At 70.7% G+C, this 57,671-nt stretch carries 47 protein-coding genes and 3 pseudogenes (1 of these 50 cut by a window edge); 24 read left to right on the forward strand and 26 right to left on the reverse strand.

All coding sequences use genetic code 11. The features are described 5' to 3' along the window. Window positions 1–144: 144 nt before the first annotated feature. The 3 genes from ACH4S8_RS15380 to ACH4S8_RS15390 form a co-directional block, all read right to left on the reverse strand. A complete protein-coding gene (locus ACH4S8_RS15380; protein WP_398393942.1) occupies window positions 145–936 on the reverse strand; it encodes a S1 family peptidase in 792 nt (263 codons plus the stop codon). A gap of 784 nt (window positions 937–1,720) precedes the next feature. Then, window positions 1,721–4,570: an AAA family ATPase gene (locus ACH4S8_RS15385; protein WP_398393944.1), complete on the reverse strand. Its 2,850-nt coding sequence runs from the start codon at window positions 4,568–4,570 to the stop codon at window positions 1,721–1,723. Between the two features lie 151 nt (window positions 4,571–4,721). Beyond that, a complete protein-coding gene (locus tag ACH4S8_RS15390; RefSeq protein ID WP_398393946.1) occupies window positions 4,722–5,573 on the reverse strand; it encodes a response regulator transcription factor in 852 nt (283 codons plus the stop codon). Between the two features lie 102 nt (window positions 5,574–5,675). On the opposite strand from ACH4S8_RS15390, the gene ACH4S8_RS15395 reads away from it, so the two are divergent. Both ACH4S8_RS15395 and ACH4S8_RS15400 read left to right on the forward strand, forming a co-directional pair. After that, window positions 5,676–7,355, forward strand: a complete 1,680-nt coding sequence (locus tag ACH4S8_RS15395) for an AMP-binding protein (RefSeq protein WP_398393949.1) — start codon at window positions 5,676–5,678, stop codon at window positions 7,353–7,355. Next, window positions 7,352–8,959, forward strand: a complete 1,608-nt coding sequence (locus ACH4S8_RS15400; RefSeq protein WP_398393951.1) for an AMP-binding protein — start codon at window positions 7,352–7,354, stop codon at window positions 8,957–8,959. The genes ACH4S8_RS15395 and ACH4S8_RS15400 overlap by 4 nt, the downstream gene beginning before the upstream one ends. 41 nt (window positions 8,960–9,000) lie before the next feature. Here the strand turns inward: ACH4S8_RS15400 and ACH4S8_RS15405 are convergent. Next, window positions 9,001–9,384, reverse strand: a pseudogene (locus ACH4S8_RS15405) (hypothetical protein); the annotation flags it as partial. Window positions 9,385–10,401: 1,017 nt separating this feature from the next. Here ACH4S8_RS15405 and gcl point away from each other — a divergent pair. Both gcl and ACH4S8_RS15415 read left to right on the forward strand, forming a co-directional pair. Beyond that, entirely contained in the window at window positions 10,402–12,186 is a 1,785-nt protein-coding gene (gcl, locus tag ACH4S8_RS15410; RefSeq protein WP_398393953.1) for a glyoxylate carboligase, read from the forward strand. Window positions 12,187–12,284: 98 nt separating this feature from the next. Continuing rightward, entirely contained in the window at window positions 12,285–13,193 is a 909-nt protein-coding gene (locus tag ACH4S8_RS15415) for an alpha/beta fold hydrolase (protein WP_398393955.1), read from the forward strand. Here the strand turns inward: ACH4S8_RS15415 and ACH4S8_RS15420 are convergent. The 4 genes from ACH4S8_RS15420 to ACH4S8_RS15435 form a co-directional block, all read right to left on the reverse strand. Continuing rightward, a complete protein-coding gene (locus ACH4S8_RS15420; RefSeq protein ID WP_398393957.1) occupies window positions 13,162–13,746 on the reverse strand; it encodes a TIGR04222 domain-containing membrane protein in 585 nt (194 codons plus the stop codon). The genes ACH4S8_RS15415 and ACH4S8_RS15420 overlap by 32 nt on opposite strands. 281 nt (window positions 13,747–14,027) lie before the next feature. Further along, entirely contained in the window at window positions 14,028–14,285 is a 258-nt protein-coding gene (locus tag ACH4S8_RS15425) for a hypothetical protein (protein ID WP_398393959.1), read from the reverse strand. A gap of 528 nt (window positions 14,286–14,813) precedes the next feature. Next, window positions 14,814–15,707, reverse strand: a complete 894-nt coding sequence (locus tag ACH4S8_RS15430; RefSeq protein ID WP_398393961.1) for a 2-hydroxy-3-oxopropionate reductase — start codon at window positions 15,705–15,707, stop codon at window positions 14,814–14,816. Between the two features lie 60 nt (window positions 15,708–15,767). Next, window positions 15,768–16,622 (reverse strand): TIM barrel protein, encoded by an 855-nt coding sequence (locus ACH4S8_RS15435; protein ID WP_398393963.1) that lies wholly within the window; start codon window positions 16,620–16,622, stop codon window positions 15,768–15,770. 168 nt (window positions 16,623–16,790) lie between these two features. Between ACH4S8_RS15435 and ACH4S8_RS15440 the strand changes: the two genes are divergently transcribed. Next, window positions 16,791–17,051: a hypothetical protein gene (locus tag ACH4S8_RS15440; protein ID WP_398393965.1), complete on the forward strand. Its 261-nt coding sequence runs from the start codon at window positions 16,791–16,793 to the stop codon at window positions 17,049–17,051. Beyond that, complete coding sequence (locus ACH4S8_RS15445; RefSeq protein WP_398393967.1) at window positions 17,048–17,461, forward strand: helix-turn-helix domain-containing protein; 414 nt, start codon at window positions 17,048–17,050, stop codon at window positions 17,459–17,461. Before ACH4S8_RS15440 ends, ACH4S8_RS15445 begins: the two co-directional genes overlap by 4 nt. 38 nt (window positions 17,462–17,499) lie before the next feature. Here ACH4S8_RS15445 and ACH4S8_RS15450 read toward each other — a convergent pair whose 3' ends face one another. The 4 genes from ACH4S8_RS15450 to ACH4S8_RS15465 form a co-directional block, all read right to left on the reverse strand. Continuing rightward, a complete protein-coding gene (locus ACH4S8_RS15450; RefSeq protein WP_398393969.1) occupies window positions 17,500–18,171 on the reverse strand; it encodes a hypothetical protein in 672 nt (223 codons plus the stop codon). Between the two features lie 125 nt (window positions 18,172–18,296). Next, entirely contained in the window at window positions 18,297–18,782 is a 486-nt protein-coding gene (locus tag ACH4S8_RS15455) for a hypothetical protein (protein WP_398393971.1), read from the reverse strand. Window positions 18,783–18,880: 98 nt separating this feature from the next. Beyond that, window positions 18,881–19,291: a type II toxin-antitoxin system VapC family toxin gene (locus ACH4S8_RS15460; protein ID WP_398393973.1), complete on the reverse strand. Its 411-nt coding sequence runs from the start codon at window positions 19,289–19,291 to the stop codon at window positions 18,881–18,883. Beyond that, window positions 19,288–19,563, reverse strand: coding sequence for a hypothetical protein (locus tag ACH4S8_RS15465; protein WP_398393975.1), 276 nt, complete (start codon window positions 19,561–19,563; stop codon window positions 19,288–19,290). The genes ACH4S8_RS15460 and ACH4S8_RS15465 overlap by 4 nt, the downstream gene beginning before the upstream one ends. A 998-nt stretch (window positions 19,564–20,561) precedes the next feature. Between ACH4S8_RS15465 and ACH4S8_RS15470 the strand changes: the two are divergent. From ACH4S8_RS15470 to ACH4S8_RS15505, 8 genes and pseudogenes are all read left to right on the forward strand, one after another. After that, window positions 20,562–21,224: pseudogene (locus ACH4S8_RS15470) on the forward strand (tyrosine-type recombinase/integrase). Window positions 21,225–21,334: 110 nt separating this feature from the next. After that, complete coding sequence (locus tag ACH4S8_RS15475) at window positions 21,335–21,637, forward strand: transposase (RefSeq protein WP_398393977.1); 303 nt, start codon at window positions 21,335–21,337, stop codon at window positions 21,635–21,637. Window positions 21,638–21,652: 15 nt separating this feature from the next. After that, window positions 21,653–21,817, forward strand: a complete 165-nt coding sequence (locus tag ACH4S8_RS15480; RefSeq protein WP_398394121.1) for a winged helix-turn-helix domain-containing protein — start codon at window positions 21,653–21,655, stop codon at window positions 21,815–21,817. Then, a complete protein-coding gene (locus ACH4S8_RS15485; RefSeq protein WP_398394123.1) occupies window positions 21,814–22,341 on the forward strand; it encodes a transposase in 528 nt (175 codons plus the stop codon). The genes ACH4S8_RS15480 and ACH4S8_RS15485 overlap by 4 nt, the downstream gene beginning before the upstream one ends. Before the next feature lie 94 nt (window positions 22,342–22,435). Continuing rightward, window positions 22,436–22,876 (forward strand): hypothetical protein, encoded by a 441-nt coding sequence (locus ACH4S8_RS15490; RefSeq protein ID WP_398393979.1) that lies wholly within the window; start codon window positions 22,436–22,438, stop codon window positions 22,874–22,876. A gap of 94 nt (window positions 22,877–22,970) precedes the next feature. Next, a pseudogene (locus ACH4S8_RS15495) lies at window positions 22,971–23,129 on the forward strand (ATP-binding protein); the annotation flags it as partial. 79 nt (window positions 23,130–23,208) lie between these two features. After that, a complete protein-coding gene (locus ACH4S8_RS15500) occupies window positions 23,209–23,790 on the forward strand; it encodes a suppressor of fused domain protein (protein WP_398393981.1) in 582 nt (193 codons plus the stop codon). Between the two features lie 334 nt (window positions 23,791–24,124). Further along, on the forward strand, window positions 24,125–24,751 hold the full coding sequence (locus ACH4S8_RS15505; protein WP_398393983.1) for a hypothetical protein: 627 nt from the start codon (window positions 24,125–24,127) through the stop codon (window positions 24,749–24,751). A gap of 75 nt (window positions 24,752–24,826) precedes the next feature. On the opposite strand, the gene ACH4S8_RS15510 is transcribed toward ACH4S8_RS15505, so the two are convergent. Together ACH4S8_RS15510 and ACH4S8_RS15515 are read right to left on the reverse strand one after the other, a co-directional pair. Further along, the gene (locus ACH4S8_RS15510; protein ID WP_398393985.1) at window positions 24,827–35,482 is read right to left on the reverse strand and encodes a LamG-like jellyroll fold domain-containing protein; all 10,656 of its coding nucleotides are present in this window, start codon (window positions 35,480–35,482) and stop codon (window positions 24,827–24,829) included. Between the two features lie 252 nt (window positions 35,483–35,734). Then, window positions 35,735–36,199: a BMP family ABC transporter substrate-binding protein gene (locus tag ACH4S8_RS15515; RefSeq protein ID WP_398393987.1), complete on the reverse strand. Its 465-nt coding sequence runs from the start codon at window positions 36,197–36,199 to the stop codon at window positions 35,735–35,737. A 438-nt stretch (window positions 36,200–36,637) separates the two neighbouring features. On the opposite strand from ACH4S8_RS15515, the gene uraD reads away from it, so the two are divergent. From uraD to ACH4S8_RS15535, 4 genes are all read left to right on the forward strand, one after another. Next, window positions 36,638–37,168, forward strand: a complete 531-nt coding sequence (gene uraD / locus ACH4S8_RS15520; protein ID WP_398393989.1) for a 2-oxo-4-hydroxy-4-carboxy-5-ureidoimidazoline decarboxylase — start codon at window positions 36,638–36,640, stop codon at window positions 37,166–37,168. 50 nt (window positions 37,169–37,218) lie between these two features. Beyond that, complete coding sequence (gene uraH / locus ACH4S8_RS15525; RefSeq protein ID WP_398393991.1) at window positions 37,219–37,626, forward strand: hydroxyisourate hydrolase; 408 nt, start codon at window positions 37,219–37,221, stop codon at window positions 37,624–37,626. A 5-nt stretch (window positions 37,627–37,631) separates the two neighbouring features. Then, window positions 37,632–38,603: a factor-independent urate hydroxylase gene (gene pucL, locus ACH4S8_RS15530; protein ID WP_398393993.1), complete on the forward strand. Its 972-nt coding sequence runs from the start codon at window positions 37,632–37,634 to the stop codon at window positions 38,601–38,603. Between the two features lie 76 nt (window positions 38,604–38,679). After that, window positions 38,680–40,056, forward strand: a complete 1,377-nt coding sequence (locus ACH4S8_RS15535) for an 8-oxoguanine deaminase (RefSeq protein ID WP_398393995.1) — start codon at window positions 38,680–38,682, stop codon at window positions 40,054–40,056. Between the two features lie 198 nt (window positions 40,057–40,254). Here ACH4S8_RS15535 and ACH4S8_RS15540 read toward each other — a convergent pair whose 3' ends face one another. Both ACH4S8_RS15540 and ACH4S8_RS15545 read right to left on the reverse strand, forming a co-directional pair. Continuing rightward, window positions 40,255–41,076: a chitosanase gene (locus tag ACH4S8_RS15540; RefSeq protein WP_398393997.1), complete on the reverse strand. Its 822-nt coding sequence runs from the start codon at window positions 41,074–41,076 to the stop codon at window positions 40,255–40,257. A gap of 103 nt (window positions 41,077–41,179) precedes the next feature. Further along, entirely contained in the window at window positions 41,180–42,673 is a 1,494-nt protein-coding gene (locus ACH4S8_RS15545) for an MFS transporter (protein WP_398394125.1), read from the reverse strand. 122 nt (window positions 42,674–42,795) lie between these two features. On the opposite strand from ACH4S8_RS15545, the gene ACH4S8_RS15550 reads away from it, so the two are divergent. Continuing rightward, window positions 42,796–43,197 (forward strand): helix-turn-helix domain-containing protein, encoded by a 402-nt coding sequence (locus ACH4S8_RS15550; protein WP_355979029.1) that lies wholly within the window; start codon window positions 42,796–42,798, stop codon window positions 43,195–43,197. A 56-nt stretch (window positions 43,198–43,253) separates the two neighbouring features. Here the strand turns inward: ACH4S8_RS15550 and ACH4S8_RS15555 are convergent, their stop codons facing one another. The 4 genes from ACH4S8_RS15555 to ACH4S8_RS15570 all read right to left on the reverse strand — a co-directional run bounded on the left by ACH4S8_RS15555 (window position 43,254) and on the right by ACH4S8_RS15570 (window position 46,458). Continuing rightward, a complete protein-coding gene (locus ACH4S8_RS15555) occupies window positions 43,254–43,676 on the reverse strand; it encodes an acyl-CoA thioesterase (RefSeq protein ID WP_398394000.1) in 423 nt (140 codons plus the stop codon). Window positions 43,677–43,761: 85 nt separating this feature from the next. Next, a complete protein-coding gene (locus tag ACH4S8_RS15560) occupies window positions 43,762–44,397 on the reverse strand; it encodes a hypothetical protein (protein WP_398394002.1) in 636 nt (211 codons plus the stop codon). A 54-nt stretch (window positions 44,398–44,451) separates the two neighbouring features. Then, window positions 44,452–45,111 (reverse strand): histidine phosphatase family protein, encoded by a 660-nt coding sequence (locus ACH4S8_RS15565; protein WP_398394004.1) that lies wholly within the window; start codon window positions 45,109–45,111, stop codon window positions 44,452–44,454. 129 nt (window positions 45,112–45,240) lie between these two features. Next, the gene (locus ACH4S8_RS15570; RefSeq protein ID WP_398394006.1) at window positions 45,241–46,458 is read right to left on the reverse strand and encodes a pyridoxal phosphate-dependent aminotransferase; all 1,218 of its coding nucleotides are present in this window, start codon (window positions 46,456–46,458) and stop codon (window positions 45,241–45,243) included. 84 nt (window positions 46,459–46,542) lie between these two features. On the opposite strand from ACH4S8_RS15570, the gene ACH4S8_RS15575 reads away from it, so the two are divergent. After that, window positions 46,543–47,181: a winged helix-turn-helix transcriptional regulator gene (locus ACH4S8_RS15575; protein WP_398394008.1), complete on the forward strand. Its 639-nt coding sequence runs from the start codon at window positions 46,543–46,545 to the stop codon at window positions 47,179–47,181. 272 nt (window positions 47,182–47,453) lie between these two features. On the opposite strand, the gene ACH4S8_RS15580 is transcribed toward ACH4S8_RS15575, so the two are convergent. From ACH4S8_RS15580 to ACH4S8_RS15590, 3 genes are read right to left on the reverse strand one after another with little or no spacing between them, the layout of a single operon-like run. Beyond that, a complete protein-coding gene (locus tag ACH4S8_RS15580; RefSeq protein WP_398394010.1) occupies window positions 47,454–48,311 on the reverse strand; it encodes a hypothetical protein in 858 nt (285 codons plus the stop codon). Further along, complete coding sequence (locus ACH4S8_RS15585; RefSeq protein ID WP_398394012.1) at window positions 48,311–49,573, reverse strand: VWA domain-containing protein; 1,263 nt, start codon at window positions 49,571–49,573, stop codon at window positions 48,311–48,313. Before ACH4S8_RS15585 ends, ACH4S8_RS15580 begins: the two co-directional genes overlap by 1 nt. 54 nt (window positions 49,574–49,627) lie before the next feature. Further along, complete coding sequence (locus ACH4S8_RS15590; RefSeq protein ID WP_398394014.1) at window positions 49,628–51,139, reverse strand: IucA/IucC family protein; 1,512 nt, start codon at window positions 51,137–51,139, stop codon at window positions 49,628–49,630. Window positions 51,140–51,223: 84 nt separating this feature from the next. Here ACH4S8_RS15590 and ACH4S8_RS15595 point away from each other — a divergent pair, with 84 nt between their 5' ends. The 3 genes from ACH4S8_RS15595 (at window position 51,224) to ACH4S8_RS15605 (ending at window position 54,116) form a co-directional block, all read left to right on the forward strand. Next, entirely contained in the window at window positions 51,224–52,762 is a 1,539-nt protein-coding gene (locus tag ACH4S8_RS15595; RefSeq protein ID WP_398394016.1) for an IucA/IucC family protein, read from the forward strand. A 158-nt stretch (window positions 52,763–52,920) separates the two neighbouring features. Continuing rightward, window positions 52,921–53,835 (forward strand): HipA family kinase, encoded by a 915-nt coding sequence (locus tag ACH4S8_RS15600; protein WP_398394127.1) that lies wholly within the window; start codon window positions 52,921–52,923, stop codon window positions 53,833–53,835. Then, entirely contained in the window at window positions 53,832–54,116 is a 285-nt protein-coding gene (locus ACH4S8_RS15605) for a SelT/SelW/SelH family protein (protein WP_398394018.1), read from the forward strand. Before ACH4S8_RS15600 ends, ACH4S8_RS15605 begins: the two co-directional genes overlap by 4 nt. Before the next feature lie 6 nt (window positions 54,117–54,122). Here ACH4S8_RS15605 and aceB read toward each other — a convergent pair whose 3' ends face one another. Beyond that, window positions 54,123–55,757 (reverse strand): malate synthase A, encoded by a 1,635-nt coding sequence (aceB, locus tag ACH4S8_RS15610; RefSeq protein WP_398394020.1) that lies wholly within the window; start codon window positions 55,755–55,757, stop codon window positions 54,123–54,125. A gap of 313 nt (window positions 55,758–56,070) precedes the next feature. Further along, entirely contained in the window at window positions 56,071–56,670 is a 600-nt protein-coding gene (locus tag ACH4S8_RS15615) for an NTP transferase domain-containing protein (protein ID WP_398394022.1), read from the reverse strand. A gap of 210 nt (window positions 56,671–56,880) precedes the next feature. Here ACH4S8_RS15615 and ACH4S8_RS15620 point away from each other — a divergent pair, with 210 nt between their 5' ends. Continuing rightward, window positions 56,881–57,204: a DUF5955 family protein gene (locus tag ACH4S8_RS15620; RefSeq protein WP_398394024.1), complete on the forward strand. Its 324-nt coding sequence runs from the start codon at window positions 56,881–56,883 to the stop codon at window positions 57,202–57,204. 39 nt (window positions 57,205–57,243) lie between these two features. Here ACH4S8_RS15620 and ACH4S8_RS15625 read toward each other — a convergent pair whose 3' ends face one another. Next, window positions 57,244–57,671 carry the 3' portion of a response regulator gene (locus ACH4S8_RS15625; protein WP_398394026.1) on the reverse strand. 205 nt of this gene lie beyond the right edge of the window, so only the last 428 of its 633 coding nucleotides appear in the window; its start codon lies beyond the right edge, outside the window; the stop codon is at window positions 57,244–57,246.

A 57,671-nucleotide genomic window follows, 5' to 3' on the forward strand; every position in this document is an offset into this window, starting at 1 on the left:
TGGGGGCCCCCCCCCGGGGGGGCGGGGGGGGGGGGGGGGGGGGGGGGGGGGGGGGTTGTGGGGGGGGGGGGGGGGGGGGGGCGGCCCCCCCCCCCCCCCGCCCCTCGGCTTTTACCTGAGGGGTACTCAGGAGATCATCGTTCCCTACGAGTCGACCTGCTCGGTCACCAGGCTGGAGAACGTCGTCAGGCGGGTGTAGACACCCGGGTAGCCGGCCTCCGCGCAGCCCTCTCCCCAGGAGGTGATGCCGGCCAGCACCCCGCCGATGAGCAGCGGGCCGCCGCTGTCGCCCTGGCAGGTGTCGACGCCGCCGGCGGTGTAACCGGCGCAGACCATGTCGGAGGCCACGTAGTTGGAGCCGTACGAGCTCGCGCAGCTGGCGTCGGACACGATCGGGACGGTCGCGGTGCGCAGCTGGTTGGAGGAGGTGCCGTTCTCCGAGGTGGTGCCCCAGCCGACGATCCGGGCCTCGGTGCCGGCCGCGTACAGGCCGGTGTCCGAGCCGGAGACGTACGGCGCCGGGGTGTACGGCATCGGCGTGGACAGGGTCAGCACGGCCACGTCGTCGCCGTCGAGGGCGTTCGTGTAGTCGGGGTTGATCCAGATCTTGCCGACCTTGCTGACGGTTCCGTCCGTGCCGTTGAGGAAGGTCCTCCCGCCCACCACACGGACGCTGCTGGTGGTCTCGCCCGACATGCAGTGGGCGGCGGTCACGACCTTGTCGGCAGCGACCAGGGTGCCGCCGCAGAACTGGTTCTGCCTGGCGTCGGTGATCTGCATCATGAACGGGTACGCGGTCGTCGTGGTCGTCGTGCCGCCGACGATGGGCTGGGGAACGGCTGCGGCGGACGGGGCGCCGAGCAGCGTGGTCGCGGCTGCCGCGGCGGTCGCCGCACAGAAGGCTGCGCTGTTCTTGAGGCGGATGAGCCCGAACATCGGTCTCCTTGAAAGTTGCCGGTGGGGGGACGCGCGGGTGTGTGTGGGGGGAGTCACGACGCCTCTGGATGGGGTGTCGTAGGCCCGAGCGAGCGGCACGCCCACACGCTAGGGGGTGTGACCGCTCTCTCCCAATGGGGGAACCCCCTAGTGGAGACGGGGGAGGGAAAACCCTCGCACGGCAAGGGCCGTGTTTGACGCGGGCGCCGTCCGGTTGGTCCCGGCCCGGGGGCCGCGCCCGTCCGGCGCACGTTCACCCGAAGGAGTCACCCAGCAGCCATACCGCCTCGGCCCGGAGCTCTACCGCCGCGGGCCGGAGCGTCACCGATCCGGCTCGCAGTCTCACCGGTCCGGCCGCTTCCCGCGCGACCCGCGTCACCGTTTCGGCCCGCAACGGCCCCCGGCCCGGGCCCGCCCGAGACCGTGCCAGGGCCCCGACTTCCGGGAGTTCACCGTCCCGCCACGCCCCACGAGCGGCCACGGCACCGGCTCGGAAGCAGGGAAGTGCGGCAGCCCAGCGACCCGGTGGCTCGGAGGCGCAGGGGCTCCGGGGTCCGGCGGTTCAGCGGTCAGGGGGCGGTGAGGTCCGGAGGCACGGTGGCGCGGATGGCCTGGGGCCCGGCAGTTCGGCGGCCCGGGACCCAGGGGGCCGGCGGTTCAGCGGCCAGGGGGGCGGAGGCGCGGCGGCGCGGACGGCCGGCAGCCCAGCGGCCCGGCGGGGCACAGGGCGCGGTGGCCGGCAGCCCCCGGTCGGCCGGTCGCTCGGCCGTGCGCCGGGGGAGCGTCAGTCGGGTCTGCGTTCCGCGGCCAGCCGCACGATGTCGACCCGCGACCGTATCCCCAGCTTCCGGTACACCCGGGTGAGCGTGGCCTCCACGGTCTTGACGCTGATGAACAGGCGCCCGGCGATCTCGCGGTTGGTGGCGCCCTCCATGACCAGGGCGGCGACCTGACGCTCGGTGGCCGCGAGGCTGTCGAGGGCGGCGGGGGCGAGCGGCGGCGCGGCCGGCGGGCGCGCGGACGCCGCCTCGACCTGCCGGAGCCAGGGCAGCGCACGGCACCGGCGGAACAGCCGGGCCGCCTCGTCGTAGGAGGTGGGCCCCGGTACGGGGGTCCCCCCGGCCCGGGCGACGCCGGGATGCTGCGGGAAGGTGCGCAGCCCGGCGAGGGCGTACGCGGCGCGGGCCTCCTCCAGGCCGTAGCCCAGTTTGCCGAGGCGGTCCTGCGCGGAGGCCAACTGGCGTTCCGCGGGTCCCTGTTCGCCGCGCGCGGCCCGTACCAGCGCCTCGGCGCGGTCGAGCACGGCGAGCACGCTCTCGCGTTCCAGCCTGAGCGCGCGCCGGCGGGTCACGTCGATGACGTCCTGCGCCTCCGCGGTCTCGCCGATCCTGACCAGGGCCTCGGCGAGGTCCCCGTGCCAGCGGCCCCGGGCGGGGTCGATGACGCCGAGCGCCTCCTCCAGCTCCCGGACCCGGCGCAGGGAGCGGACCGCGGCCGACGCGTCCCCGGCGACGAGCTGGGCGTGCCCGAGGGCGCCCAGGGCGCGCGAGAGGTAGACCATGTCGCCGTCCTCCTCGGCGCGGTCCACGGCCTCGTGGGCGAGTGCGAGCGCCCGGTCCACGTCACCGCCGGCCGCCTCGGCGAGGGAGGTGAACATGGCGGTGGCCGCCTCGCCGATGCCGGTGTCGCGGGCCAGCCTGAGGCTCTCCCGGGCCAGGTCGAGGGCGCGCCCGCAATGACCGGAGCGCAGTTCGGTCTCGGCGAGGCCGCGCAGGAAGTGCAGTTCGCTCTCGACCATGCCGCGCCGCTGCACCTCGCGCAGCAGCGCGGTGATGGCCGTACGGGCCTCGGCGAGCCGGTCGCTCATGATGAGCCAGCGGAACCGGGCGGCGCCGGCGCCGTTGTGGTCGCAGGCGACCCGCGGGTCCTGCGGTTCGCGCATCGCCCGCTGGATCGTCGAGGGCGCGTCGGGGTGCCCCATCAGGGTCTCCATCTGCGCCTGGAAGCCGAGCGCGAGGAGTTCGGTGCGCCGGTCCCCGGCGCGTGCCGCGAGTCGCGCGGACCGGGCGGCCTCCTCGCGGGCCTTGGTCATCTCGCCGTCCATCAGCAGAGCCCGCCAGCCGAGCTGGTAGCGCACGAGGGCGACCAGGCCCGGGTCGTCGCCCGCGTCGGCGAGGGCCTGGGGGAAGACGGCGTCGATCTCGGACATGGCCTGTCCGGCGGAGTCGACGACGACCATCCAGGCCCGGACCCGTTCGGCGGGGGCGGTGGCTCGTGACAGCACCTGGCGAGCGATGTCCCGGGCGAGGTCCGTCTCCCCGGCCGTCAGCGCGTCCTCGGCGGCCCCCAGCCGGCGTTCGTCGGGGCCGGGCACGGTGCCGGGCGGGGTGTGCCGGGCGGCGAGCAGTCCGAGCCCGACGGCGACGGAGGGAGCGCCGCGGTCGCGGGCGGCGGCCGCGGCCTCGCCGAGCCGGGCGGCGACCGTCGGGTCGGTGCCGGTGGTGGCCAGCGCGAGATGGCGGGCCCGCTCGATGGGGTCGGAGGCCGCGCGGGACAGGGCCGCGTGCGCGGCGCGCCGCTCCTGGGCGTCGGCCTCCGCGTACAGGGCGGCCGAGACCAGGGGGTGCGCGAACCGGATGCCGGGTGTGTCGCGTTCGGTGGCGAGGAGCCCGAGGGCGGCGGCGGAGGCGGTCTCGGCCTCGGCGTTCTCGCGGCCCGCGGCGTGCAGCAGGGCCAGGGTCGGGCGGGCTCCCGCGCTCGCCACCAGCAGGGTGCGGCGGGCCTCGGCGGACAGCATGTCCAGGCGGCTGAGGACCAGGGCGCGCAGCGACGTCGGTACGGGGAGCGGTTCGCCCGGACTCGGCCGGGTCGGGGACTCGGCGAGGGCGCGGCCCAGCTCCAGCGCGAAGAGCGGGTTGCCGCCACTGGTGCGGTGGATGTCGCGCACGGTGGAGCGGGGCAGACCGGTGTAGCCGCGCTGCGCGAGGAGGTCGGCCACCTGGGCACGGGCCAGCGGGGCGACCCGCAGGGCCAGGGTCTCCGGCACGGACGCGCGCAGGAAGCGGTCGTGGTCCTGTGCCTGCGGCTCGGTCTCCGTACGGACCGCGCACAGCATGCGGACCGGTGTGCCGCCGAGCCTGCGGGCGGCGAAGCCGAGGAGTTCGGCGCTGGCCGGGTCGAGCCACTGCAGGTCGTCCGCGACGATCAGCACCGGCCCCCGCGCGGCCAGGGCGCGGAACGCCGAGAGCACCGCGAGCCGCAGGGCCAGGCCGTCGCGCTGGAGGGTGGACTCACCGCGGCCGGTGAGCGCCGACTCCAGCGCGGTGCGCTGCGGGGCGGGCAGCCGGTGGGCTATCTGGTCGACGACCAGACCGAGGAGGTCGGCCAGTGCGAGGAAGGGGAGATGGGATTCGGACTCGGTGGCCGAGCAGCGCAGGACGGTCCGCGACGATTCGGCGCATTCGGCGGCCAGCGCCCGCAGGACGGTCGACTTTCCTATTCCCGCCGGTCCGTGCACGAGCACACTGCCGCCGCCGGAGAGCTGCTCGCGTGCCCCCGCGAAGAGTTCTTCCCGGCCGATGACCAGGTCGGGGCGCGGTCTGGCAGGTTCATGGAAGTCCCCTCGCACGGTCACCGCTCCCCTCGTGTGTCGTGTCCTGGCCAATGTTAGGCAATGTCTCTTTGAATTTCGGACAGTCCGGGTGGTGAGGGAAATAACAGATGGTACGCATACGTCATTTCGCGGTCCGGACGATTGAATGAAGGGTGCGGAAGCAGTCGGTGAGCTAAGGCAACACCCCGGCTCTGCGCGCGGCGACCACGGCCTCCAGGCGGGTGTGCGCGCCGAGCCTGCGCATCGCCGACCGCAGGTACCCCTTCACGGTCTCCGGACGCAGCCCGAGCCGCTCGGCCGCGGCCGCGTTCGTCGCCCCCGCCGCGATGCAGGCGAGGACGTCCACCTCGCGCGGAGACAGCCCGGCATCGCGGGGCACCCCCGCCGACGGGGCCACCGCGCCGGCCAGCCGGCCGCACACGGAGAGCAGTTCGGCCCGCAGCCGCGGGTCGGCGATCCGCGGGGCCAGCGCGCGCAGCGTCCCGTGCGCCTCGCGCACCTCCTCCCAGGCCGCGTCCCCCCGCGCTCCCGCCGCCGGGCCGGGCTCGCGCGCGACGCCGAGCGCCTCGCGTGCCGCGTCCCGGACGACCAGCGCCTGCTCCACGTCCCGGGCCGCGGCGACGGCCGCTCCCAGCGTGCGGTCGCCCAGCGGCTGGGCCGTCCTCAGGGCGCCGTACAGCACACCGCGCACCCGGCGCCGTACGACGACGGGAACCGCGAGGACGGAACACAGCCCCTCCGCCGCCACCGCGGCGTCGTACTCGTGGCTGATCTGCCGCGAGGCCGGGTAGTCGCTCACCGCGCAGGGCCGGGCGAGGGCCACCGCCTTGCCGCCCAGACCGTTGCCCGAGGAGACCGCGAGCGAGCTCAGCGCGGGCGTCGCCGTGCCGCTCAGCTCACTGATGCGCACCAGCCGGCCGCCGGAGTCGACCAGCCCGCCGAAGGCCACCGGCAGCCCTGTCGCACGCCGCAGCCGCACCAGTGCGGCCCGCACTTCCACCGACTCGGCCGTGTCCGCTGCCACCTGCTCGTCCCTTCATCGCGGGGCACCCCCCGTTCGGGGGTGGTGAGACCTGCATCACGGAATACACGATGGTAGGCGGCGGTCCGGCAACGAGGAGGACACATGACGGCGACAACGGGCAGGGCGGACGAGTTCCGTGCCGCACGGGACTTCCTGCTGGAGCACCGCGCGGACTACACCACGGCCTACGAAGGCTTTCGCTGGCCCCGCCCGGAGCACTTCAACTGGGCCCTCGACTGGTTCGACGCCATCGCGCGCGACAACGACCGGACCGCCCTGCACATCGTGGAGGAGGACGGCGAACGTGTCGAGGTCTCCTTCGCGGAGATGTCCGAGCGCTCGAACCGGGTGGCCAACTGGCTGCGCGAGCGGGGCGTAGGTGCCGAGGACCGCGTCCTCGTCATGCTCGGCAACCAGGTCGAGCTGTGGGAGACGGCGCTGGCCGCGATGAAACTGCGCGCCGTCGTCATCCCGGCCACCCCGCTGCTCGGCCCCGCCGACCTGGCCGACCGGGTCGAACGCGGCCGGGTGCGGCACGTCGTCGTGCGCTCCGAGGACGCCGCGAAGTTCGACGCCGTACCGGGCGACTACACCCGGATCTCGGTCGGCGCCGCGCGGTCCGGCTGGCACGCGTACGAGGAGACGGCCGGTGCCGACGCCGTCTTCGAGCCCGACGGCCCCACCCACGCCGACGACCCCCTGATGCTCTACTTCACCTCGGGCACCACCGCCCGGCCCAAACTGGTGGAGCACACCCACGTCTCGTACCCGATCGGCCACCTGGCGACGATGTACTGGATCGGGCTCGAGCCCGGGGACGTCCATCTGAACATCTCCTCACCCGGCTGGGCCAAGCACGCCTGGTCGAACCTCTTCGCGCCGTGGAACGCGGAGGCGACCGTCTTCCTGTACAACTACACGCGCTTCGACGCGGGCCGGCTGATGGCCGAGATGGACCGGGCAGGCGTCACCACCTTCTGCGCCCCGCCCACCGTGTGGCGCATGCTCATCCAGGCCGACCTGGGGCAGCTGCGGACCCCGCCGCGCGAGGTCGTCGCCGCGGGCGAGCCGCTGAACCCCGAGGTCATCGAGCAGGTCAGGCGCGCCTGGGGCGTCACGATCCGGGACGGCTTCGGGCAGACGGAGACCGCCGTCCAGGTGTCCAACAGCCCGGGCCAGCCGCTCAAGACCGGCTCCATGGGCCGCCCCGGCCCCGGCTTCCGCGTCGAACTGCTCGACCCGGTCTCGGGCGCGCCCGGCGCCTCGGAGGGCGAGATCTGCCTCGACCTGTCCGAACGCCCCGTGGGCCTGATGACCGGCTACCACGGTGACCCCGACCGTACGGCGGAGGCGATGGCGGGCGGCTACTACCGCACCGGGGACATCGGTTCGCGCGACGCCGACGGCTACATCACCTACGTCGGCCGCGCCGACGACGTGTTCAAGGCCTCCGACTACAAGATCTCGCCCTTCGAGCTGGAGAGCGCGCTCCTGGAGCACGAGGCCGTCGCCGAGGCCGCCGTGGTCCCGGCCCCCGACGAACTGCGCCTCGCCGTCCCGAAGGCCTACATCGTCCTGGCGGCCGGCTACGAGCCGGGCCCCGACACCGCCAAGGTCCTCTTCGAGCACGCGCGTACGGTCCTCTCGCCGTACAAGCGCATCCGCCGCCTGGAGTTCGGCGAGCTGCCCAAGACCGTCTCCGGCAAGATCCGCCGGATCGAGCTGCGCGAGGCCACGGCCGCCGGCTCGGACGCCGAGTACCGCGAGGAGGACTTCCGGTGAGTGAACTGTCGTACGCGCACGGGACGGGCGGCACGGCGCTGCTCGGCGACACCATCGGGGCGAACCTCGACCGGGCCGTCGCCGCCTGGCCGGAGAGGGAGGCGCTGGTCGACGTGCCCTCGGGGCGGCGCTGGACGTACGCGCAATTCGGCGCGGCCGTGGACGAGTTGGCGTACGCGCTGCTCGCGTCCGGGATCGCCAAGGGCGACCGGGTGGGCATCTGGGCGGTCAACTGCCCGGAGTGGGTGCTCGTCCAGTACGCCACCGCCCGCATCGGCGCGGTCATGGTGAACATCAACCCGGCCTACCGCACCCACGAGGTCGAGTACGTCCTCAACCAGGCCGGGATCTCGCTGCTCTTCGCCTCCCTGAGCCACAAGACCAGCGACTACCGCGCGATGGTCGAGGAAGTGCGGCGCAGGTGCCCGCAGTTGAGGGAGACCGTCTACATCGGCGACCCGGGCTGGGACGCCCTGCTGCGGCGCGGGACCCCGGACCTGGACGAGGCGCTGCGCGTCCGCGCGGGCGAACTGTCCTGCGACGACCCCATCAACATCCAGTACACCTCGGGCACGACGGGCTTCCCCAAGGGGGCCACGCTCTCCCACCACAACATCCTCAACAACGGTTATTTCGTCGGGGAATCGATCGCCTACTCCGAGCAGGACCGGGTCTGCATCCCGGTGCCCTTCTACCACTGCTTCGGCATGGTGATGGGGAACCTGGCCGCCACCTCGCACGGCGCGTGCATGGTCATCCCGGCCCCGTCGTTCGACCCGGCGGCCACACTGAGGGCCGTACAGCAGGAGCGGTGCACCTCGCTGTACGGCGTACCCACCATGTTCATCGCGGAGTTGAACCTCCCCGACTTCGCGTCGTACGACCTGTCCACCCTGCGCACCGGCATCATGGCGGGCTCGCCCTGCCCGGTCGAGGTGATGAAACGGGTGGTCGCCGAGATGCACATGGAGGAGGTCTCCATCTGCTACGGCATGACGGAGACCTCGCCGGTCTCGCTCCAGACCCGCCGGGACGACGATCTCGAACACCGCACGGGCACGGTCGGCCGGGTCCTGCCGCACCTGGAGGTGAAGGTCGTCGACCCGGTGGACGGGGTGACCCGGCCGCGCGGCACGGCAGGAGAGCTGTGCACCCGCGGCTACAGCGTGATGCTCGGCTACTGGAACGAGCCCGAGAAGACCGCCGAGGCCGTCGACGCGGGGCGCTGGATGCACACGGGCGATCTCGCGGTGATGCGCGAGGACGGGTACGTCGAGATCGTCGGCCGCATCAAGGACATGATCATCCGGGGCGGCGAGAACATCTATCCGCGCGAGATCGAGGAGTTCCTGTACGCCCACCCGAAGATCGCCGACGTCCAGGTGGTCGGCGTCCCGCACGAGCGCTACGGCGAGGAGGTGCTCGCCTGCGTCATCCCGCGCGATCCGGCCGACCCCCTCACGCTGGAGGAGCTGCGCGCGTTCTGCGAGGGCAGGCTGGCGCACTACAAGATCCCGAGCCGGCTGCGGATCCTGGAGACCTTCCCCATGACGGTCTCGGGGAAGGTACGGAAGATCGAACTCCGGGAGACGTACGCCGAGTAGGCGCCCGGAGCGCTGCTGGTGCGCGTGTCCGTGGCCGGTGGTCAGTCCGTGACGGCGATGAGTTCGTCGGCCGGGCTGTTCACCGGCTGGGGCGTGCCCGTGAGGTCCAGGACGAACAACGGGACGCCCAGGGCGTCGGCGCGGGCCCGGGCGTCGTCGGCGTATCCGGCCAGGGAGAAGAAGACGCACTCCGACGACTCCGTCATGGCGGTCAGCCACAGACACTCGACGTCGCGCAGCGAGGCCGGTCGTACGGTGGGGTCCACCTGGGCCAGGATGCCGCGCGCGGCGAGTCCGATCCCGGACGGGGGGCGCTGGTCCGCGCGCCGGATGTCGCGATAACCGAGCCAGCCCAGATAGAGCGCGGCGGCGGTGACGGCGTCCCGTGCGGTCCGGATGGCGACCGGCTGGAACGCGGGCCTCCGGCCGGTCCCACCGTCACGGCCGGGTCCTGTCCCGGGCCCGTCGGCCGACCCCCACCCGGACCCACCGTCCGAGCTCTCCTCGGGGCCGCTGCCCGAGGCCTGCTCAGGGCCATCGTCCGAGCCCCGCCCGGGTCCGCCGTCCGGTCCCCGCCCGGGTCCACTGCCCACGCCCTGCCCGGGGCCGCCGTCCGAGCCCCGCTCAAGGCCGCCGCCCAAGACCTGCTCGGGTCCGTCGTTCCAGCTCCGCTCGGGTCCGCCGTCCGGTCCCTGCCCGGGTCCACTGCCCACGCCCTGCCCGGGGCCGCCGTCCGAGCTCTGCTCAGGGCCGCCGCCCAAGGCCTGCTCGGGTCCGTCGTTCCAGCCCCGCCCGGGTCCGTCGGCCGAGCCCCGCCCGGGTTCGGCGCCCGAGCCTTGCTCGGGGGTGGTGGCTCCGGCCTTCCGGATTCCGGCTCGGGGTTTCCCGTCGTCGGACCGGGGTGTGACCGGCCCGGTTTCCCGGCCCGGGGCCGTCCGCAGCGGGATGCGCAGCGTCGTTCCGCAGGGGCAGCCCAGTTCCGGGTGCGGCCACTGGGTCTCGCGGCCGCAGGCACCGCACCGGACCGCGGTCCATTCGTCGTCCCACGCGCGGCAGGTGACGGCGACCGGCTCACCGAGCCGGTCGAGCGGGGCGGTCACGGGCGATCCGCACACGCAGGGGTAGGACGGAGCCGCGTACAGATGCTCGCGGCGGCAGGCCGGACACCGCACCGGCACGCTCTCGTCCATGGACCGCTCCAGAAACTCACGTCGGGTCAGCGCGTCCATCGTCCTCCTTCGCGCGGCCTCCGGCAGCGAAATGCTCCGACGCGCGGGGGCGCGGTCCGGCGCGCCCCCGCCCTTGACGCTCCCTGCCCCGACACCTACATTTCTTCCAGATAGCAGAAGTTAGTTTCCGCAATGCGGAATCAGAAGTGGGATCGACGACTCTCCGCGGGGCGCGACGGGAGCGCGGATCCGACAGTCGGAGCAGGAGAACCCATGGCTCGTATGACCGCTGCCCGCGCGGCAGTCGAGATCCTCAAGCGCGAGGGTGTGACCGACGCGTTCGGCGTTCCGGGCGCGGCGATCAACCCCTTCTACGCGGCGCTGAAGGCGTCCGGCGGGATCAGCCACACCCTCGCCCGGCACGTCGAGGGTGCCTCGCACATGGCGGAGGGCTACACCCGCACCCACCCGGGCAACATCGGTGTCTGCGTGGGCACTTCGGGCCCGGCCGGAACCGACATGATCACCGGCCTCTATTCCGCGAGCGGCGACTCGGTCCCGATCCTGTGCATCACCGGCCAGGCACCGACCGCGGTGATCCACAAGGAGGACTTCCAGGCCGTCGACATCGCCGCGATCGCGCGCCCCGTGACCAAGATGGCCGTCACCGTGCTGGAGGCCGCGCAGGTTCCCGGCGTCCTCCAGCAGGCCTTCCACCTGATGCGCTCCGGACGCCCCGGGCCGGTCCTCGTCGACCTGCCCGTCGACGTCCAGCTCACCGAGATCGAGTTCGACCCCGGGACGTACGAACCGCTGCGGGCGTACAAGCCCGCAGCCACCCGCGCCCAGATCGAGAAGGCGATCGGGCTGCTGAACGCCTCCGAGCGCCCGCTGATCGTGGCCGGCGGTGGGGTCGTCAACGCCGACGCGGCCGAACTCCTCGTCGAATTCGCCGAGTTGACGGGTACCCCGGTCGTTCCGACGCTCATGGGCTGGGGCGTGCTGCCCGACGACCACGAACTCAACGCGGGCATGGTGGGCCTGCAGACCTCGCACCGCTACGGCAACGCGACCTTCCTGGAGTCCGACTTCGTCCTCGGCATCGGCAACCGCTGGGCCAACCGCCACACCGGCGACCTGGACGTCTACACGGCCGGCCGGACCTTCGTGCACGTCGACATCGAACCCACCCAGCTCGGCCGGATCTTCGCCCCCGACTTCGGCATCGCCTCCGACGCCGGGGCCGCCCTGGAGCTGTTCGTCGAGGTGGCGAAGGAGCTGAAGGCGAAAGGCGCTCTGCCCGACCGTTCCGCGTGGGCGGCCTCGGCCCAGGAGAAGCGGGCCACCCTGCAGCGCCGGACGCACTTCGACGACGTCCCGATCAAGCCGCAGCGCGTCTACGAGGAGATGAACAAGGTCTTCGGCCCGGAGACCCGGTACGTGACCACCATCGGCCTCTCGCAGATCGCCGGCGCCCAGATGCTGCACGTCTACCGGCCGCGCCACTGGATCAACTGCGGCCAGGCGGGCCCGCTCGGCTGGACCGTCCCGGCCGCGCTCGGCGTCGCCAGGGCCGACCCCGGCGCACAGGTCGTCGCCCTCTCCGGAGACTACGACTTCCAGTTCATGATCGAGGAACTGGCCGTCGGAGCCCAGCACCGGATCCCGTACGTCCATGTCCTGCTGAACAACGCCTACTTGGGCCTGATCCGGCAGGCGCAGCTCGGACTGGACATCGACTTCCAGGTCAACCTGGAGTTCGAGAACATCAACTCCCCGGAGCTCGGCGTCTACGGCGTCGACCACGTCAAGGTCGTCGAGGGTCTCGGCTGCAAGGCGATCCGGGTCACCGACCCGGGTGAGCTCGGCGCCGCCTTCGAGCGGGCCAGGAAACTCGCCGCCGAGTTCCAGGTCCCCGTCGTCGTCGAGGCGATCCTGGAGCGCGTCACCAACATCGCGATGAGCAGGACCAACGACATCGGGAACGTGGTCGAGTTCGAGGAGATCGCGACCGAACCGGGCCACGCGCCCACCGCGATCAGGACACTGAAGGTCTGACGCGGGCCTTCGATCACGCGCCCGTCCGGCCCGTCCCGAGTGGCGGGCCGGACGGGCGCGTTGTTCCCAGGAGCGGACCGGTCCGGCATGCTCGCCCCATGCGGATGACCGTCCCCACCCCCCTCGGCGACATCGCCGTACGCTGCCTGTCCCCGTTCGCCGGCGCCCGGCGGGAAGGAGCCGCGGGTCCGTCCGGCGCGCCCGCCCTGCTGCTCCTGCACGCCAACCCCGGGGACGGCCGTGACTACGACGCCGTGCTGCCGGCCCTCGCCGACCGGTACCGCACCTTCGTCGTGGACTGGCCCGGGTACGGCGACTCGACCGCGCCGGAACCCGGGCGGGTCCGTCCCGAAGGACTGGTGGAGGTCGCGGAGCGGGTGCTCGACGTGCTCGCCGAGGAGCACGGCGTGCGGAAGGTCGCCGTGCTCGGCAACAGCGTCGGCGGCTATGTCGCCTGCCGGCTCGCCGAAGGTCCCCGCGCCGCCTCGGTCACCTCGCTCGTCCTGGTCGACCCGGCGGGCTTCACCCGGCACACCGCGCTCACCCGCTGGTTCTGCCGCGAGGTGATGGGCCGCCCGGCCCGTGCCCGCCGGCTCGTCGTGCCGCTGGCCCGCGCCTATCTGGGCCGGCTGGGCACGCCGAGCGCGCGGGAGACGTACGCCCGCGTGCGCGGACTGCCGCACGACGAGCGAAGACTGGCGGTGCACTGCGCGCTCTGGCGCGGGCTCGCCGACCCGGACTTCGGCCTCGCGGACCCCGCCGCCCTCGACCTGCCGATCCTGCTCCTGTGGGGGAACCGCGACCCGGTCGTGCCCGCGTTCCTCGACGGCCGCCGCGCCCGGCGCCTGCTCCCCGCGGGGACGGCCAGCGTTCGGCTGCCCACGGCCCACGAGCCGTACAACGAACGCCCGGATCTCTTCCTGCGGCACGTCCTGCCGTTCCTGGAGAACCCGCGGGCGGTCGCCGCACGCCGGCTCAGGCCCCCCAGCCGCCCGCGCATCCGCTGAAGTCGCTGCCGCCTCCGCCGCGGTCCCAGGCCGGTCCGGGCTCCCGCCGTCCGTGGCCCGCCAGTCCCGCGTTCCTGGTGAAGTGCGGCACCAGCACCTTCAGGGAGGTGTCGCCGTACAGCGCGACCGCGAGCAGGATCTCCGCCGGGGACAGCCCTTCCGGTCCGCCGGGCGCGGGAGCCGAGGCGCGCAGGTCCCGCAGGAGGCGCCGCGCGGCGCGGGTCCGGCGCGGCGGCAGCCGGCGCAGCAGCCCGGCCGCGACGGCCTCGCTCCTCAGCTCCGCCAGCGCGCGCCGTACACGCGGCCGCAGCATCAACTCCGGCATCGTGGAAGGAAGATGGAGTGAGGAGTAGACGGCCCTCACCAGCGCGATTCCTGATGTGGAGGAGGTGCCCGGGGACGGGGCCGAGGTCCGCATCGTGCCCGTCGGGCCGGCGGCCACCCTGCCCCGCAGATGCAGGTCGAGCACGGCTACCTTCACGGCCGCCCGCGGCCCGCCACGCAGCAGCGCGACGGTCTGAGGCCCAGGCCCGACCGCCGCGCTCCCGCTCATGGTGCTACCCCCGTACCCCCGTTCGGGACCCGCCGCCCCCGTGCCGGCGGGCCCCGTGTGAGGAGAATGTGCCTCATCCGGCGGGAGGTGAAGCCCCCGGGCCCGTGTTCAGAGGTTGATTTGAGGGTTCCGTAGGCGTTCTACGCCCGCTTGTGTAGGGACGGAGTCCGTTTGCCGCCCGTTTCGGCTCGTGGCTCCTGGGCCGGGCACAGTTCCCGGGCCAGCCCCTGGCTCCTGGGCCGGGCACGGCTCCCGGGCCGGCCTGTGGCTTCCCGGGGTCCTCATCCGTCCGTGTGCTCCGTGTGTTCCGGATGGCTGTGGTGCTCGGAGAGGCCGGGCCAGTCGTCCGGGCCGCCGCCCTGCCACTCGATGATGTCGCTCTCCTCGACCTCGATCGCGTCCAGGTCGACGTCCGCCTGGCGCAGGATCTCGACCACGTCGTCGAGGTGGTACGCGATGCCGAGCACCCGGTCGCCCTCGGTGACCCGCCGTGACCCGTCCAGCCCCGGTGTGTGCACCACGATCCTGGGGAATTCCATGCCGTCAGCCTCCATGGTCCAAGGCTGCTGGCCGCCGCCGGAATCCGCACCCGGAGCGCGGTGTCCGGCACCGGGCCCGGCGGGCCGTACGGGGTTGGTTGCCGTCCGACGGCGCGAGGCCGGGCGCGACGGTACGTTCGTGCCGCCGGACGGGGTCTGGGGGGCGAGGGCTGGAGCCCTCTGCGGGGCGGGCCGGTGCGAGGTCGTACGCGACCCGCCCTGTGTGGGGCGGGGACCGCGGTGGCGGCGACGGACCGGAGCGCCCTTCCCTCATGCCGGGAAGGCGCACCGGATCCTTGACCACCGCACTGGCTCGCTCGCCGCCGCGGTCCTCACCCCGCCCGCACCGTGTCGCGCGACGGCCACCCCTCATTCGGGCCGTTCGGTGACACGCTGCGGGAACTCATCTCTCCGGACGTGGATCCGGGGAAGTGGATCCGGGCCGCGGCGGCACCTGGGCGCGACAGGACTTGTCGGCGCCACCGCGACCCGGACGTCTCGGACGGCCGGGCCGAGCCCGGCCCTGCCTCAGACCCGGGCGCCGGAGAGGCGCTCGACCCCGCGCAGCAGCGCGGAGTGGTCCAGGCCGCCGTCGCCCTGCGCGCGCAGACCGGCGACGAGCTGGGCGACCACGGCGCCCACGGGCAGCGCGGCGCCCACGGCACGGGCGGCGTCCGTGACGATGCCCATGTCCTTGTGGTGCAGGTCGACGCGGAAACCCGGCTCGAACTCGCGGTTCAGGAAGTTGTCCCGCTTGCGGGCCAGCACGGTGGAGCCCGCGAGACCGCCGCCGAGGACGTCGAGGGCGGCCCGCAGGTCCACGCCGGACCGCTCCAGGAAGACCACCGCCTCGGCGCACGCCTGGATGTTCACCGCGACGATCAGCTGATTGGCCGCCTTCACGGTCTGGCCCGAGCCGTGCGGACCGCACAGCACGATGGTCTTCCCGAGCGCCTCGAAGAGGGGTTCCGCCTCGTCGAAGGCGTCCTGGTCGCCGCCGACCATGATCGACAGCACGCCCTCGACGGCCCCGGCCTCCCCGCCCGACACCGGGGCGTCCAGCACCCGGACCCCCTTCTCGGCGCCGGCCCTGGCAAGGTCCACCGAGGTCCCCGGGGTGATCGAGGACATGTCGATCAGCAGCGCGCCGGGCCGCACGTTCTCCAGGACGCCGTCGGGGCCGTACGCGACGGCCTCGACCTGCGGGGAGGCGGGCACCATCGTGATCACCACGTCGGCGTCCCGCACGGCCTCGGCGATCGAACCGGCGGCGGTGCCGCCCGCGGCGGCCAGACGCTCCAGCTTGTCCCGTTCCAGCGTGTGGCCGGTGACGTCGTACCCGGCCTTGACCAGGTTCTCCGACATGGGCGAGCCCATGATGCCGAGGCCGATCCATGCCACCTTGGGGAGGTTGTCGCTCACGAGGATGCCTCTCTGCCGTCCGTACGGAGTCTCTGCGATGTCTCTGTGATCGCTGCCGCGTCAGCGGGGCCCGGATCCGCGGGCGGCGCGGGCCGCGGCCGGCAGCCAGTCGAAGGCCCGCGCGCTCGGCCGGTCGCCCGGCTTGTACTCCAGGCCGACCCAGCCCTCGTAACCCGCCTCGGCCAGCTGGTCGAGGAGCTTCTCCAGGGGGAGCGTGCCGGTGCCCGGTGAGCCCCGGCCGGGACAGTCGGCGATCTGCACATGACCGGTCCGGCCGGCGTGGGCGGCGATCACCCCCGGCAGGTCCTCGCCGTTCATGGCGAGGTGGTAGAGGTCCATGAGGAACCGGGCGTTGCCGAGGCCGGTCGCCGCGTCGACCTTGTCCACGACGGCGACGGCCGCCGGGGCGCTCACCAGCGGATAGTCCGGCGACTCCCGCTCGTTCAGGGCCTCGACGAGGAGAACCGCGCCGATCCGGTCCGCGGCCCGCGCCGCGAGGACCAGGTTCTCCAGCGCGAGCGCGTCCTGCTCGTCCGGGTCCACCCCGTGGATGCGGTTGCCGTACAGGGCGTTGAGCGCCCCGCAGCCCAGGGACCCGGCGAAGTCGGCGGCCACGTCGATGTTGGCCCGGAAGCGCGCGGACTCCTCCCCGGGGAGGGAGAGGGCGCCCCGGTCCGGACCGGGCAGCCGTCCGGCGTAGAAGTTCAGCCCGGTCAGCCGGACGCCCGCGTCCTCGATCGCCGTTCTCAGGGCGTCGAGTTCGGACCGCTGGGGGGTGGGGGAGTGGGGCCACGGCCACCACAGCTCGACCGCGCTGAACCCCGCCGCCGCGGCGGCCGCCGGACGCTCCAGGAGCGGGAGTTCCGTGAAGAGGATCGACAGGTTGACACTGAAGCGCTGGTCGGCGAATCCCATGGAGTCGACTCTCTCTTCCGTATCGTGGAAGTTTGTTTCTGCTCAATGGAAGATTGCCGTCGGGTTGAGCGGCTTGTCAAGAGGGGGTCCGGCGGAAGGCGTGGCCATGACCCGCTCGGGCCGGAGGGGACTTGCCGGGCCGTCCACACCGCGCAGTAGGTTGAGCCCGTGCGATTGAGAGTGGAGTTCACGACCGAGCCCTTCGATCTCGACGAGGTGCCCCGGCACGCCCTGGTCGCCCGTGAGGTCATCGAGACGGCCGAGCTGGACGCCGTGGACGTCGGCCCGTTCGGCAACACCGCCGAGGGCGGCGCGGACGCCGTGCTCACCGCCGTCGACGCGCTCCTGCGCAAGGTCCTGGAGGCCGGCGCCACCCGCGTCTCGCTCCAGGTGAACGTGATGGGCGAGGCGGGGGAGGGCGGTAAGTGACCGGCATCGCGGACGACCCGTTCGTCGCGGCGGTCAAGCCGCTGGTCGACGCCATGGGCGGCGAGATCCTGCCGCCCGAACTGGCCGACGAGGACGACGTCGTGCTGTCCTGGGAGGGCGCGGACGTCGTCGCCGTGCGCCTGCCCCAGCTCGCCGACTCGCTCGACCGCATCCTCGCCGCCCTGGAGCGCAAGCGCGGCAAGCCGCTCGCGGAACTCGACCGCAAGGCCAAGCAGGACATCGTGCGCACACTGGAGGCGCGCGGGGCCTTCACGGTGCGGCACGGCGTGGAAACGGTGGCGAGCGCGCTCGGCGTGAGCCGCTTCACCGTCTACAACTACATCAATTACGTCAACGAGCAACGGGCCAAGGCGCAAGCGGACGAGGGGCAGTCGCGGCAGGACGGGTGACCGGGACAAATCTCGGCAGGATCAAGCGAGCTGTCGCCTCATCGGCCCTGGCTCCAGGAGAGCCAGCGTTCGGCCCACTGCCGTTGCACAAGCTCGACATGGTCGCTGGAGGCGATCCGATGTGCGTGCTCCCGCAGGGCCGTGATGCGATCCGGGCGTGAGGCGCCGGTGAACCCGATGCCGACCTGCCAGTAGGAGGCGGTCATCACCACGTCACCACTCGACGATGCCGCGCAGAAGGTCGGGTTGTTCTCACCCGCCCCGAAGACTCCGGTCGCACAGCCGACGCCGGCCACGTCCCATGCGTCACAGAGCTGGACGCGCACCCACCGATAGGAGGGAGGGACCTCCTCGTCCTCATCGCCCGGTTCGTCTTCCGCATTCGGCGCATCGGCCGAAACATCCAGGCCGAGCAGAAACTCCCGCCGGCCGTCGCTCGTCGTCGAGAACAGGCCGCGCTCCTGTGCCGCACGCTCCCATTCCGCATTGAACCTGGCACCCAGGTCCGGCTCGTCGTGCTTGATGACGACGTCCCAGCGGCCGTCTTCCAGCTGCACGTACGTCACGTACCGTGCGACGAGACAGGGGACGAGATCGTCACGGGTTTCGACCACTTCCAGAAATTTGAACCCGGCCCGGGAAAGTTTGTCCTCGGATTCCCGAGGAAAGCCAATCGTCATTGTTCTTTTCTCCTGCGAGATTGCCGTCATGCCGAATGTGGGCGACGTGCGGAAACGGCTTGGCGCCGAGGCTGTATGCCCCGGCGCCAAGCCCATTCAATTGCGCGGGTCCCGTCAATGAGATCTGAGCCGACCCGGCAACGCTTGTTGAATTTTCAGCCTGCGAGATACGACGGCAGGGAGAGCTGTCCTGATGACTTGAGGGCCTGGAGACGCTCGCCGGGATCAATCACCTGAAGAATCTGAAACGCGTATCCCGTCAGATCGATCGAGCGATTCGCGACAAGGTCCGAATAAAGCACCCACGCACCGTTTCTGGCGATGTTCTGACATGCTTCAGAAGCCTCGTCATCGTCGTTGAAAACGAGCCTGAGGAGCAGATCAAGAGACTCTACTCGTGCCGCCAGTGGAAGATCACTTGCCAGTCCCGCCATGAGCACGGCAGTCACAGCGGCTGCCGGCTCCTGCGGAAAGGACTGGATGAGCACGTGTTCAGCGAGACGTGCATCCCTGGCCTCGTCGCGAGTTCGTGCCTCGAAAAACCGATGGAGATCAGTCGGAAGGTGGGAGGCGTTCGCGCCGCAACCGCAGCGCAGATCTGCCCATCGAACTAGGTCGATCTCATTGTTGACAAGGTTCACCCGATTCCCCATGTCCATTTGCCATCCCGATGGCCTCTGACTCACCCTGTGCATTCGGCTGTCAGTGCTGCAGCCAAAGGCATAGAGCACTGATCGAGCTACGGCAAGAGTGTCAGCGCGGGGACGTGGGCGGGCTTGACGACGCTGAAGTGCCGCCGGTCGAGGGTTGCTACCCGATCCACGCCGAAGCGCTCGGCCACCGCGATGACCGAGGCATCGACCCCGCCGAGCGGGAAGTCGGCGTACTGGAGGACCAGCTCACCCATGCGCACCAGGTCGGTGGGAGTGAGGTGCACCAGCTCGAATGTTCCCCGTGCGACCTCGGAGAGGAAGGCAGCTTCGACCCGGGGCCAGCGCTCCAGCAGCCAGCAGACCTCGGTCATGACCGGGCTGGGCAGCAGACGGCGGCCGGTCAGCGACGCCAGCAGGGAGGCGCACTCCGGGTGACGCCGGTCGGCCGCGTTGAACGCCGCAGCCAGGGGGCCGGTGTCCAGGACCGTGGCGATCACGCCGAGTCGCCGAAGCGCTCGCGCATCCGCTCGCGGATGTAGTCGTCGTGTCGTTCAGCCAGATCCTCGGGGCCATTCACGCTGCCGATCAGGGCCAGTAGCCCGGCTGGGATCGAACCCTCGCCCTCGCTCGCATCGACTGCCGGCAGTGACTGGGCAACTTGGGACAGTTCCTCATCCTGGGTGACGAGTAGGCGCAGACGTCGCACCTGGGCCGGAGTGAGCCGATCCACCAAGTGGTGCATGTCCTCGTAGTCGTACGCAGCGGTCACGCCAGCAGTGTAGGACGGCCCTGGGGCCTCGGACAGCCGGATCGGCAGAGGTTCACCCTCGCCGACGCGCGGGCTCGAACCCTGCCGGATGTCTGTCCCGATGCCTGCAAAGCTGCAACTCGCCTCCCCTGCAGCACATCCGCGATCTCGAATCCGACGTCTGCCGCACCAGCGGGCAGCAGAAAGGCCGACACGTCCGCGAACAGTGGCTCGGCGTTGGAACGCCGGGCGCGGTTGACCGCCAGGTCGGCCAAGCTCGCCGCCGGACATCGCGCCCCTGTCCCGGCAGGTCAACTTCCTCGGCGGCTGCGCCGCCCGATCCGCATGACCGGACACTGCACCCACCACCATCGGCCAGATCTTCGAGCACCTCGACTCTTGCCATCTGCCCGCTGGCGAACTCCTCGTGCGAAGCGGCAGCTGCCGCGCCAACCGCAAGCACATCCGCGTCTACGGCACCACCCGCAAGGAAGCCTTGGCCCGGCTGACCGAAAAGATCGCCAACAGCAACCGCGGCTACCCGCCCTGCCGCACTGGGCAGCTTTGCAGCCTGCCACACCTACTGGCAGGGGGGTTGTCGCCGTCCACCGGATCCGCGGAACACCCACCCCCGCTACACCGCCTGTGCCCGCCTGTATGTCATCTCCGGCTTCGGGAGGGAGAAGCTCGCCAAGCTCACCGCCATAGACATGCGCACCTGGCTCGACCAACTTCGCACAACCTGCCAGTGCTGCGCACGCGGCATCGACACCAACTGAGACCAAGCCTGTTGCTGCGCCGTCCGGACGTGCTGCCGCCACCGGCTGTCGCGGCTGACGCTCGCCCGTATCCACTCGGTGCTCAAGTCCGCCCTGAGTACGTCGTGCGCGAGGAAGAGATTCTGTGCAACGTGGCCCGCAACGTCCGCACCAGCACACCCCGACCCGGGGCGCTTCGAACCGCTTATTGCCGAGGAAGCACGCCAACTTCTCACCACCGACCGAGACCGCCGGCAGCACGTGCTATTCGAATTCGCGCTGCACACGGGGCTACGCAAACGTGAAATCCTCAGCCTGCGCTGGGAAGACCTCAACTTCGAGAGTGGCACTGTTGCCATCTGTCGAACCTTGCGGCGCACCGGCACCAGTGGCCTCACTACTGACCAAAACGTGGGACTCCGAGCGCTGCATTGCCCTTCCCGCCTGCTGTCTCCACCTCCTGAAGCTCCACCATGAACAGCAGCGGCGCGAGCGCGAAGCCGCAGGCAATACGTGGCAGCACAGCGGCCACGTATTCACGGCCCCCAAGGCAGATCGATCGACCCGACCAACCCCACCAGGACCTTCGCCACGCTCCTTCGCAAAGTTGGCGTACGCCACATCCGCTTCCACGACCTCCGGCGTTCGACCGCCACGCCGCTCCTGGAGCAGGGTGTGGAACTCGTCGTGATCGAGGGATTCCTCGGCCATGCCCACATCGGCGCCACCCGCCCCCGTGTACACCCACATCCGACTCTGCCTCCAGCGAGACGCCATCGACACCCTTCGCGTCGCACTCGGCGCCCGGAGATCAACGAGACGGGTAACTTCGACGGCGACGAACCACCACCCTTGGCCGCTGACGTCAACTACTGCCGTCAGAGACCTCAAGTACCTCATCAGCTACTGAACTTGATCGGGTGATGTCGGTGGCGTTCGTCTGACAGCGAGCGTTCGGTGCCGGTAGCCCTGGGGGTGTGAGGTACGCGCAGGGTGGCGGGCTGACGGACGCGTAGAGAGCAGCGCGGGAGCGGTTGCGGCTCCAGGCTGTGGAGTGCTTTGAGTGCGGGCAGAAGAACGCGGAGATTGCCGTTGTCCTGCGGATCAGCGTGCGGTCGGTCGAGCGGTGGCGCCGGGCCTGGCGCGAGGGCGGCGAGGCGGGGGTGCTGTCGAAGGGCTCGCCGGGGAGACCTCGGCTCAGTGAAATCCAGATCGTCAGGCTGGAGCGGGAGTTGGAGTGCGGGCCGCTGGCTCACGGTTGGGCGGACCAGCGGTGGACACTGGCACGGATCAAGACGCTGATCGGCCGGCTGTTCCACGTCTCCTACACGGTGTAGGGCGCCTGGCAGCTGCTGAAGCGGCACGGCTGGAGCTGGCAGCAGCCGACCCGCCGGGCGATCGAGCGCGACGACAGCGCGGTCGAGGTGTGGAAGAAGGAGACCTGGCCGCGGGTAAGAGCATCGCGGCAGAGCGCGGCGCCTGGCTGGTCTTCGAAGACGAAGCCGGACAGTCACTGACTCCGCCGCGCGCGAGAACCTGGGGCCGTCGGGGCTGCACACCGGTCATTCGAGTACGCGGGCGAGGCTCCGGGCGGGTGTCGATGGTCGGCATGACCTGCTACAAGCCCGGCCAGCGGTCCCGGCTGTTCTACGCGGTCCGGGAGTACACCGGGCGCAAGGACCAGCCGAAGGGCTTCGGCTGGCGCGACTTCCGTGACCTGATCGTCCGCGCCCGCATCCAGCTCGGCGGTCCCATCGTGCTGGTCTGGGACAACGTCCGCCTGCACCTGACCAAGCAGCTTCGCGAGTTCATCGATGCGAACGCCGACTGGCTCACAGTCTTCCAGCTGCCCACCTACGCGCCCGACCTCAACCCGACCGAAGGTGTCTGGTCACTGGTCAAGCGCGACATCGGCAACCTTGCCGCAGCGAACCTCGGCGAGGTCACCCGCGCCGTGAAACGCAAGCTCAAGACCCTCCAGTACCGTCCGGATGTCATCGACGGCTGTCTGACGGGCACCGGCCTGTTGCCGGACCCCTGACCTGCTGGTCTTGCCTGCACGGAGTCGTGCTCCAATAGCAGCGCACGCCCGGAACGGTCCCTCCTGGGAAGCCCGAGCCCTGAACGGAGGCGGCATGACCGAGCAAGGAGCCGCAAGAGCCTTCTACCTCCGGTACTGGCAGCCAGCCGACCAGGTGGAGATCGGATACCAGGTGACCGGCGTCGCCGAAGTTGTTGCGCACGCTGGCCGAGCCGCGCAGATCTACCGCGCGGCCGGGGCCGATTGCCTGGCCGGCGTCTCTGTGTGGCGCGGCGCCGACATCCCCGAGAACTCCCTCAACCTCGCCATCGGTCCAACACGCTGGGCCATCGTCCACACCGATTTCTTCCAGACCGTGACGCGAGGTCCGCGGAGCCCGGAGCGAACCCGGCAGAAGGTTCGCTTCGACGATCTGCTGGAGATCCCGAGCGACTGCTTCATCGACAGGGCGCTCGCGATCGACACCGTGTCGCTGTGGATGTCCGAGGACGCACTGCTGCAGACCGCAGGCTTCTCCAACGACCTGTTCGGTTAGGCCAGCAGGGACGTGTGGCTTTATCGAGCAGTAGCGACGTCGCTTGTCGATGGGTTTGGGAGGCGCCCTGTTCCACGGATGGGTGATGTCGACGAGTTTGGGAGGCTGGACCAAGACCTTCACCGACCCCCGCCTCTGCGCGGCCATCGTCGACCGCCTCACCTTCAACGGCACCATCATCGAGACCGGCACCGACTCCTACCGCCTCGCCTCCACCCGGGCCCGAGCCGAGGAACCGGTCAAAGCCAGCTGAACCATCCGAGTCCGCCCCGCCTGCGGCAGGGCGGACTCACAGCGAGGACACCTGAGCCAGCCGTGAGATCCTCTCCGTCATGTTCGAGAGCGAGCGCAACCAGCGGGCGATAGCAGGCGTCGAAGCCCACGTTCGCGACTTCTTCACCGGCCACATGATCACGGTCAGCGACTACGACCTGGGATCTGGACGAAGGGAAGCAGTTCCCGACCTGAGGATCCTCACCGTCAGCCCAGGACCGCGCGCCGACAGCTGGGCCTACATCACCGCCGGCTGCTGGTCCACGGTTGAGAGGGATGGCCACGGACTCGAATTCGTCCTCACCGCGTCCCTCCGCGACGAACGCTTCGCTGATCTTCTGGCCATGACCGCCTGCTACCACGCCGATCACCACCTCGATCTCGAGCACAGCCTGCCCATCGGGGAACCGTGGCTGCCCGGGTCCCACTGTGACCACCTGCTGATCAGCCTTCCCTACCTGCACGGCCCTGACCTGGAGCACTGCCCGCTGCCGGACGGCCATGCCCGCATCCTCTGGGCCCTGCCGGTCACCGGAGCCGAGATGGCATACCGTCGCGAGCACGGCCATGAAGCCCTTGAACAGCTCTTCGACGAGCACGCGATCGTTCCGACCGATCCAAGGCGGCCGTCCATCGCCTGAACCTCGCGGGCACAGTCCGGGCACAATCAGCAGCCGGGGAGTCCTCCAGCGCCGTCAAAACTCGTCGACATGCTGAGGCCCAGTGATCACCGATCGCTGCCCAAAGTCATCGACAAACGCTGTCCGCCTTCATGAACGAAGCCAGACGTGGCACTCACTCACAGCTGACTGGGCCGCGTCCCCGACATCACCCATTCAAGTTCAGTAGTGCTGAAGGGGCACTCGGGGTTGCATCCGCAGCGCCACGCAGGAGGTTCTCAAGCCAGCGCTACCAGGGTCGTGCAGGCCCTCACAAGAAGACCACCCCAAGATGCTTCCATGAGACAATCGTTTCGTGATCGATCCCAAGAATATTGATCTGCCCAACTTCCTAGCCACTTGGTATGGCGCACCCAGTAAAAGCGGGACACCACTTCCAGATTCCTGCGATTGGCTGCCTGAACCGCTAAAAGAATGGCACACGCTGACCAGGCGGTGGGACGTACGGCTCACTTACACAACGTCAATGATTCCGCCTGAGCGAATTCGCATTGCCGAAGACGGCAAGGCTATTTTCATGATTGATTCCACAGGTGATTGGCGCTGGTGTATCGACCCGAACGACTCGGACAGTGTTTTCGACGCCGAGCTCTACGCGCCCTGGGAGAGAAATTCAGAACGGCTTACCGACTTTCTCGTGCACAATATCGTGAGAGAAGTCGTCTGTGGTGCCAACGCCAGAATGCGGGCGCTCGCTGTTTCCGACGAAGCACTGGCAGAAGTTCTCGCCCCACTGGAAGAAGTCGAGTTCGGAACCTGGAAGTGGCCAGCGCCGGGCTACCGGATCTTCATGGGGGATGAAACGCTCGCGGAGATTATTAAAGCTGATTCCGGCACTGGCTGGGACGTGGATGTAGTCTCACCCAAATTTGACCGTCTATCCCGCCTCGAAAAGATTTCCGGAGCGCGCTGGCGAGCGTAGGGGGCACGGTCTGATTTCACCAAGCGCGAGGCCGGACCCGGTAGTTCGGGTCCGGCCTCATTTTTTTATCGAGTGTCAGTTTGCGTTACCGATGTATGGTTTCGATCGGAATATACTACCGTTCGTTAGCCTGAATACGACGGTCAAGGAAGTGTCCTTCGGGAGCATGTCTTGCAACGTGGTGTCACAGGCCCAGCATACTTTCCGTTCGGCTTCCGGGTCCCGAAAGTGAATGTAAAGTGTTGCCTTTTGTATCCCAGGAGACTTGCGCATGAGTGCCGCCACTTGAGATTCCAGGTGATGCTTGTAGCCTGATTTTGTTCCAGGTGCAGGATTTCCGTCAACGCTTGAGTGGATATTGTTGCCTCCCGAGGAAAGCGCATCCGGAAACCATTCGCCGTCGTCCGAGCGGAGAGCGCCGGTGACACCTCCGGGGTAGTCAAAGTGGTCGCCAGCACGCTCGGCGGCCGCAAGCCCTACCTCATCGTCAGTCGGACAAGCGCCATCGGTGTTATGGACCAAGATCGGCGTACTACCAGCGAACACATAGTACGTGTGGAGCTGCTGGACAGTGAGGTTCCAGCGGTTGGCCGCACCAGGGGTGACTCGAGTGGTGACGACGTAGACGTGGCCGTTGGCGACCGTGTTGAGGGCGTCTCCGTGGTGGAGTTCGCCGGCCGGTTTCCAGGTGTGGGTGGTGTCGTTCCAGAAGGGGTGGTTGGCGGTGGTGTGGAGGGTGGCCTTGTGGCCGTCCTTCGTGCGGATGGTTACATCGAGCAGGTCGTGGTCGTGGTTGATCCACACGTGCTGGACCTTGCGGGCGCCCTGGTGTTTGCCCGTCTTGGCACTCGCGGCCTCGACCTTGTCGCCGACCTTGATCTTTCCGATCGCCTTGGTCTTGCCGCCCCCCATCAGCACCTTGGTGTCAGGGGAGAAGCTGCACCTACAACCAGTGCATTCGTTCGAGCTGCTACCGCCCGACTTCTTGGGCGCCTTGAGGCCGCCGCCCTCGCCCTCGGCCTCGGCCTCGCCGGCCTTGGAGGCTCCTCCGGCCGACTTCGGTGCGGCGGAGCTGACCGACTTGGCTGCGGAGGTACCTGTTGCGGCGTCCTCCCCGACACCGGCTTCGACTGCGACTGCGCCTCCACCTGCGGCGACGGCGCCGGCTCCGATGAGGGCCGAACCGCCTTCCAGGATTGAGGCGATTCCGGCGCTGGCGGCTGCGGCTTCAGCTCCGAACGCGGCGCCGTCGAGGAAGGCCGCGCCGATGGCTCCGATGCAGGCCCCACCAGTGGCGAGGATGCAGACGCCCGCACCGACCACGGCCAGAGTGGCGAGCGTCGCGACGATGGCGGTCTTGTGCTTCTTGACGAACTTGTCCGCGGCCCTCTTGGCCTTCTTCAGCGTGTTTTTGATTGACTTGCCCGCGTGCACGGCCGCCTTGACGCTGGCGTGGTAAAGGGCCTTCGTTTTCTTGATCGCACGGTGCACGTACTGCCGGGCGCGTTGGTACTTGTGCTTGACGTAGTGGTAGACGGAGGGATAGTGGTCGTGGACGTAGTGGGCGGCCTTGTGGGCGTAGTGCTTGGCCGCGCCGACGATGCCGTGCTTCTTGACCTGGTGGACGACGTTCCTGACGTGCTTGATGCCGGAGCTGATCGCGCGGCGCACGCTGGAGTGGTGCCAGGCCGAGGAGGCCTTCTTCTTGATCTTGTGTCCCACGGACCTGATGGCGCCCATGATCGACCAGTGACCGGTGGGGTCGGTGGCCGTCAGCGGGTTGTCGCTGCCGTAGGCGAAGCGGTCGGCATTGACCGAGTCGGGGACGGGGTTGAGGCCGACGGTGTCGCGGGACGCGAACTGACCGGTGTTGGGGTTGTACCAACGGGCGGCCATGTCGACCTGGGAGGTGTCCGGGTCGGTCCACTCGGACTGGTAGCCCAGGGAGCCGACCATGCCCATCGTGGTGAGGACCTTGCCGAACGGGTCGTAGGTGGTCGAGCCGGTCAGGGCGGTGCCTGAGTCGGTGAACTGGCCCACCACATCGTCGTGCACGTCGGTCATCGCCAGCACCTTGGTGCCGGAGGCGTTGATGCCGACCAGCGCGCCGCCGGGGTCGCGGCCGTAGGTGGTGCCGCCGTCCGAGGCCAGGTCGTTGCCCATGCCGGTGTAGGAGAAGGTCTGGTTGGACCCTCCGATGCCGGCGGTGACCATGCGGTCCAGGCCGTCGTAGGCGTACGTCTTCGTTCCGGAGGTGATCACCCGGTTGAAGGCGTCGGCGGCGGTGGTGGCGGTCTGGCCCCCGCTGATGGTCGAGCTCAGGGTGCCGCGGGCCGTGTAGCTGTAGGTGCTGTGCCCGTCCGAGGTCAGCTCGTTGCGGGCGTTGTATGTGTAGGTGTCCGCGCCGACCTGGGTGCGGTTGCCGGCGTTGTCGTAGCCGTAGGTGGCCGTGGTGGTGCCGTTGTTCCACGAGGAGAGCCGGTCGGCCCAGTCGTAGGTGTAGGTGTTGGAGGCCGCCCCGGCGAATCCGGTGGTGGTCTTGGTGGTCTCGTTGTCGTTCAGGTCGTAGTCGTAGGCGATCGACGCCTCGGTTCCGCCCGCCGGTTTGGTGAGGGTGTCACTGGTGAGCCGGTGCGCCCAGTCGTATCCGAGGCTGCGGCTCGCCTTGCCGGTGCCGTAGGAGACGGTCGACGGCAGCGACATCGAGTTGTAGCCGACGGTGGCGGTGGACCCGGTGGCCGCGTCGTTGACCGTCTTCAGACGGCCGGCCGTGTCGTAGCCGTAGGTGGACGTGCCCGCCGCGTCGGTGCGCGAGGTCATCTGTCCGTCACCGCCGTAGGCGAAGGACGAGGTTCCCGACGGTCCGGCCGTGGTCAGCAGGTCGCCGCGGTCGTCGTAGGTGAACGTGTCGTCTGTGCCCGGAGCGGCGGCGGAGGTGACGCGTCCGTCGGAGTCGTAGGAGTAGGTGTGGTCCGCGGTCGCCGCCTCGGCGCCGCTGCCGGTCTGCCTGGTCAGGTCACCGGTGGTCTGGTCGTAGGAGTCGGTGACGGACACGCCGCCGGGGGACAGTTGCTTCGCCACCCGCCCGCTGCCGTCGTAGACGGTGGTGTAGGTGCGGTCCGCGACCGCCGGATAGGTCGGCGTGGACGGTTCGATCTGCGACTCCGGCAGGCCCCACTTGTTGTACGTGGTCAGCCAGTCGTGCCCGGCCACGGGGTTGCCCGAGGCGTCGTAGCCGTTGCCGTCGGTGAACCGGGTGAGGTTGCCGACCGCGTCGTATCCGAACGACGTGGTGATCGACTTCCCGGCCGCGACCGGCTGCACCTCCTTGGTCACCATGCCCGTCGCATCGATGGTGAAGGTGGTGGTGTGACCGTTGCCGTCGGTGGAGGAGGTCAGGTTCCCTTCCGGGTCGTACGTCGCGGAGGTGGTGCGGCGCAGCATCCCGGTGGAGTCGTACTCCGCGGTGCCGGCCGAGTTGCCGAAGGCGTCGTAGGTGGCCTTCGAGTAGGTGTTGTCCGGGTTGGTGACCTTGGTGACCCTGCCGTCGAGGTCGTACTCGTACTGGGTGGCGTTGTTCGCGCCGTCCACGACCTTGGTCTGCTCGCCGGCCGTGTTGTAGGTGAACGAGGTGGTCACCCCGTTCGGCGACACGGACGAGGACAGCAGACCGCCGGGCCAGTCGTAGTGGTTGACGGTGGTGTACGCGGCCTGCGTGGGCCGCCTCTCGACGTCGGTCGAGGTGAGCTGGCGGCCCAGGTAGTCGTAGGTCGCCTGGGTCACCGCGCCGGTGGGGTCGGTCACCGACAGCAGGTCACCGTCGGTGTCGTAGGTGGAGTGCGACGTGCGTCCGCCCGGCAGGGTCTCGTTCACCTGGTCGCCGAGCTGGTCGTACGTGTAGGAGGTGACCTTGCCCAGCGCGTCGGTCTCGGTGGTGATCTGACCGGCGGCGTTGTACTGCGTGGAGGTCGCCGGGGTGATCGCCGTCGAGGAGCCCGGCGGCGTGTACGACGGCAGGGTCTGCGAGACCTGCTGGCCCAGCGGGTCGTACCCGGTCGTGACGACGTTGCCGTTCGGGTCCTTGGTCTCCGCCACTTCGCCGAAGGTGTTGTAACCGGTGTACGCCACGGGGTGCGAGGCGCTCACGGTCGAGGTGCCCGTCGAGGCGTCGGCCGTCTCGGCGTTCGCCGTCGGCGCCGTGGTGACCGCGGCGTTCCCGGCCTCGTCGTAAGAGTAGGACGTGACGTTGCCGTTCGCGTCCGCCGCCCAGGTCGGGAGCCCCCGATCGTCCAGGTGCGCCCGGGTGGTGTGCACCGTCGAGCCGGCCGCGGGAAGCGTTCCGCCGTACAGGCTGGAGACCTGGGAGGCGGACAGCACGTCGGAGTAGGCCTGGACGTCCGAGACGGAGCCGTTGGCGAACTCGCCCCAGGTGTTCGCGGACATCTTGCGGCCGATGTCGAACGTGCTGGTGCCGTTCCAGGGGGTGGTGAACGCCTTGGTGCCAGCCAGGGTGCCGTTGACGTAGAGGCTGAACTGGCCGGCGGCCGGGTCGTAGACACCGGTCAGATGGGTCCACTGGCCCACGACGGCGGTGCCGCCGTAGGCGGCGGTCCAGGCCGCGGCCGGAGTGTCGCCCGCGTGTCCGCCGAAGGCCCAGGTGTTGCCTCCGGAGGAGTAGTAGAGCTGGAAGGCGCTGGTGGAGGTTCCGTTCTGGGAGACGAAGGTGGAGTTGGCCGCCGAGGAGCCGAGCTTGACCCACGCCGACACGGTGTAGCCGGTGGCGGTGTCGACGACGGGACTCGTGGTCTCGGCATACGACGTGGAGGTGCCGTTGAACACGGCGCTGCCGCCGTGGTCGGTGGACCTCGTCACCCCGCTCGTGAGGGTCACGGCGTTGTTCGCTCCGGAGGAGTCGGCCGCGTTGCTGCCCGAGGTCTCGTTGAGCTTCCAGCGTCCGACCGGCGCGGTGGTGCCGTCGTGCACCGCGGCCGACGTGGTGTTGCCCAGCGCGTCGTAGGAGTACGAGGTGGTCTCCGGGTTGCCGGAGGCACCGGTGTGCGTGGAGGTGACCACGTGGTCGTCCGGGTCGTACGACACCGTGTCGCTGCGGTTCACACCCGAGGGGTCCAGCGTGGTCTTCGTGGTGCGGGACGCCGCGTCCACCGCGTAGGTGGTCGTGGTCGTTCCGTCGTTGGAGACCTCCTTGGTCAGGTTGCCGGCCGCGTCATAGGTGTTGGCCTGCTGCACGAACGACTTCGGGTTGTTCGGGTCCGTCACCGCGTCCGTGCGGGTGATCGTCGACGGCAGCCCGTTGTCGGTGTAGGTGTAGGACGTGGTGAAGCCCATCGAGTCCGTGACCGAGGCCAGCCGTCCGGCCGGGTCGTAGGCCCGCGAGTCCAGCGTCAGCGTCCGCGCCGCCGACGGGTGGTCCGGGTCGCCGGTGTAGCCGGGCTGCGTGGCGGTGATCTGACGGTTGTCGGCGTCGAAGGTGTAGTCCGTCTCGTTCCCCGACGCGTCGACCTCGGTGATCACGTTGCCGTACACGTCGTACGTGTACGTCGTGCTCTGGAGCGTCTTGTCCGAGCCGTCGGCGTTGAACGCCGACACCTGCGACTCGGCGGTCTTCCGGTTGCCCGAGTCGTACGTCCACTCCGTGCGCCGCGGACCGTCGCCGCCGGTCAGATCCTTGATCGTCTCGGAGGTGGCGTTGCCGTCGGCGTCGTAGACCGTCGTCGTCTGCGCGGTGTGCGTCGCGCCCGTGACACGGTCGGTGACAGGCGGGGCGGTGTCGGTGGTGACCTGGTCGTCCTTGTCGTACGCGTACGACGTCGTCAGCCCCGACGGATAACTGTCCGATGTCTCGGTCTTGGTCGTCCGGCGGCCGATGTTGTCGTAGCTGTACGCCACCGACGCGCCGTTGGCGTCGGTCTGCTTCGCCAGGTCACCGGTGTGGTTGTAGGAGTACGTCGTGGTCGCGCCGCCCGGCGTGATCGTGGACGCCTCCAGGTACGCCGGCGCGTTACCGCTGTCCGCGGCGGGCGTGGTCGACGTGGTGTACGTCGTGGTGCTGGTACGGCCGTTGGGGAAGCCCGGCACCGGCGGGGTGGTCACCGTCGTCTGGTTGCCGTACGCGTCGTAGCCGTAGCTCGTCAGGTACGTGTTGTCCGTCGGACCGGAGGAACGCCCGTCCCGCTCGGTCAGCAGCAGGTCGTTGCGCGGGTCCGGCGTCGGGTTCGCGGTCGTGTCGTCCGGATAGTAGGTGTAGTAGTCCGTCTCGCACAGGTTCTGCGCCTGGTTCTGGCACGTCGACTTCGACACCACGTTGCCGCGCACGTCGTGCCCGGTCGTGGTCGTGTTCCCGTCCGGGTCGGTGGTGGTGTAGACGAAGCCGGAGGTGTCGTAGCCGTACGTGGTGCGGTTGCCCAGGGCGTCGGTCTGGGAGAGGACCCGGTCACCGTTGTCGACGTCGTAGCCGTAGCTGATGTACTTCGTCGACCCGTCGGGGGTCGGCACCTGGATCTGCACCGTCCGCACCGGCGCGACGCCGGAGGAGGACTTGTACGCCGCCCACTGCTGCGTCACCTGGGCGGCGCTCAGGGCCGAGCGGTAGACCGCGACCTCGGCGAGCGATCCGTTCCAGTAGTCGGTCTCGGCCCCCGCGTACAGGCCGCGTCCGATCTGCAGGGCGCCGGTCGCGGACCACACGTTCGGCCGTGCGATCGTGCCCTGGAGCGTGCCGTTGACGTAGAGCGAGAGCAGCCCGCTCGTGGCGTCGTAGCTCGCCGTGAGGTGGGTCCACTGGCCGGTCGCCGCGATGGCCGTCGAGTACACGGCCTGCGTGGTCAGGTTGCCGCTCGATGAGTCGGCCGTCGGCACCCGCAGCGCCCACTTGTTCTGGGTGTGCTCGTAACCGAGGTAGAACCCGGCGTGGTACGTGCCGTCTTGGCTGACGGCCGTGTAGTTGCGGGTGGTCGAGGCGAGGTTCACCCAGGCCGAGACGCTGAAGCTCTTGGAGGTGTCGACCTCCGAAGTGCCGGGGCTCGCATAGGAGTTGGAGGCGTTCGCGAACGACGCCGCCTTCACGTCGGCGGACCCGAACGGGCCGGTGTCGCCGAGGGTGACGTTGTTGTAGGTGGCGTGGCCGGTGTTGACCTCGTTGGCCGCTGCGGCACCCGAGGTGTCGTTCAGCCGCCAGTAGCCGGAGGGCCTGCCGCCCATCACCGCCGAGCGGTAGACCTGCGAGGAGCCGGTGACCGTGGGCGGGACCAGCTTCCAGACGCCGCCGTTGTTGTCCGTCTCCTGGGAGATGGTGTCGTCGACCGCGTTGTACTGCACGGTGTTCTGGGTCTTGCCCGAGGGCAGCGTGATGGTCTGCAGCACCTTCGTGGACGCCTTGGCGGCCGTGTACTGGCCCGCGATCGTCGACGCGTTCAGCGGCTGGTTGAAGATCGCCGCCTCGGCCATCAGACCGTTGTAGTGCCCGAGGGTGTCGGTGGGCATGTCGGGCCAGCCGTGGGTGTCCACGCCCGCGCCGAAGGTGACGTACGGCTGGTTCCACGACCACAGGCTGCCGGCCATGGTGCCGGTCAGGGCGCCGTCGAGGTACATCGACTGGGTGTTGCCCGCGGAGGTGAGCACCACCTGGTGCCAGGCGTTGTTGTTGACCGCGCTCGCGGACTGGAGCGGGGTGTTGCAGCCCGCGGCCATCGCGAAGCAGCCGTGCAGCTTGCCGTTGGTGCCGATGTAGATCGCCGGGGTGTTGTACTTGGTGTTGGCGACCGGGTCGGAGTCGGTCAGCGGCTTGTCACCGTAGTAGAACAGCACCCCGCCGGCCTGCGACGTCTTGAACCAGAGCGACACGGACGCGTACGTACGCGTCGCGCCCGGCGTGGACGGTATCGACAGGTACGAGCTGGTGCCGTTGAACGACGCGGCGTGGCTGCTCGCCAGCGGTCCGGCCGAGCCCAGGGTGACGTTGTGGTAGGCGCCGTTGAGGTTGCCCTCGTTGGTGTCCACGCCGTCGGCGGCCGTCGTGCCGGACGTCTCGCCCATGCGCCAGTAGGCGAACGGGTCCGCGTCCAGCACCGTGGTGCGGTAGTGGTTGCCGTTCGCGTAGCCGTAGGAGGTGCAGTGCGTGGGGTCCTCCGGCGGGCAGACCTGCGTCAGGCTGTCACCGGTGTAGCTGTAGTTCCAGGTCGCGACCGTGCTTGAGTCCCCTGCCTTCGAGGGGTCGGTCGCCACCGTCGCCACGTGGGAGACGGTCGCGCCCGAGGGCTTCGACCAGGTGAGGTTCAGCGTCCGGCCCGAGACCTTCGAAGTGATCGTGGTGAGCTGGCCGGCGGTGTTGTAGTCGAAGGTCTCCGCACGGCCCGCGTAGTCCGTGATCGAGGTGATCGCGTACGCGCCGGTCCTGCCCGTGATCCCCGTCTGGAAGACATAGGCGGTGTCGTCCTTGTCGACCAGCTTGTAGCCGACGGCCGGGGTGGTTGTCGCGGTCAGCGACGCCCAGCGTCCCGGCGGCGGGGTGAAGGAGCCGTCGGCGTTCTTGCCGAAGCCGACCTGCGAGCCGTCGGGGTAGGTGATGTTGACACTCGTCACCGCGCCCGAGGAGTCCTTGACCTCGGTGGCCTCCATGTCCGCGACCGTCGACCAGCCCGCGCCGAACGCGCCGTCCACGCGCGGGTCCAGGGAGTTGTAGTCACGCTCGACCGACAGCGACGGGCCCACCGTCTGCACGTCGGCGTCGGTGTCGGAGGTGGTGTAGTTGCCGACGGCGGGATCGAAGTCGTGCCCGTCGGTGTTCTGCGACAGGCCCGAGGTCACCACGGGCTGCGGCACCGTGGCCGTGAGCTCGCTCTGCGTCCACGGCGAGTAGAGCAGGCTGTCGTAGGTGCGCACCTGCCACAGGTAGGTGCCGCCCCAGGCCATCTTCCCCGAGGGGACGGTCCAGTCACCGCCGGTGATCAGCCCCGAGTCGGAGATCACCGAACCGGTGGAGGAGTCCAGGAGCTGGAACTGGTACTTCAGCGCCGAGCCCGGGTAGTTGTCCGAGTCGTACCCGTACGCCACCAGTTCCGGCTTCAGCGTCTGGGTGTTGTAGTTGTCCGGCGGGTACGAGGCGTCGATCTGCGGGGCCACGTTCCCGTTCAGCGTCAGGTCGAGGTAAGGCCGGTAGCTGGTGGGGGCGTTGACCGAGTCGAACTGCTTCCAGTGCAGGGCGTCGGTGTTCGTCGAGTACAGCGCGAGGCCGTGGTTGCTCACCGTTCCGCCGGCGATGCCGTTGAACCAGGAGGTGCTCAGCGGCACGTTCATCCACGTACCCGTGGACCGCGAACCGCCGGAGTTCGTGCACGCCGCACCCGGGTTGGCGGTCAGTGACCCCAGCGCGGTGCTGTCCCACGCCGGGCCCGGGTAGGAGGTGACCGTCGAACCCGACCACGAGGCACTGATGGGCGCGACGGAGAACGGCTCGGCGGTGCAGGTGGCGGCCCAGATGTCGAAGAGGTGCAGGCTCGCCGCCGACACGCTCTGACCGGTGATCATGCCGGTCAGGCCCGTCAGGTGCAGGAACGAGTTCGCGCTGTGCGTGCCGGAGTCGTAGGACCCGACCTTCAGCACGTCCTCCGTCGAGTGGTCGCCCGAGAGGCCGCTCTCGGCGTACGTGCTGTCACTGATGGCCAGCGTCGGGTCCACCGTGACCGGCCACACCCGCTTCTCGGCGCCCAGCCACGACCGGTCCGCCGTCATGGTCAGGATCCAGTCGTCGCCGGACCGCGAGAGTCCGTACTCCACGGCCTGCGACCTCGTCGGCTCCCCGGACCTGCGGTTCAGGTGCGAGTCCTGCATGAACGCGTGCGGAATCCGCTCCACCACGGCGCCCGAGGCGTCGGTGAACTCGACCGACCCCTTGTCGGCTCCCTTGTCGGCGAGCCGCGGCGTCAGACCCTTGGCGTCCAGCTTGAACGACCACGACGTCGGCGCCTTCGCCGAGGACAGGACGATCTTCTCCTTGACGCCGTCCGCCAGCGGTACCAGCTTCAGGTCCGTGTCCGGCAGCACGCCGGCGTAGGTCACGGTGCCGTCCGCGTCCGTGACGCCCGGCACGTCCTTCGCGCCGTCCAGCGCGTACGCCACCTGGTGCCCGGACTCGGACTCCACCGACGCCAGCCGGTCGTCCCCCGCGACACCGGCGACGTTCACCGCCACGTCGTTGGCCTTCTCCCGCCAACGCCCGCCGGACTTCACCAGCGTGGTGTCGATCGGCTTCCAGGAGCCGTCGGCGGCACGGAAGTTGTGTCGGGAGAAGTACACGCGCTTGGTCGTCGTGCCGTTGGCGTTGCGGAACAGGTCCGTCGTCGCCGACGACTTGGCCGCGTCACGCTTGCTCGTCGACGCCTTGAACCCGTCCCGGCCGTTGGCCGCGCCCGTGGTCACCGTCTTCTTGCCGCGGCTGTGCCGGGTGTACTCGGGCAGTTGCCCCTTGCCCTTGCCCGACTTGTGCCCGCGCCCGCCCTTCGCCCGGGTGTGAGCCGCCGAGGTGGTGTGCTTGAGCCCGCTCGCCGAACCGCCCTGCTGCTTGGGCAGTTTCAGATGAGGGGAACGCAGCCAGTCCCAGAGGCCCGACACCGACAGCTTCGGCATGCTCAGCGCCGGCAGTGTCATCCCCTGCGCCACCGCCTCCTCTGCGCTCGGCACGAACGACAGGAGGAAACAGACGACCACCACGACCATGCGCGCCGCTTTGCGGCGAGGTGACCAGGGTGGTGGTTGGGAGGAACGGCGACGCCAGACGGGAGACATGAAATGACCTTTTGTGGATACGTATCGATCATGAAAACGACTCGATAGTTCCTCAACCGGTCACTCTCTGACCATAGTCAGTTGATCTTCTTACTTGATCCTTATGTTCGCAGGTCGGAGGCTGCCCGATTTACCCAAGAGGGCGCACCCGAAACCGAGTTGAACCCGACTACTGACGGTGAATCAGGACGTGCCGGTCAGAGAGGTCAGAAGCCCCCGTATCCGGTCCTGCACCTCCGGCTTGCCGCCCTCCCTCACCACCGAGACGTTCGCCGATCCCGGTCCGTCCCCCACGACGACGAAGCGCACGTGCTTCTGACGGGGTGCCACCGCGCGCACCGCCTGTCCCGGCGTCGCGCCGACGGCCACCACCACCGAACAGTGCTCCTGCACGAGGGAGTTCACATAGGGCTCCACGTTCGCCCGGGTGTCCGGCCCCGTCGCCGACAGGAAACTCACCCGCACCTTGGTCGCGCGGGAGGCCTCCTGCATACCGGCCCACACCGGTGCCGCCGGCACGCCCGGTGCGACTCCGCGGCTGTCGGTGAGGAGGCAGGCGTCCACGTCCCGGTACGCTCGGGCCGTCGGCAACTCGCCTCCGTCGCCGGACGGCCACAGGCAGACTCCCGCCACCACGGCGGCGACCACGCCTCCCAGTCCTGCGCCGAAAGCGACCCGGCGTCTGCGCAACGCTCCGGGCAAAGCCGACCAACTCGGCCTGAACGACCGGGACGACCACCGCATGTCTGCACCCTTCGACAAGGTTCTCGGGGCGACCGTCGCCCGCGAAGAGGTGAGCATAAGGCAGCGTCTCCCCCCGGTGATCTTCGAGAGGTCCCAGGTGGGCGGTTCATCCGCCCGGCGCGTGACACACCGTCTTGTATCGGGCGACGCGGTGCCGCCCCGCGTCGACCGCGAGCGCCGGGTGCCGATGCCGTGCAGAGTGGACATGGTGATCCCGGTTCGCCGCTGCCCGGCTTCCGTCACCCCTCGTAACCCAAAGTTTTCAACAAAGTGTTGACGCGGTTGTCGCCGAGGGCGTTAGCTGGGCGCAGCCCGTCCAGCACCAGGCCACGGAGGCTCCCCATGACGTCGAGCACGGCATCCGGCGGCCTCGCCCGCTTCAACGCCCTCGACGAGAGCGCGGCCCTCGCCGTCCTCCACGAGGTGTGCGCCTCCCGCGCCTGGGCCGAGCGGCTGCTCGCCGCCCGTCCCTACTCCACCGCGGAAGACCTGTACGCCGAGAGTGACGCCGCCACGGCGGGCCTCGCCACCGCCGACCTGACAGAGGCGATGGCGGGGCACCCGCCCATCGGACGGCCGAAGCCCGGCGATGCGACCTCCTCGCGCGAACAGCGCGGGATGGCCGGCGCCTCCGCCGAGCTCAGAGCGGAGATGCTCGAACTGAACCTGGCCTACAAGGAGAAGTTCGGCCATGTCTTCCTCGTCTGCGCCACCGGCCGGACCGGTGAGCAGATGCGCGACGCGGTCAGGGAGCGGATCGGCAACACCGCCGAGCGGGAGCGCGAGATCGTCCGCGTCGAACTGGGGAAGATCAACCGCATCCGGCTCGGCGGTCTCGTGCGCGACGAGCCGCCGGGCGCACCGGGCGGCTGACGGGCACACGCACAGGAAGTGCCCGCCGGCCCCGTACAGGAAGAAGAGACATGAGCACCGACACCACGGCCTCCGTGTCCACCCACATCCTGGACACCAGCGCGGGCCGCCCCGCCCGCGGCGTCGCCGTCCGGCTCGCCGCCCGCGCCGGGCGCGAGGGCGACTGGCGGGCGCTCGGCGGGTCCGCGACCGACACGGACGGCCGGTGCAAGGACCTTCCGGCGCTCCCGGAGGGCACGACCCACGTACGGCTCGACTTCGAGGTCGAGCGGTACTTCGAGCAGGATCCGGCGACAACGACACAGCGAGCCGATGCGCAGCAGGACGCCCCCGCGAATCGGGACAGCGATGCGTTCTTCCCCGAGGTGAGGGTCACCTTCGCCGTCAGGCCGGGCGAGCACTACCACGTACCGCTGCTGCTCAACCCGTTCGGCTACTCCGTTTACCGAGGGAGCTAGCAGACATGACCGAACCTTCCCGCAAGGGCCGCCCGGTGCTCCTGGGCCAGAACCAGTACGGCAAGGCCGAGAACCGCGTCGTCAGGATCACCCGCGACGGCGCCACGCACCACGTCAAGGACCTGAACGTGTCCGTCGCGCTGAGCGGCGACATGGAGGAGGTCCACCTCTCCGGCTCCAACGCCAACGTCCTGCCGACCGACACCACCAAGAACACGGTGTACGCCTTCGCCAAGGAACACGGCATCGAGTCCGCCGAGCGGTTCGGCATCCACCTCGCCCGGCACTTCGTGACCGGCCAGGAGCCGATCAAGCGGGCGCGCATCCGCATCGAGGAGTACGCCTGGGAACGCATCGAGGTCCCGGACGCCGAGTCCCGAGACTCAGGTGCGGACGAGTCCCGGGCCTCGGGTGCGGACGAGCCGAGGCACTCCTTCGTCCGCAAGGGCCAGGAGACCCGCGTCACCCAGATCACCTACGACGGCGACGCGTGGGAGGTCGTCTCGGGTCTGAAGGACCTCGTCGTGATGAACACGACGGACTCCGAATTCTGGGGCTTCGTCAAGGACAGGTACACGACGCTCCCCGAGGCCCACGACCGCATCCTGGCCACCCAGGTCTCCGGCCGCTGGCGCTTCGGCTGGACCGACGGCGAGCAGCCGATGCCCGCCTGGGACACGTCCTACGAGCAGGTCAGGAAGCACATGCTCCAGGCCTTCGCGGACACCTACTCCCTCTCGCTCCAGCAGACCCTGTACGAGATGGGCGCACGGATCATCGAGCACCGCGACGAGATCGACGAGGTCCGCTTCTCGCTCCCGAACAAGCACCACTTCCTGGTCGACCTGACGCCGTTCGGCCTCGAGAACGACAACGAGGTCTACTTCGCGGCCGACCGCCCGTACGGGCTCATCGAGGCCACCGTCCTGCGTGACGGCTGCGAGCCGCGCATCCCGGTGGACCTGACCAACCTGTAGAACCGCCACCACGGACCCGGTCGTCACCCCGCTCGGCCCCGGGTCCGTCCGCCGACGGGAAGAACGAGGAACCGCAGTGGCAGTCCAGCGCATCGTCATCGAGAACTGCGCCGTCGCGACCGTGGACGCGGGCGACACCGAGTACGCCTCGGGGCACATCGTCGTAGCCGACAACAGGATCGAGTCGGTGGGCGCCGGAAAGGCCCCCGGGAACCTGGAGAACGTGGTCCGCCGCGTCGACGGCACCGGACACCTGGCCACGCCCGGCCTGGTCAACACCCATCACCACTTCTACCAGTGGATCACCCGCGGCCTCGCCACGGACCACAACCTCTTCGACTGGCTCGTGGCGCTCTACCCGACCTGGGCGCGCATCGACGAACCGATGGTCCACGCGGCCGCCCAGGGCTCCCTCGCCATGATGGCCCGCGGCGGCGTCACCACCGCCATGGACCACCACTACGTCTTCCCGAAGGGCTCCGGGGACCTGTCCGGCGCGATCATCCGGGCCGCCCGCGAGACCGGCGTCCGCTTCACCCTCGCCCGCGGCTCCATGGACCGCAGCGAGAAGGACGGCGGACTGCCGCCGGACTTCGCCGTCGAGACCCTCGACGGGGCGCTGGCCGCCACCGAGGCGACCGTCGACGAGCACCACGACGCCTCCTTCGACAGCATGACCCAGATCGCCGTCGCGCCCTGTTCGCCCTTCTCCGTATCCACCGAACTCATGCGGCAGGGAGCGGAGTTGGCCCGCCGCAAGGGGGTACGGCTGCACACGCACGGTTCGGAGACCGTGGAGGAGGAGCAGTTCTGCAAGGAGTTGTTCGGCATGGGCCCGACCGAGTACTTCGAGTCGACCGGCTGGCTCGGCGAGGACGTGTGGATGGCCCACTGCGTCCACATGAACGACTCCGACATCGCCGCCTTCGCCCGGACGAGGACGGGTGTCGCCCACTGTCCCTCCTCCAACGCCCGGCTGGCCGCGGGGATCGCCCGGGTCCCCGACATGCTCGCGGCCGGCGTCCCGGTCGGCCTCGGCGTCGACGGCACCGCCTCCAACGAGTCCGGCGAACTCCACACCGAGCTGCGCAACGCCCTGCTCATCAACCGGCTCGGCGCCCACCGCGAGGCGGCCCTGAACGCCCGTCAGGCGCTGCGCCTGGGCACCTACGGAGGCGCCCAGGTCCTCGGCCGGGCGAGCCAGATCGGCTCCCTGGAGGCCGGCAAGCTCGCCGACCTCGTGCTGTGGCGGATGGACACCCTGGCGCACGCCTCGATCGCCGACCCGGTGACGGCACTGGTCCTCGGCGCCGCCGCCCCGGTCACGCTCTCGCTCGTGAACGGCCGCCCGGTCGTCGAGGACGGTCGGCTGCTGCACGTGGACGAGGACGCCGTCGCCCGTGCCACCCGGGACGAGGCGCGCCGCCTCGCCCGGATCGCCGAAGAGGCGTGACCGGCACGGAACTTCGGCCGGGCCCCGTCCCGATCGCGGGAGGGGCCTGACCGCCGCGGAACTCCGGCCGAGGGGGACGGCCCTCGGCCGGTGGCCGTGGACCCGAGCGGGGTCCACGGCGGCCGCCGCCGGGGCGCGCACGGACGTGCGCGCCCCGGAACGGTCCCCCCCGTCTCATGCCGCCCCGTGCCGCGCGGCTCAGCCGATGTGGTAGCTGTCGCCGTAGACCTTCCAGTCCAGCGGCGTGTCGAGGTTCAGGTTCCGCTTGCGTACGAAGACCCGTTGCTCGGTGTCGACCCGGGTGGTGTCGGAGTGGGCCTCCTCCTGCTTCATGGCCCACACCCGGGCGTCGAGGAAGGCGTTCAGGTACGTCACCTCGTCACCGCCCTGGGCCGGCGGCTTCGCCTTCGCCAGGGCCCGCCTGCGGATGTTGCCGAAGCTGGTGCTGTCGTCACCGTTGCCGTGCATCACGACGGCGTCGTAGTACGTGAACTGGCCCAGCGCGCCGATGCCGTCGGCCTTGCCCTGCGCCACGGCGGGGTTGAAGTAGACGCGGTCCCGCTCGTCGTTCTGGGCCTGCTGGAACGCCGTGTCCTGGGCGGCCCGGCGCCAGTCGGCCGGGAAGCCGGGGTCCAGGCCCTCGTGGGAGTCGCCGCCGTTCACCTCGCGCAGGGCCGGCAGGTACTTGGCCAGGACGTTGCCGGGCTTGCGCCGGGTGTACAGCTCGACGAGGTCGAGCATGTCACCGGTGCCCGAACAGAAACCGATGATCCCGGCGGTGTAGCCGCGCCCGTCGCCGATGTCCTCGATGTACTTGTACTGCGCCTTCCAGTCCAGCGAGGAGTTCTCCGCGCTGGAGACCAGCTTCATGGCGATCTCCTTCTTCGCCGGGTCGTCCAGACCGACCGCCGAGGCGGTCGCGGTCTGGGAGGCGATCAGGGGGAGGGATCCTGCCACCAGCGAGGAGCCGATCAAGGTGAGCAGGGTGCGCCGCGAAGGGCGTATGTGGGGGGTGTGCACGGTACCTCCGATGGGGGAGCGGTGTTTCCGCGTACTGTTAGGAAAGTTTCCTACCAGAGTTCGAAGGTGACGTACACCCGTTCGGAGAAAGGGAGTTGACGCTTTACCTGCTCGCGATCGGTTCGGGAGCCGCCGTCCGGCCGGGAGCCGCCGTCCGCTCGGGAGCCGTCGGGACCCGCCGGGGCCGCAGCAGGACGGCGGCCAGGATCAGGGCCGTGGCCGCGGCGGCCGTGGCCACCGTGAACGCCAGCCGGTAGCCGTCCGCCGTCGCCGCGAGGACCTGCTCACCCGCGCCGGTCAGCCGTTCGGTGCGGCTCGCCGCCAGGGTCGTCAGCACCGCGAGACCCAGGGAACCGCCCACCACCTGCGTGGTGTTGAACAGCCCCGAGGCCAGACCGGCGTCCTCCGCCCGGGCGCCCGACATGGCCAGACCCGTCACCGCGGGCATCGCGGCCGCGAAGCCCGCGGACAGCAGCAGGAGCGCGGGCAGCACGTCGGTGAGGTACGCCCCCTCGGCGGGGACGCGGCCGAGCAGGGCCAGACCCGCCGTGATGAGGGCGAGTCCGGCGAGCAGCACGCGGTACGGGCCGAAGCGGGCGACCGTGCGCGCCGACAGGGTCAGCATCAGCACGCCGATGGCGACCGGCGCGGGCAGGAACGCCGTACCGGTGAGCAACTCGCTGAATCCGAGGACGCGCTGGAGGTAGAGCGCGCCGATGTACTGGAAGCCGTACATCCCGGCGATCATCAGGATCTGTACGCCGTTCGCGCTCGTCAGGGCCCGCGAACGCAGCAGCCGCAGCCGCAGCAGGGGGCGGGCGGCCCGTGCCTGGCGCGCCGTGAAGCCGGCGAAGAGGGCGAGTGCGAGCGCGCCGAGGGCGAGCGTGCCGCCGAGACCCCGGTCCCCGGCCCCGACGATCGCGTACACCGTCAGCATCAGGGCACCGGTGACCAGGACCGCGCCGGGATAGTCCGCGCCCGCGCCGAGCCCGGTTCCCTTGTCCGGAGTGAGGATCCGCAGCGCCGCGACCAGGGCCAGTACGCCGATCGGCAGGTTGATCAGAAAGATCCAGTGCCAGCCGAGCGCCTGGGTCAGCGCGCCGCCCAGGAAGGTGCCGAGGGCCCCGCCCGCGGCACCGACCGCGCTGAACACCGCGATGGCGCGGCCCTGTTCGCGGGGCTCGGGGAACAGCGCCACCAGCATCCCGAGGACCACGGCCGAGGTCATCGCCCCACCGACGCCCTGCAGGGCGCGGGCCGCGATCAGCGTGCCCTGCCCGTCGGCGACGCCGCACAGCACGGACGCCGCGGTGAACACGGCCAGTCCGGCCGTGAACATCCGCCTGCGGCCCAGCAGGTCGCCGAGCCGGCCCACGAGGAGCAACAGCCCCCCGAACGGGATCAGATAGGCGTTCACGACCCACGCGAGACCGGGGGCGGAGAAGCCGAGGTCGCTCTGGACGGCGGGCATGGCCACGGTGACGATGTTCCCGTCCAGGACCGTCATCAGGGTCCCCGCGCACAGCACGGCCAGCGAAGCCCACCGGGAGAAGGTTCGTGGTGCCGGCGTCCTCGCCGGTCCGGTCCGGGACAGCATGACGGTGACCTCCGTGTTCTCCGTGGACCGCTCGGGTTCCACGGACGTTCTCCCTTGGTGCACGACTTGTAACGGGGTACATCGTGGGTGACCATGGGAGGCCGACGTAAGGAGGCACTTCAATGTCCCAGGGGAACACCGGTGTTACGTCGCAGGCAGTGCTCGCGCAGGCGTGCCCGGTCCGCGAGGTTCTTGACAGGGTCGCCGGGAAATGGAGCGTGCTGATCATCGTGGCCGCCGCGCACGGCCCGATCCGCTTCACCGAACTGGAGCGCAGCATCGAGGGGATCAGCCGCCGCATGCTGACCCTGACCCTGCGCAACCTGGAGCGCGACGGCCTGGTCACCCGCACCGTGCATCCGACGGTGCCGCCGAAGGTCGAGTACGAACTCACCCCGGTGGCCCGCGAGTTGCATGCGACGCTGCTCTCCCTGACCGACTGGGCCGAGCGGCACCGCGTCGCGATCGCCGAGTCCCGCGCGGCCTACGACGCCGAGCACCGGCCGGAGTTGGTCGACGCGTAGGCCGTGCGGCAGGTCGGCGGCGGGTCGGTCCACGGGTCTGCGGGGCGGCCGTCCGGTCAGAGGCCCAGCGGACCCGGGTCGGTGGCCAGTGACTTGAAGGCGTCCCGGGCTCCGGGCACCAGACGGCGCTCGGCGAGGTCCATCAGCCCGCCGACCCCCGTGATCTCGGCGGCCACCGTGCCGTCGGTCTTCCTGATGGTCTGTTCGACGCGGAACGTCTTGCCCTCGCCCCAGAGGAAGGCGCACGTCACCTCGACCTCGTCACCGGCCCGCAGTTCGCGCCGGTAGCGGATCGTCGCTTCCAGCGCGACCGGGCCCACACCGCGGGCCAGCAGCTCCGTCTGGCTGATCCCGGCCGCCTGGAGCATCGACCAGCGGGCGTGCTCGGCGTACTGGAGGTACACGCTCTGGTTGAGATGGCCCTGCGTATCGGTCTCGTATCCGCGCACGGTCACGGGGACGAAGAACGGCTCTGCCACGACTTTCCCTTCGACGACGACTCGACGGCGACTGCTTCCACGACCGCGACGGTCCTCACGGTTTCCCCGCCCCGGCGCACGCGGCTCACGTCCGCCTGGGCGAGGCCAGAACGTACCGGACGCCCGTGCGCGGCTGTGCGTGTTCGCCGGTCTGCCAGCCCGCCTTCTCCAGGGTGGCCGCGCAGGCCCGCAGCGCCGCGGGGTCCGGCTCGTGCACGGCGACGGCCTCCGGCTGCGGTGTCGCCCGTATGCGGTAGCCGCCGCCCTCCGCCCGGGCGGGCCGGTGCCCCGCCGCCTCCAGCGCGAGTGCGGCGGCCTGCACCAGATGGGTCCGCTCCCAGCCGCACGGAAGGCCGGTCGCGCCGTCCGGACGGGTCATCCGGCGCAGCTCCAGCAGCCCCTGCCAGGCGCTGTGCACCTCTCTGAGCCGCGCGGGACCCTCCTCGGCCCCCTCCTCGCCGCCGATCCGCGCCGCGAACACCCCGGACGTCGCCGGAGCCGGTGCCTCGGCGCGGTCGGCAGGCTCAGGGGGCCCGGGATCCTCGCGCAGCCGATGTCCGGCCGGGGTCAGGAAGTGGTCGCGCGGCGGACGCGGATGACGGAAGGCGAGCCCCCGCTTCACCAGAGCGGCGAGCTGGGCCTCGGTGCCCTTCAGCCGCCCGGTCACGGGGTCGGCCGCGTCGACGATGCGCCGCTGCGCGGCGGTCGGCGGTCGTGTCACGGCGCGCTCCCTCCACCGGTCGGTGGAGCCGCGGCGCTCCGGCCCGGCCGCGGCTCAGTGTTCCTCCGTCCCCTCTCCCGCCGAGGAGGACGTGGAGGGGAAGTCATGGGAACAGTACGCGTCGGGTCTGACATTCCAGCCTGCCACCACATGCCGGCGGTGCTCCGTGCTCAGCCGGCTCATCGTCCCGGTGCCGAGCTGGAAGACGGCGCCGGACTGGGCGGTCAGGCCGAGCCGCCGCGCGGTCAGCACCCGCAGGAAGTGGCCGTGCGAGACGACCACCACGCTGCCCTCCGACTCGGCGAGCGCCGCGTCGATCCTGGCCAGCGCCCGCTCGGCGCGCACCCCGACCTGCTCCGGGCTCTCGCCCGGGTGCTCGGGCGGTCCGGGTGCGACGCCGTCGGTGAACAGGAACCAGTCGGGCCGCTCCCGGTGGATCTCGACGGTCGTGACCCCCTCGTACCCGCCGTAGTCCCACTCGCACAGGTCCGGGTCGACGCGGGCGTGGCCGATGCCGGCCAGCTCGGCCGTCTCCCGCGCCCGGCGCATCGGGCTGACGAACGCCGCCGCGATGTGGTGCCGGGCGATCAGCGGGCGCAGCCGCCGCGCCTGCTCACGGCCGTTGTCGGTCAGCGGGACGTCCGTCGACCCCGTGTGCCGCCCGGACATCGACCATTCGGTCTCACCGTGCCGTACGAGGAGCAGGTCACCCATCGTCGCGCCCTTTCCGTCCTCGTGTCGCTGTCGTCCCTCGTACGGTGTCACCCGGCGGGCGCGGCCGCAGCACCGGGTCCTCCGGTCGGCCCACCCGGGGCTCGGCTCCTCGGCCGGCCCACCGGTGTCTCAGCCCTTCTCCTGCCGGTACCCGCTCAGGAACCGCCCGATCCGGCTGATCGCCGCGTCCAGGTCGTCGGCGTGCGGGAGCGTGAGGATCCGGAAGTGGTCCGGGCGCGGCCAGTTGAAGCCGGTGCCCTGGACGACCTGGATCTTCTCGCGCAGCAGCAGGTCGAGGACGAACTTCTCGTCGTCGTGGATCGGATGCACGGCGGGGTCGATGCGCGGGAACGCGTACAGCGCGCCCTTGGGTTTGACGCACGAGATGCCGGGGATCTCGTTGAGCTTCTCCCAGGCCCGGTCGCGCTGTTCCCGGAGCCGGCCGCCGGGCGCGGTCAGCTCGTGGATCGACTGGCGGCCGCCGAGCGCGGCCTGGATGGCGTACTGCGCGGGGGCGTTGGCGCACAGCCGCATCGAGGCCAGCATCGTCAGCCCCTCCAGATAGCTGCGCGCGTGCTGCTTGGGGCCCGTGACGACCAGCCAGCCGGAACGGAAGCCGGCCACGCGGTAGGTCTTGGACAGCCCGCAGAAGGTGAGGACCACCAGGTCGGGGGCGAGGGCCGCGGCCGAGTGGTGCACCTCGTCGTCGTAGAGGATCTGGTCGTAGATCTCGTCCGCGAACACCATCAGACCGTGCCGGCGGGCGAGATCGAGGATGCCCTCGACGATCTCCTTCGGATAGACCGCGCCCGTCGGGTTGTTGGGGTTGATGATGACGACCGCCCGGGTGCGGTCGGTGATCTTCGCCGCCATGTCGTCCAGGTCCGGGTACCAGTCGGACTGTTCGTCGCACAGGTAGTGCACCGCCTTGCCGCCGGCGAGGGTGGTGACGGCCGTCCAGAGCGGGAAGTCCGGTGCGGGGATCAGGACTTCGTCGCCGTCCTCGACCAGGGCCTGCACGGCCATGGAGATCAGTTCCGAGACGCCGTTGCCGAGGAAGACGTCGTCCACGCCGACGTCCAGACCCCGGTCCTGGTAGCGCTGGGCCACGGCCCGGCGGGCGGACAGGATGCCGCGCGAGTCGGTGTAGCCGTGCGCCCGGGGCAGCATCCGGATCATGTCCTGGAGGATCTCCTCCGGCGCCTCGAAACCGAAGAGGGCCGGGTTGCCGGTATTGAGGCGCAGCACGCTGTGGCCCGCCGCCTCCAGTGCGTCGGCGTGCTCGATCACCGGGCCGCGGATCTCGTAACAGACCTCGCTGAGTTTGCTCGACTGCCGGAACTCCATGCGCTGCGCCCTCCGGTTGTGGTGTTGCTTGGTTTTACCAAGTGGGAGCTTGGAAAGTCCAACAAGATAGCTAGACTGCATCGCATGCCACCGCGCCGAAGCTACGACCAGTACTGTTCCGCAGCCCGTGCCCTCGACGCCGTCGGAGACCGGTGGACCCTCCTGATCGTCCGCGAACTGCTCGGCGGACCGCGCCGCTACACCGATCTGCACGCCGATCTGCCGGGTGTCAGCACCGACGTCCTCGCCTCCCGGCTCAAGGACATGGAGCGCGACGGACTGGCCACCCGCCGGCGCCTGCCGCCTCCGGGCGCGGCCTACGTGTACGAACTCACCGGCCGTGGAAGGGATCTGCTGCCCGTCCTGCAGGCGCTGGGGGAGTGGGGCGCGCCCGCGCTGGGCGAGCGGCGGCCCACCGACGCCGTACGGGCCCACTGGTTCGCGCTGCCGCTGCTGCGCGGGCTGGGCGCCGCCGGGTCGGGGGAGGGGCTGATCGAAGTCCGCCTGGACGAAGGCCTGTTCCATGTGTGGCTGGGCGCCGGGGAAGGGCCGCTCTACGGGGACGGGCCCGCCCCGCGGGAACCGGACGCCCGGCTGGCGCCGGACGCGCGGACGCGCGAGGCCCTGAACCGGGGCACGGTGACGCTGCTCGACGCGCTGCGCGAGGGACGCGTCGACGTGACGGGCGACGGACCGCTCGCCAAGGCGCTCCGCGAGGCGTGACACCGCCGGCACGGGCGCGCACCCGGGACTGCGCGGCGGGGTCGCCCGCTTCGGACCCCGCCCGCGCACGGGCCCGTCGTGCCCCGCGCGGGCCTGCCGACCGCGCGCGGCCCGTGGCGCCGCGCATGGCCCGTCGTACCGCGCACGGGCCCGTCACGCCGTGCAGGGACCCGTCGTGCCGCGTACGGCCCCGTCGTGCCGCGCGCGGAAAGCGAGAGGCCCGCGCCGCTCCCGTCAGGGAGCGGCGCGGGCCTCGGTCCACGGCCTGAGGGTCAGGCGCCCGGCGGAATCCGGGACGGGCGTCCCCTGCCCCGCGTCAGCGAGTATCCCCAGATGCCGGCGAGGGCCGCGAGGATGCCGCCGATGCCGGTCCACACCCAGCGGTCGGACCACCAGCCGGAGGTGTCGGGCCGCAGCGAGGACAGCGTCGCCGTCTTCGAGCCGGAGCTGTCGTCCGTGACGTCGTCGGAACCGTCCTTCTCGGGGTTCTCGGCGGTGGCGATGCCCGGGACCAACGGCTTGGCGAGCGAGCCGTCGACCGCCGCCGAACCGCCGATGTCCTTGGAGTCCACCTGGAGTTGCGTGCTCATGGGCAGACCCAGATCGGCCGCCCCGAGACCGGTGGCGGTCAGCCGGACGTAATAGGTGCCCGGCAACGGGTCGTTGGCCCAGGTCTCCGACCAGGCACGCACGGTGCGCAGGGTGCAGGACAGTTCCACGGAGGACGCGTCCGCCCCCGCCGTACGGGTCTGCGCCCCGTACTGGCAGGCCTGACGGCGCCGCAGCCCGTCGTACACGTCGATCTGCCAGGTCTCGGCGCCGGCGCGCCTGGACGCCTCGGGCAGCTTCACCGTCGCCTTCACGGTGGGCCGCTGCCCGGCGTCCGCGGGGAACTGCCAGTACAGGTAGTCACCCGTGGAGGCGCCGGCCGTGGCCTGCACGCCCTGCTCGATCTCGGTCGCCGTACGGAACGACGTACCGGCCTCGGTGGGCGTGGAGTCGTCGCCCGAGGGGCTCGCGGACGGCGTGGAGTCGGCGAGAGCCGGGGAGGCGGCCGCGCCGAGCAGCGCGGGCGCCGCGACGGCGCCCGCGAGGAGGGCGGCCGTGCTCAGTACACGTCGGATACGCATCAGTTGGTCCTCCAGACCGAGAACCGCCAGCGAGAGATCCAGCCCCACAGCAGACCCGCGAGGAAGCCGGTCAGCACCAGGGCGCCGAGCAGCCACCAGCCGCGTCCGAGGCCGAAGGAGGCCACGTCACCCGCCTGGTCGGGACCGGCGACGACGTCGACCGTCAGTTCCAGCGGCATACCGGGCGTGGTCTTCACACCGGATGCGGCCGAGAACGAGTTGGACACCTGCAGACACACGATCTCGGCGGGCGCGTTCTCGTCGTCGCTCTCGGCCTTCGGGTAGCGCAGACCGGTCGAGACGACGTCGGTGCGGCCGTTCCCGGCCGACTCGCCGCGCACGATCTCCCGGCCGTGCACGGTCACGGCACGCAGCAGCACCCCGTAGTCGGGGTTGACCTGGCGGTCGGCCGCGATGCTCACCGAGGCGCGCAGCTCCTTGCCGGGCGCGACCTCCACCCGGTACCAGCGGTGCTGGGCGAACTCCTCACGGTCGGTGTAGATGCCCGACTTGACGGTGGGAGCCCCGGTGCACGAGTCGGCGCCCTGCACGGCCACCGGCTTGACGACCGGATCGGCGGCGCGGTCCACCAACTGGTTGACGCGGTCGCTGAGCTGCTCCTTGTGCTCCACCGAGGTGTACGTGCCACCCGTGGCCTCGGCGATGCAGCTCAGCTGCTTGCTGACCTTGACATCGGGCACCAGGCCCAGGGTGTCGATGGTCAGGTCGATGCCCTTGGCCGCGATCTCACGGGCCACCTGGCACGGGTCGAGCGGCTGGCAGGTGTCCTCGCCGTCGCTGATCAGCACGATGCGACGGGTGCCCTCACCGCCCTGGAGGTCGTCGGCCGCTTTGAGCAGCGCGGGGCCTATCGGGGTCCAGCCGGTCGGGCTGAGGGTCGCGACCGCGGTCTTGGCCTCGGTGCGGTCCAGCGTCCCCACCGGGTACAGCTGGGCCGTGTCCTTGCAGCCCGTCTTGCGGTCGTCCCCCGAATAGTTGGCGCCGAGGGTGCGGATGCCGAGCTGGACCTCCTGTGGCGTCGCGTCGAGTACTTCGTTGAACGCCTGCTTCGCCGCGGACATCCGCGACTCGCCGTCGATGTCCCGGGCCCGCATCGAACCGCTGACGTCCAGCAGGAGTTCGACCTTGGGCGCCAGCGCCGTGGTTTCGTCGGCGACCGCCCCGGCCGGGAAGGCGATCCCGGCGGCCAGGAAGGCGAGCAGGGCGCAGGCGCCCGCCGCCAGCCGTTGTCTTGTGATCATCGGCGGATCCTATTGATCAAAGGTGCCGATCGTAAAAACGAGAGGTGTCCCGCGTCAGGACGGGCCGGCTCCGGCGAGCGGCTGAGGAAGCAGTGTCCACAGGTCACCGGGGGTGCCGGGGGACAGCCGCATCAGAGTCAGCGCCTTGGTGGGGAGCGGCTCGCCGAGGAGCGCGGAGAGGTCCGCGGTGCGCGGGAGCTCCGGCGCGGCACTCGCGAGCGCCTCGCGCAGGGCGGCCGCCGAACCCGCCGTCGCGCCCAGCGCGCCGCCGACGAGGGAACCGAAGAGTTTGCGGCGCAGGGCCCTCTCGTCGTCGGTCACGATGCGCCCGGACACCTCCGGGACCGGGACGCCGTGGCGGGCCAGCCGGGCCGGGCTCACCCGGATGTCGGCCAGGTCGCGGTAGACGAGCCGGACGGGGGAGTCCGCCCGGTCGAGGATCACGAGCAGGTTCTGGCCGTGCGCCTCCAGGGCCACTCCGAGCTCCAGCAGCCGCAACCCCACGGTGAGGACGAGCCGGGTGAACTCGGCCAGCCAGGCTGCCTTTCCGGGCAGGCCGGTCAGGGCGAGCGCGGCCACCGGGACACACCGCTCGTCCTCGCCCGCGTACCCGTCCGGCGACTCCCGCACCACCGCCGCGAGATCGGGGGAACCGGCGGTGGCCGCGCCGAGGGTGCGGGTGATGTGCAGCGGCGCGCCCAGGCGGGCCGTCATCTCCTCCATGAACGCCGAGACCGTGTCCGCCGTCCGCACCGAGTACACCGAGATGTCCCGCACCGACGAGGTCAGCCGTGCGCTCAGCGCCGTCTTCACATGCGGCCCCTCCGGCACCGCCAGGGTGCGCAGGGACATCAACGGGCGGGCGGCGAAACCCTCCTGGACCGGCACGTCCAGCACATGGGCGACCTGCCAGGGGTGCACCGGGATCAGCACCCGCTCCCCGTCCCGCAGCCACTTCGGCCACTCGCCCGTGACGAGGGCGTCGTCCACCGCCACCAGACCCAGCCGCACCGACGTCCGGTGCTCCGGCCCGTACGCGAGCTGCTCGGCCACCGAGAAACCCGGCCGCGCACGGCAGTTGGGGTGATACGGGTGCCCGTCGACGATCCGCTGCTCCCACGCCCAGCTCTGCGCGGACGGCCCGGGCACGCCGGCGGACGTCCGGTCCGCCCGCGACAGCGCCAAGGAGGCCACGCTGTCCCCGAGTTCGGCCGAGAAGGAACCACCGTGCGGCACGCCGAGCGCTTCCACGAGCTTCTCCGGACGGTCGTACTCCCGCTCGCCGAGCCGCACTTCGGTGACGTAGGCGGACGTGGCGTACGGGTCGGGGCGCGGCCCGCGCAGCCGGCGGCCGTCCGCCAGACGGATCGTGAGGTGCTCCCGGTCCGCGTCACGCCCCGCGATCCACGGCAGCGGCTCGTACGCCAGCGCACGCCACAGCCGGGTCAGCACCGCGGCCCGGGCACCGGGCAGAGCCCGCGCGTACGGCACCGACAGCCCGGGGCGTACGACGCTCAGCTCCTCGGCGAACGCGGCCTCGGTGTCGGGCGTTGAGGAACGGGGCACGGGCGGGCTCCTTGGGTACGGGGACTGCGTCGTGATCCTCCGCCGCGGCGGAGATACTGATCACCAGTGCACCGTATGAATCGAATGGACCGGATGGATCGCGTGGACTTCAAGCCGACCGTGTTCCCCCAGCTCACCGCGGGCGACACGGACGAGGCCGCCGACGCGTACGCCGCCGCGCCGTTGCTCAATTGTCTCCTTCGCGAACTGGCGGAGCCCACGGGGCGGCCGGGCGTCCACCGGCTGCGCGCGAGCGGCCGGGAGCTGCGCACGCGGGGGACCCGGCGCCCCTTCGCACCCGAGGTGTACGCCGACGGGGCCTGGCACCGGCTCACGCACCGGGAGCTGGTCGCCCTCGCCGCGGACGAACTGCGCCTGTTCACCGGCGTGGACAACACCCGGCTGCCCGCGGAGATGACCGACAGCCGGGACGTGGTCGCGGCCCTGCTGCGCGCCCGCGCCCGTACGACGCCGCCCGAGGACCCGTACCTGCGCTCCGAACAGTCCCTGATCATGGGGCACCCGTACCACCCGGCACCCAAGACACGCGGCGGCGGCCCGGCCGCCGGCTGGCTGCCGTACGCACCCGAGGCGTACACCCGCTTCCCGCTGGAACTGCTCGCCGTGCGCGAGGACGCGGTCGTCGAGGAGGGCGACACACGGGCGCTCGACACCCTGGGCCGGGCTCCCGCCGGGTACCGGCTGCTGCCCGCCCACCCCTGGCAGCTGGCCCTGACCGGCGCGAGTCCGGCGATCCGGGACGCCTTCGCGGACGGCCGCCTCCTGCGCCTCGGGCCGACCGCCCGCCCGCTGTGGCCGACGGCCGCCGTGCGCACGCTCCACGCTCCCGAGGACGACCTGTTCCTCAAGTTCAGCCTCGACGTCCGCATCACCAACGACATCCGCCGGCTGTGGCGGCACGACCTGCTGAAGGCGCGGGCCACCGACGCGGCCACCGCCGCCGCGTTCGCCGCGCAGGACGGGCCCGCCGCCTGGCTGAGCGACCGCGGCTGGCGCACCGCCGGCTTCGCCTTCGAGGAACTCGCCGTCCTGGTCCGCGACGGGCTGCGCGGCCACCTCGTTCCCGGCGCCACCCCGCTGCTCGCCGCCGCCCTCGTCGAGGGCTTCGACGGCAGCCCGCTCGACCGGCTCACCGACCCCGCCGACTGGTGGGCCGCCTACCTCCGCCAGGTGGTGCCCCCGGTGCTGGAGGCGTTCGCCCGCCACGGAGTCGTCGTCGAGGCCCATCTGCAGAACACGCTGGTGGCCGTGGACGCGGACGGCATGCCGGTCCAGGCCCTGTTCCGGGACGCGGAAGGCGTGAAACTGCTGCCGGGGGTGACGCGTGCGGCCGGCTGGGAACGGCTCGTCTACTGCCTGATCGTCAACCACCTCTCCGAGCTGGCCGCCCTCCTCGCCGAACGGTTCCCCGGAACGGACCCCTGGCCCGCCGTACGACGGGAACTCCACCGCCGGGGCGCGGACCACGACCTCCCCGAGACCGCCGCGCTGCTCTCCTCGCCCACTCTCCCGGGCAAGACCAACCTGCTGCTCCGCTGGACCGACGCGGACGGCGCCGCCGCCCGCTATGTACCGCTGCCGAATCCATTGGCCGGGCCATGACACCGGATCTCCCGCCCGGCCCGGCCCGCCCGGCCGGCTCGGTGCGGAAAACCGGGCCCGCGCTGCTTCCGCGGACCGATCGGGGAGTATTCCCGGGGTCGCATCGCGTTGGAACCTGTCGTGGAACGCAAGACGAAAGAACCGTGGGGCTCTGGAACATGCTGAGGACGGTCGCTGCCACCCGCTACGTCGCGCCCCTGCACTCCGGCGGCTCCGTGCCCGGAGTCGTCGAGGCCGACGACCTGGGGACCTATGTCGTGAAGTTCACGGGGGCCGCCCAGGGCCACAAGGCGCTGGTCGCCGAGATCATCGTCGGTGAGCTGGCCCGGGCCCTCGGGCTGCGCTTCCCCGAACTGGTCCTCGTCCGCTTCGACCCGGCCGTCGGCGGGCACGAACCCCATCAGGAGGTCCAGGACCTGCTCCGGGCCAGCGCCGGGCTCAACCTCGGCATGGACTACCTCCCGGGCGCGAAGGACTTCACCCCCGAGGTCGCACGGACCTTCCCGGTCGACCCGCTGGAAGCGGGCAGGGTGATCTGGCTGGACGCCCTCACGGTCAACGTGGACCGCACGGTGCACAGCTCGAACCTGATGATCTGGCCCACCCTCGGGATCGCGCCGCCGCGCCTGTGGCTGATCGACCACGGCGCCGCACTCGTCTTCCACCACCGCTGGGACGCCTCGGCGCCGGAGAAGGCCTACGACTTCAGGAGCCACGCGCTCGGCGGCCACGGCCCGGACACCCGCGCGGCCGACGCCGAACTGGCGCCGAAGGTCACCGGGGAGCTGCTGCGCACGGTGCTGGCGCAGGTGCCCGACGCCTGGCTCACGGACGAGCCGGGCTTCGCGAGCCCCGACGCGGTCCGCGAGGCGTACGTCGGCTATCTCCTCGCCCGTGTCCGCGCCTCCGCGGCCTGGCTCCCCACGGACTTCCCGAGTCGCGAACAGCTCGCGGCCGAGGACGCCGACCGCGCGGAGCGGACCCAGCGGGGCCGCCCGAGCTGGCTCAAACGCGTCCCCGACCTGCACGGCAAACCGGCGGCGGAACAGGATTGGTCGGTGCATCTGGGATGACGGACGTCCAGCGGGTCCAGATCGAGTACTGCACCCAGTGCCGCTGGCTGCCCCGCGCGGCCTGGCTGGCCCAGGAACTGCTCACCACCTTCGAGGCGGAACTCGACGAGCTGTCCCTGAAACCGGGCACCGGCGGCGTCTTCGTCGTCCGGGTCAACGACGAGGTGGTCTGGGACCGCCGCGAGCAGGGCTTCCCCGAGCCGACCGCGGTCAAGCGGCTGGTACGCGACCGAGTGGCCCCGGAGAGATCCCTGGGCCACTCGGACCGGACGGCGGAGTGAACCGGGTCAGCCCCTCAGCTGCTCGTACGCGGGCAGCGTGAGGAAGTCCACGTAGTCCTCGTCGAGGGCGACCTCGAGGAGCAGGTCGTGCGCCTGCTGCCAGCGGCCGGCCGCGAAGGCCTCCTCGCCGATCCCGGCGCGGATGCCGGCGAGTTCGCGCGCGGCGATCTCACGGGCCAGCTCCGGGGTGGCCGCCACGGTCCGGCCGTCGTGCTCGAAGACGACCCCCGCGTTGATCCACTGCCAGATCTGCGAGCGCGAGATCTCGGCGGTGGCGGCGTCCTCCATGAGGTTGAAGATGGCGACCGCGCCCAGGCCGCGCAGCCAGGCCTCGATGTAACGGATGCCGACCTGCACGGCGTTGACCAGACCGTCGTACGTCGGCCGCGCATCGAGCGAGTCGACGGCGATGAGGTCACCGGCCGCGACCGACACGTCCTCGCGCAGCCGGTCCTTCTGGTTGGGCCGGTCGCCGAGAACGGCGTCGAAGGAGGCCATCGCGATCGGGACCAGGTCGGGATGGGCCACCCAGGAGCCGTCGAAGCCGTCGCCCGCCTCACGGTCCTTGTCGGCCTTGACCTTCTCGAAGGCGACCTTGTTGACCTCCTCGTCGCGCCGCGAGGGGATGAACGCGGCCATGCCGCCGATCGCGTGAGCACCCCGCTTGTGGCAGGTGCGGACGAGGAGTTCGGTGTACGCCCGCATGAACGGGGCCGTCATCGTGACCGCGTTGCGGTCCGGCAGGACGAACTTGGTCCCTCCGTCCCGGAAGTTCTTGACGATGGAGAAGAGATAGTCCCAGCGGCCGGCGTTCAACCCGGAGGCGTGGTCGCGGAGTTCGTAGAGGATCTCGTCCATCTCGTACGCGGCCGTGATCGTCTCGATCAGGACGGTCGCGCGGACCGTTCCCTGCGGCACGCCGACGTAGTCCTGCGCGAAGACGAACACGTCGTTCCACAGGCGGGCTTCGAGATGGGACTCGGTCTTGGGCAGGTAGAAGTAGGGGCCCTTGCCGAGGTCGAGCAGCCGCTGCGCGTTGTGGAAGAAGTAGAGACCGAAGTCGACGAGCGCGCCGGGCACGGAGGTGCCGTCGGCGGCGACGAGGTGACGTTCGTTCAGATGCCAGCCGCGCGGCCGCATCACGACGGTCGCGAGCTCGGCATCCGCCTTGAGGGCGTACGACTTGCCGGAGCCGGGGTCGGTGAAGTCGATGCTCCGGGTGTACGCGTCGATCAGATTGAGCTGACCGGTGACCACGTTCTCCCAGGTGGGCGCCGAGGCGTCCTCGAAGTCCGCGAGCCAGACCCGGGCGCCGGAGTTGAGGGCGTTGATCGTCATCTTGCGGTCGGTGGGGCCGGTGATCTCGACCCGGCGGTCCTCGAGCGCGGCCGGAGCCGGGGCCACCCTCCAGGAGTCGTCCGCCCGGATCGCGGCCGTCTCCGGGAGGAAGTCGAGCGTGGAGGTGCGGGCGATCTCGGCGCGCCGCTCCGCGCGCCGGGCGAGGAGCTCGTCACGGCGGGGCGTGAACAGCCGGTGCAGCTCGGCCACGAAGGCGAGGGCCGCTTCGGTGAGGACCTCCTCCTGCCGGGGCAGGGACTCGGCGTCGACGATGGCCAGCGGGGACGGCGCTGGTGCGGACATGAGCTGTCACTTCCTTCAGCGAACTACGTGCGGGCGATCTGCTTACGGGCGGGCCGTGGACGACGGGCGAGTCGTGTACGGGTCCTGCGGGTGCGCCGCATGCCGGTCGAACGAGCGAACCACGGACGGCGCCACCGCGCCTGGCACCCGGTGCCGCGGCACGCGGCGAGGGCGTCGGGCGCCTTCGGCGCGCTGCGGTCCGGCACGACGCTTCTGATCAGTGGATATTAATTTCCTCATGGTGGAAGTTCAATGGTTTGTTGACATCGAGATTCTCCATGCCGACGCGGGGTGGCGCTCGGTGCCACCCCGTTCACTCGAGGTGGACCAGGTCGGCCTCCGTGTCGATGTCGTACGCCCGTGCCACGTCCCCGCACTCGACGAGCGTGACCGCGTCCGCGTGGGCCAGCAGATAGGCGCGCGCTCCCCGGTCGCCGGTGGCCGTCGCCGCGATCCCGGCCCAGTGACCGGCCCCGAAGAGCACCGGATGACCGCGTTCACCGTCGTAGGCCGCCGCGGCGAGCGTCGACGGGGAGGCGTACGCGGCCAGCACCCGCGCCACCGCCTCGGGGCCGATCCCGGGCTGGTCCACCAGCGACACCAGCGCGGCCCGCGCCCCCGAGCCCGCCAGCGAGCCGAGCCCGGCCCGCAGCGAGGAGCCCATGCCCTCCTCCCAGCGGGGGTTGTCCACGAGGACGCACCCGGCGAGCGACGCCTGATCCCGTACGGCGTCGGCCCGCGCGCCGAGGACGACATGGACGCGGGCGCAGCCGCCGGCGCGCAGCACCCCCACCGCGTGTTCGACGAGCGGGCGCCCCCGGTGGGGCAGCAGTGCCTTCGGGCGGCCCCCGAGGCGCCGTCCGCCTCCGGCCGCCAGCACCAGGCCCGCCACCTCGTCCTTGTTCTCCGTCATGTCCCCTGCATACCCGACCGGGCCGGAGCCCGCCCCGGAACCCGGACCGGCACCGCGGTGTCGGCGGGCTGAATTTCGGTCCGCGCGGTGGCGCCCGGCGCACCAGGTGGCGTTTACTGGCCCGCGTCCCCCGGCGCCCGACCACCGTCACGGGGAGCTGAAGCCGCCATGGGCGGGATTGACGCACAACGGCGCGCGAGGGGGAGAGCTGTGCTGCGGAGCTTGGGGCAGAGGCCGGTGACGGGCAGCGACGAGGATCCGAGGGTGGCGGAACTGCGTACCGCCGTCGCCCGGCTGCGCCGTGAACTCGCCGTGCATCCGGTCGAGTTCGCCGATCGGGGGATCGCCGAGGACGAGCTCGCGTCCCTCGCCGCGATGGCCGCCGGAGGTGCCCCGGAGATCCCCCGGCTGCGCCGTTCGCTCCTCCTGGTCGCGGGCGCGATCGGCTCGGTGAGCGCTCTCGCGACCCGTCTCGCGGACGTCCGCAGCGCGGTCGAACTCTTCGGGGAGCCCCCGCACCGCAGCCGGCGCTGACCTCCCTCGGCGTCCTCCGCGGAAGCCCTCCCGGCCCCCTCAGCGTCCTCTGCGGATGACACCCCGCTCGGTGGCCGCGGCCACGGCCGAGGTGCGGGAGTCCACACCCAACTTCGCGTAGATGTGCACCAGATGGGACTTCACGGTCGCCTGGCTCAGGAACAGCTTCTTGCTGATCTGCTGGTTGGACAGCCCGTCCTTGACCAGTTCGAGGACCTCCAGTTCCCGGCGGCTGAGGGCGGCGGCCGGAGTGCGCATGCGGTCCATGAGCCGGTCGGCGACCTTCGGGGCGAGCGCCGAGTGACCCGACGCGGCGGTGCGCACGGCCGCGGAGAGCTCCTCGGGAGGGGCGTCCTTGAGGAGGTAGCCGCAGGCGCCCGCCTCGACCGCGGCGAGGATGTCCGCGTCGGTGTCGTACGTGGTCAGCACGAGGACCCGGGGTGCGCCGGGACGTGCGGTGATGGCCG

The sequence above is a fragment of the Streptomyces sp. NPDC021080 genome, from assembly GCF_044333225.1.
Taxonomy (GTDB): domain Bacteria; phylum Actinomycetota; class Actinomycetes; order Streptomycetales; family Streptomycetaceae; genus Streptomyces.

Bases quoted from the DNA above. Each gene is read 5' to 3' on its own strand.
- ACH4S8_RS15380 (WP_398393942.1), bottom strand. From the start codon at position 936: ATGTTCGGGCTCATCCGCCTCAAGAACAGCGCAGCCTTCTGTGCGGCG.
- ACH4S8_RS15395 (WP_398393949.1), top strand. From the start codon at position 5,676: ATGACGGCGACAACGGGCAGGGCGGACGAGTTCCGTGCCGCACGGGAC.
- gcl (WP_398393953.1), top strand. From the start codon at position 10,402: ATGGCTCGTATGACCGCTGCCCGCGCGGCAGTCGAGATCCTCAAGCGC.
- ACH4S8_RS15415 (WP_398393955.1), top strand. From the start codon at position 12,285: ATGCGGATGACCGTCCCCACCCCCCTCGGCGACATCGCCGTACGCTGC.
- ACH4S8_RS15420 (WP_398393957.1), bottom strand. From the start codon at position 13,746: ATGAGCGGGAGCGCGGCGGTCGGGCCTGGGCCTCAGACCGTCGCGCTG.
- ACH4S8_RS15425 (WP_398393959.1), bottom strand. From the start codon at position 14,285: ATGGAATTCCCCAGGATCGTGGTGCACACACCGGGGCTGGACGGGTCA.
- ACH4S8_RS15435 (WP_398393963.1), bottom strand. From the start codon at position 16,622: ATGGGATTCGCCGACCAGCGCTTCAGTGTCAACCTGTCGATCCTCTTC.
- ACH4S8_RS15450 (WP_398393969.1), bottom strand. From the start codon at position 18,171: ATGACGGCAATCTCGCAGGAGAAAAGAACAATGACGATTGGCTTTCCT.
- ACH4S8_RS15490 (WP_398393979.1), top strand. From the start codon at position 22,436: ATGACCGAGCAAGGAGCCGCAAGAGCCTTCTACCTCCGGTACTGGCAG.
- ACH4S8_RS15500 (WP_398393981.1), top strand. From the start codon at position 23,209: ATGTTCGAGAGCGAGCGCAACCAGCGGGCGATAGCAGGCGTCGAAGCC.
- ACH4S8_RS15510 (WP_398393985.1), bottom strand. From the start codon at position 35,482: ATGGTCGTGGTGGTCGTCTGTTTCCTCCTGTCGTTCGTGCCGAGCGCA.
- uraD (WP_398393989.1), top strand. From the start codon at position 36,638: ATGACGTCGAGCACGGCATCCGGCGGCCTCGCCCGCTTCAACGCCCTC.
- uraH (WP_398393991.1), top strand. From the start codon at position 37,219: ATGAGCACCGACACCACGGCCTCCGTGTCCACCCACATCCTGGACACC.
- pucL (WP_398393993.1), top strand. From the start codon at position 37,632: ATGACCGAACCTTCCCGCAAGGGCCGCCCGGTGCTCCTGGGCCAGAAC.
- ACH4S8_RS15545 (WP_398394125.1), bottom strand. From the start codon at position 42,673: ATGCTGTCCCGGACCGGACCGGCGAGGACGCCGGCACCACGAACCTTC.
- ACH4S8_RS15550 (WP_355979029.1), top strand. From the start codon at position 42,796: ATGTCCCAGGGGAACACCGGTGTTACGTCGCAGGCAGTGCTCGCGCAG.
- ACH4S8_RS15565 (WP_398394004.1), bottom strand. From the start codon at position 45,111: ATGGGTGACCTGCTCCTCGTACGGCACGGTGAGACCGAATGGTCGATG.
- ACH4S8_RS15570 (WP_398394006.1), bottom strand. From the start codon at position 46,458: ATGGAGTTCCGGCAGTCGAGCAAACTCAGCGAGGTCTGTTACGAGATC.
- ACH4S8_RS15575 (WP_398394008.1), top strand. From the start codon at position 46,543: ATGCCACCGCGCCGAAGCTACGACCAGTACTGTTCCGCAGCCCGTGCC.
- ACH4S8_RS15580 (WP_398394010.1), bottom strand. From the start codon at position 48,311: ATGCGTATCCGACGTGTACTGAGCACGGCCGCCCTCCTCGCGGGCGCC.
- ACH4S8_RS15585 (WP_398394012.1), bottom strand. From the start codon at position 49,573: ATGATCACAAGACAACGGCTGGCGGCGGGCGCCTGCGCCCTGCTCGCC.
- ACH4S8_RS15595 (WP_398394016.1), top strand. From the start codon at position 51,224: ATGGACCGGATGGATCGCGTGGACTTCAAGCCGACCGTGTTCCCCCAG.
- ACH4S8_RS15600 (WP_398394127.1), top strand. From the start codon at position 52,921: ATGCTGAGGACGGTCGCTGCCACCCGCTACGTCGCGCCCCTGCACTCC.
- ACH4S8_RS15605 (WP_398394018.1), top strand. From the start codon at position 53,832: ATGACGGACGTCCAGCGGGTCCAGATCGAGTACTGCACCCAGTGCCGC.
- aceB (WP_398394020.1), bottom strand. From the start codon at position 55,757: ATGTCCGCACCAGCGCCGTCCCCGCTGGCCATCGTCGACGCCGAGTCC.
- ACH4S8_RS15615 (WP_398394022.1), bottom strand. From the start codon at position 56,670: ATGACGGAGAACAAGGACGAGGTGGCGGGCCTGGTGCTGGCGGCCGGA.